Origin of the sequence: Novipirellula galeiformis (assembly GCF_007860095.1) — a bacterium.
Classification (GTDB): Bacteria; Planctomycetota; Planctomycetia; order Pirellulales; family Pirellulaceae; genus Novipirellula; species Novipirellula galeiformis.
In genome coordinates, this window is record NZ_SJPT01000001.1 from 315,555 (window position 1) to 373,225 (window position 57,671).

General features: G+C 57.1%; 43 protein-coding genes (1 of these 43 only partly in view). 24 read left to right on the plus strand and 19 right to left on the minus strand.

What is annotated here, in order from left to right; all coding sequences use genetic code 11:
* From Pla52o_RS01060 to hisD, 5 genes are all read right to left on the minus strand, one after another.
* Positions 1-1,554, minus strand: partial view of a tetratricopeptide repeat protein gene (locus Pla52o_RS01060; RefSeq protein ID WP_146592737.1) — the 5' portion only. The gene continues 225 nt to the left of window position 1, outside the view; the window shows 1,554 of its 1,779 coding nt (coding positions 1-1,554); its start codon is at positions 1,552-1,554; its stop codon lies beyond the left edge, outside the window.
* A gap of 632 nt (positions 1,555-2,186) precedes the next feature.
* Positions 2,187-3,380 carry a DUF2786 domain-containing protein gene (locus tag Pla52o_RS01065; RefSeq protein ID WP_146592738.1) on the minus strand — a complete coding sequence of 398 codons (1,194 nt, stop codon included), beginning with the start codon at positions 3,378-3,380 and terminating at the stop codon, positions 2,187-2,189.
* Between the two features lie 49 nt (positions 3,381-3,429).
* Positions 3,430-4,017: an imidazoleglycerol-phosphate dehydratase HisB gene (gene hisB / locus Pla52o_RS01070; protein WP_146592739.1), complete on the minus strand. Its 588-nt coding sequence runs from the start codon at positions 4,015-4,017 to the stop codon at positions 3,430-3,432.
* The gene (gene hisC, locus Pla52o_RS01075) at positions 4,014-5,084 is read right to left on the minus strand and encodes a histidinol-phosphate transaminase (protein WP_146592740.1); all 1,071 of its coding nucleotides are present in this window, start codon (positions 5,082-5,084) and stop codon (positions 4,014-4,016) included. Before hisC ends, hisB begins: the two co-directional genes overlap by 4 nt.
* 217 nt (positions 5,085-5,301) lie before the next feature.
* Complete coding sequence (hisD, locus tag Pla52o_RS01080; RefSeq protein WP_146592741.1) at positions 5,302-6,681, minus strand: histidinol dehydrogenase; 1,380 nt, start codon at positions 6,679-6,681, stop codon at positions 5,302-5,304.
* A 119-nt stretch (positions 6,682-6,800) separates the two neighbouring features.
* Between hisD and Pla52o_RS01085 the strand changes: the two genes are divergently transcribed.
* From Pla52o_RS01085 to Pla52o_RS01095, 3 genes are all read left to right on the plus strand, one after another.
* Entirely contained in the window at positions 6,801-7,844 is a 1,044-nt protein-coding gene (locus Pla52o_RS01085) for a threonine aldolase family protein (protein ID WP_146592742.1), read from the plus strand.
* Positions 7,841-9,457 (plus strand): hypothetical protein, encoded by a 1,617-nt coding sequence (locus Pla52o_RS01090; protein ID WP_146592743.1) that lies wholly within the window; start codon positions 7,841-7,843, stop codon positions 9,455-9,457. The genes Pla52o_RS01085 and Pla52o_RS01090 overlap by 4 nt, the downstream gene beginning before the upstream one ends.
* A 324-nt stretch (positions 9,458-9,781) precedes the next feature.
* The gene (locus Pla52o_RS01095; RefSeq protein ID WP_146592744.1) at positions 9,782-11,146 is read left to right on the plus strand and encodes a c-type cytochrome; all 1,365 of its coding nucleotides are present in this window, start codon (positions 9,782-9,784) and stop codon (positions 11,144-11,146) included.
* Between the two features lie 137 nt (positions 11,147-11,283).
* Here the strand turns inward: Pla52o_RS01095 and Pla52o_RS01100 are convergent, their stop codons facing one another.
* The 3 genes from Pla52o_RS01100 to thrC all read right to left on the minus strand — a co-directional run bounded on the left by Pla52o_RS01100 (position 11,284) and on the right by thrC (position 16,310).
* Positions 11,284-12,858: a glycerol-3-phosphate dehydrogenase/oxidase gene (locus Pla52o_RS01100; protein WP_146593483.1), complete on the minus strand. Its 1,575-nt coding sequence runs from the start codon at positions 12,856-12,858 to the stop codon at positions 11,284-11,286.
* A gap of 11 nt (positions 12,859-12,869) precedes the next feature.
* Positions 12,870-14,363 carry a glycerol kinase GlpK gene (glpK, locus tag Pla52o_RS01105; RefSeq protein ID WP_146592745.1) on the minus strand — a complete coding sequence of 498 codons (1,494 nt, stop codon included), beginning with the start codon at positions 14,361-14,363 and terminating at the stop codon, positions 12,870-12,872.
* 519 nt (positions 14,364-14,882) lie between these two features.
* Positions 14,883-16,310 carry a threonine synthase gene (gene thrC / locus Pla52o_RS01110; protein WP_146592746.1) on the minus strand — a complete coding sequence of 476 codons (1,428 nt, stop codon included), beginning with the start codon at positions 16,308-16,310 and terminating at the stop codon, positions 14,883-14,885.
* 245 nt (positions 16,311-16,555) lie between these two features.
* Between thrC and Pla52o_RS01115 the strand changes: the two genes are divergently transcribed.
* The 14 genes from Pla52o_RS01115 (at position 16,556) to Pla52o_RS01180 (ending at position 35,089) form a co-directional block, all read left to right on the plus strand.
* Entirely contained in the window at positions 16,556-17,176 is a 621-nt protein-coding gene (locus Pla52o_RS01115) for a signal peptidase II (RefSeq protein ID WP_146592747.1), read from the plus strand.
* 28 nt (positions 17,177-17,204) lie between these two features.
* Positions 17,205-18,017 carry a histidinol-phosphatase gene (gene hisN / locus Pla52o_RS01120; protein WP_146592748.1) on the plus strand — a complete coding sequence of 271 codons (813 nt, stop codon included), beginning with the start codon at positions 17,205-17,207 and terminating at the stop codon, positions 18,015-18,017.
* A 559-nt stretch (positions 18,018-18,576) separates the two neighbouring features.
* Positions 18,577-20,049 carry a signal recognition particle protein gene (gene ffh, locus Pla52o_RS01125; protein ID WP_146592749.1) on the plus strand — a complete coding sequence of 491 codons (1,473 nt, stop codon included), beginning with the start codon at positions 18,577-18,579 and terminating at the stop codon, positions 20,047-20,049.
* A gap of 216 nt (positions 20,050-20,265) precedes the next feature.
* The gene (gene rpsP, locus Pla52o_RS01130) at positions 20,266-20,679 is read left to right on the plus strand and encodes a 30S ribosomal protein S16 (RefSeq protein ID WP_146592750.1); all 414 of its coding nucleotides are present in this window, start codon (positions 20,266-20,268) and stop codon (positions 20,677-20,679) included.
* A gap of 15 nt (positions 20,680-20,694) precedes the next feature.
* Positions 20,695-21,399 carry a tRNA (guanosine(37)-N1)-methyltransferase TrmD gene (gene trmD, locus Pla52o_RS01135; protein WP_146592751.1) on the plus strand — a complete coding sequence of 235 codons (705 nt, stop codon included), beginning with the start codon at positions 20,695-20,697 and terminating at the stop codon, positions 21,397-21,399.
* A 25-nt stretch (positions 21,400-21,424) separates the two neighbouring features.
* Positions 21,425-21,781, plus strand: coding sequence for a 50S ribosomal protein L19 (gene rplS / locus Pla52o_RS01140; protein WP_146592752.1), 357 nt, complete (start codon positions 21,425-21,427; stop codon positions 21,779-21,781).
* A 160-nt stretch (positions 21,782-21,941) separates the two neighbouring features.
* A complete protein-coding gene (locus Pla52o_RS01145) occupies positions 21,942-22,394 on the plus strand; it encodes a YraN family protein (RefSeq protein WP_146592753.1) in 453 nt (150 codons plus the stop codon).
* A 183-nt stretch (positions 22,395-22,577) separates the two neighbouring features.
* Positions 22,578-23,579: an AAA family ATPase gene (locus Pla52o_RS01150; RefSeq protein WP_146593484.1), complete on the plus strand. Its 1,002-nt coding sequence runs from the start codon at positions 22,578-22,580 to the stop codon at positions 23,577-23,579.
* Entirely contained in the window at positions 23,576-24,487 is a 912-nt protein-coding gene (locus Pla52o_RS01155; RefSeq protein ID WP_146592754.1) for a DUF58 domain-containing protein, read from the plus strand. The genes Pla52o_RS01150 and Pla52o_RS01155 overlap by 4 nt, the downstream gene beginning before the upstream one ends.
* Positions 24,488-24,499: 12 nt before the next feature.
* A complete protein-coding gene (locus Pla52o_RS01160) occupies positions 24,500-26,740 on the plus strand; it encodes a BatA domain-containing protein (RefSeq protein ID WP_146592755.1) in 2,241 nt (746 codons plus the stop codon).
* Positions 26,740-28,911, plus strand: coding sequence for a hypothetical protein (locus tag Pla52o_RS01165; protein ID WP_146592756.1), 2,172 nt, complete (start codon positions 26,740-26,742; stop codon positions 28,909-28,911). Before Pla52o_RS01160 ends, Pla52o_RS01165 begins: the two co-directional genes overlap by 1 nt.
* 81 nt (positions 28,912-28,992) lie before the next feature.
* Positions 28,993-32,331 carry a hypothetical protein gene (locus tag Pla52o_RS01170; protein WP_146592757.1) on the plus strand — a complete coding sequence of 1,113 codons (3,339 nt, stop codon included), beginning with the start codon at positions 28,993-28,995 and terminating at the stop codon, positions 32,329-32,331.
* Complete coding sequence (locus Pla52o_RS01175; RefSeq protein ID WP_146592758.1) at positions 32,328-33,395, plus strand: prenyltransferase/squalene oxidase repeat-containing protein; 1,068 nt, start codon at positions 32,328-32,330, stop codon at positions 33,393-33,395. The genes Pla52o_RS01170 and Pla52o_RS01175 overlap by 4 nt, the downstream gene beginning before the upstream one ends.
* A gap of 59 nt (positions 33,396-33,454) precedes the next feature.
* Positions 33,455-35,089 (plus strand): TlpA family protein disulfide reductase, encoded by a 1,635-nt coding sequence (locus Pla52o_RS01180; RefSeq protein ID WP_197168932.1) that lies wholly within the window; start codon positions 33,455-33,457, stop codon positions 35,087-35,089.
* A gap of 247 nt (positions 35,090-35,336) precedes the next feature.
* On the opposite strand, the gene queC is transcribed toward Pla52o_RS01180, so the two are convergent.
* Together queC and Pla52o_RS01190 are read right to left on the minus strand one after the other, a co-directional pair.
* A complete protein-coding gene (gene queC, locus Pla52o_RS01185) occupies positions 35,337-36,035 on the minus strand; it encodes a 7-cyano-7-deazaguanine synthase QueC (protein ID WP_146592760.1) in 699 nt (232 codons plus the stop codon).
* 81 nt (positions 36,036-36,116) lie between these two features.
* Positions 36,117-37,079 carry a 3'-5' exoribonuclease YhaM family protein gene (locus Pla52o_RS01190; protein WP_146592761.1) on the minus strand — a complete coding sequence of 321 codons (963 nt, stop codon included), beginning with the start codon at positions 37,077-37,079 and terminating at the stop codon, positions 36,117-36,119.
* A gap of 519 nt (positions 37,080-37,598) precedes the next feature.
* Here Pla52o_RS01190 and Pla52o_RS01195 point away from each other — a divergent pair.
* The 4 genes from Pla52o_RS01195 to Pla52o_RS01210 all read left to right on the plus strand — a co-directional run bounded on the left by Pla52o_RS01195 (position 37,599) and on the right by Pla52o_RS01210 (position 44,569).
* Complete coding sequence (locus tag Pla52o_RS01195) at positions 37,599-38,291, plus strand: hypothetical protein (protein WP_146592762.1); 693 nt, start codon at positions 37,599-37,601, stop codon at positions 38,289-38,291.
* Between the two features lie 84 nt (positions 38,292-38,375).
* Positions 38,376-39,515, plus strand: a complete 1,140-nt coding sequence (locus Pla52o_RS01200) for a c-type cytochrome domain-containing protein (protein WP_146592763.1) — start codon at positions 38,376-38,378, stop codon at positions 39,513-39,515.
* Positions 39,516-39,973: 458 nt separating this feature from the next.
* A complete protein-coding gene (gene ppk1 / locus Pla52o_RS01205) occupies positions 39,974-42,142 on the plus strand; it encodes a polyphosphate kinase 1 (protein WP_449289955.1) in 2,169 nt (722 codons plus the stop codon).
* A gap of 426 nt (positions 42,143-42,568) precedes the next feature.
* On the plus strand, positions 42,569-44,569 hold the full coding sequence (locus tag Pla52o_RS01210) for a membrane or secreted protein (RefSeq protein ID WP_146592764.1): 2,001 nt from the start codon (positions 42,569-42,571) through the stop codon (positions 44,567-44,569).
* A 365-nt stretch (positions 44,570-44,934) separates the two neighbouring features.
* Here the strand turns inward: Pla52o_RS01210 and Pla52o_RS01215 are convergent, their stop codons facing one another.
* From Pla52o_RS01215 to larB, 4 genes are all read right to left on the minus strand, one after another.
* Positions 44,935-45,930 carry a DHH family phosphoesterase gene (locus tag Pla52o_RS01215; RefSeq protein WP_146592765.1) on the minus strand — a complete coding sequence of 332 codons (996 nt, stop codon included), beginning with the start codon at positions 45,928-45,930 and terminating at the stop codon, positions 44,935-44,937.
* 16 nt (positions 45,931-45,946) lie between these two features.
* Positions 45,947-46,897 (minus strand): riboflavin biosynthesis protein RibF, encoded by a 951-nt coding sequence (gene ribF, locus Pla52o_RS01220; RefSeq protein ID WP_146592766.1) that lies wholly within the window; start codon positions 46,895-46,897, stop codon positions 45,947-45,949.
* Between the two features lie 65 nt (positions 46,898-46,962).
* Entirely contained in the window at positions 46,963-47,832 is an 870-nt protein-coding gene (locus tag Pla52o_RS01225) for an NAD(P)H-hydrate dehydratase (protein WP_146592767.1), read from the minus strand.
* A complete protein-coding gene (larB, locus tag Pla52o_RS01230) occupies positions 47,829-48,776 on the minus strand; it encodes a nickel pincer cofactor biosynthesis protein LarB (protein ID WP_146592768.1) in 948 nt (315 codons plus the stop codon). The genes Pla52o_RS01225 and larB overlap by 4 nt, the downstream gene beginning before the upstream one ends.
* A gap of 94 nt (positions 48,777-48,870) precedes the next feature.
* Between larB and Pla52o_RS01235 the strand changes: the two genes are divergently transcribed.
* Positions 48,871-50,085 (plus strand): argininosuccinate synthase, encoded by a 1,215-nt coding sequence (locus Pla52o_RS01235; protein WP_146592769.1) that lies wholly within the window; start codon positions 48,871-48,873, stop codon positions 50,083-50,085.
* A gap of 232 nt (positions 50,086-50,317) precedes the next feature.
* On the opposite strand, the gene Pla52o_RS01240 is transcribed toward Pla52o_RS01235, so the two are convergent.
* Positions 50,318-51,217, minus strand: coding sequence for a DUF1559 family PulG-like putative transporter (locus tag Pla52o_RS01240; protein ID WP_146592770.1), 900 nt, complete (start codon positions 51,215-51,217; stop codon positions 50,318-50,320).
* 98 nt (positions 51,218-51,315) lie between these two features.
* Here Pla52o_RS01240 and dtd point away from each other — a divergent pair, with 98 nt between their 5' ends.
* Positions 51,316-51,762 (plus strand): D-aminoacyl-tRNA deacylase, encoded by a 447-nt coding sequence (gene dtd, locus Pla52o_RS01245; protein WP_146592771.1) that lies wholly within the window; start codon positions 51,316-51,318, stop codon positions 51,760-51,762.
* A 21-nt stretch (positions 51,763-51,783) separates the two neighbouring features.
* Here the strand turns inward: dtd and Pla52o_RS01250 are convergent, their stop codons facing one another.
* Positions 51,784-52,512 carry a metal-dependent hydrolase gene (locus Pla52o_RS01250; protein ID WP_146592772.1) on the minus strand — a complete coding sequence of 243 codons (729 nt, stop codon included), beginning with the start codon at positions 52,510-52,512 and terminating at the stop codon, positions 51,784-51,786.
* A gap of 425 nt (positions 52,513-52,937) precedes the next feature.
* On the opposite strand from Pla52o_RS01250, the gene Pla52o_RS01255 reads away from it, so the two are divergent.
* On the plus strand, positions 52,938-53,666 hold the full coding sequence (locus Pla52o_RS01255) for a CvpA family protein (protein ID WP_146592773.1): 729 nt from the start codon (positions 52,938-52,940) through the stop codon (positions 53,664-53,666).
* Between the two features lie 420 nt (positions 53,667-54,086).
* On the opposite strand, the gene Pla52o_RS01260 is transcribed toward Pla52o_RS01255, so the two are convergent.
* The 3 genes from Pla52o_RS01260 to Pla52o_RS01270 form a co-directional block, all read right to left on the minus strand.
* Positions 54,087-55,058, minus strand: coding sequence for an acetyl-CoA carboxylase carboxyltransferase subunit alpha (locus tag Pla52o_RS01260; protein ID WP_146592774.1), 972 nt, complete (start codon positions 55,056-55,058; stop codon positions 54,087-54,089).
* A 199-nt stretch (positions 55,059-55,257) separates the two neighbouring features.
* The gene (locus Pla52o_RS01265) at positions 55,258-56,199 is read right to left on the minus strand and encodes a serine/threonine-protein kinase (RefSeq protein WP_146592775.1); all 942 of its coding nucleotides are present in this window, start codon (positions 56,197-56,199) and stop codon (positions 55,258-55,260) included.
* A 224-nt stretch (positions 56,200-56,423) separates the two neighbouring features.
* Complete coding sequence (locus Pla52o_RS01270) at positions 56,424-57,590, minus strand: glycosyltransferase family 4 protein (RefSeq protein WP_146592776.1); 1,167 nt, start codon at positions 57,588-57,590, stop codon at positions 56,424-56,426.
* Positions 57,591-57,671 lie beyond the last annotated feature (81 nt).

The window sequence follows — 57,671 nt, forward strand, 5'->3', positions numbered from 1 at the left end:
CAGTACGGCGCCAAGCGAATGACGCACCGGTTGGATCCACTCGGGCGGCTCCATGTACAGTAGCTTCGTCTCCGCAGCGACGCCTTGTTTCAATTCGGCGATCGATCGATCGATGTCCCCCTGTAGAAATGCCAATTCGCCGCTCAACACATGCTCGGCCACGCGCAGGATGTCGTGCGCCTTGTTGATCGCTCCGACCGCTTGTTCGGGAACCGCCGAGACCGCCGCACGGAACAACGCTTGCTCTCGCTGAGCGGCTTCGTGATCTTGCTTGGCGGCAAACGCGGTGGCCCGAGCGAAATGGCCCATTGCGGTCGTGATCGGCAAATCGGCTCGCGGTGCAGGCAAGGCAAGGACTTGATCCCATTGACCAAAGCGAACCAGGGTTTGGTGTTCGATCGCCATGAAGGGGTCGGCCAGCGGCGCGGATTGATCAAGGAATTCGGGCGGAATCAAGGCTAACATTTCTCGCGCCGCCTTCACGGCTCGCTCGCGGCGTCCCTCCATCATGCAGGCAAAGGAGAGGAAATGAGGATTGTGGATCATGTACACCGAATAGAACTCCTGTTGCGGTGACGCTTGTCGATAGACTCGGTCGACGGCGATCGCGATTTCGTTTTGATCAGAAGCCTGGTCCCATTTGCCCGTGCGGACATCAATGTGAGATGGCATGTGGACGAGGTGTCCCGATCCAGGCATCAGCGTCCTCAAACGGTCCGCCGCGGCCTCGGCTCGCTGCGGATTCGCCGATCCTTCGACCGCGTGAATGTACAAGTGGTTGGCTCCCGGATGATTCGGGGCGCTTGCCATCACCTGTTCGAGCAACGCGAGTACGATGGGCGTTTCGGGTCGCGGTTCCCCCTCGTCGGACCATAGATCCCAGGGACGCAAGTCCATCAGCGATTCCGCGTACAGCACCGTGACATCGAGATCGAGCGGGAATGTGTCATGCACCTGCTTCATCGCGTCGGCGTAGCGTCGATTGAGGGCATCACGCTCGGCAATGTTTTCTTTTGTGTCCGCCACATACCGTTGCTCAAGGGCATCGATCAACGCTTTTTCGAGCGGCGAATCCATGTCCACACAGGCCTTGGCTTTTCCGATCGCTTCCCACGCGGCGCGCGAATGATCTTCAGCCATCAACGGATTGTTGATGTGCGGTCCGTGACACAGTGCGATCCCCCACCATGCCATCGCGCACTGGGGGGCGAATCTCAACGATTGACGAAACGAGCGAATCGCCTCGTCGTGGTTGAATGCAAAGGCCAGATTGAGTCCTTGGTCAAAGTACCGCTGGGCCTCGGCGGTGGCGTTCGCGACGGGACGCTTGTGAACGGTGATGCCGACGAACAAGGGCGTTTCAGCGGTCGGAGGCGTCGCCTCGCTGATCGAGCCCGGTGCGGCGGAGCCAAACGGCTCAAGAGGACGTGGCGGCAACGGAGCGTGGGTGACTTGGCCGCTGCACGACTCGCGGCCCATGAGCCCGCTACCGAGCATCCCGCTACCAAGCACCAGTGCGACACAGAACCCTTTACGAATCAAGCGATTCATCATCCCCGCCTCCGCTTAGCGTTTTCGAAGCGACTTGGTTTTCCCTTTACCATTTTAGGACTTGCGATCCGTGAAGGAAAGTTTGCCGCTCCTTCCGCAATCGGCGGCCCCGTGGGCATCTTGATTGTCGATTGCGAAGCGAGCGGCAGCACTAAACAAAGGTTCCAGAAGCCATTCCCGTGATTGCGCTCGTTGTAGTGTGGTCAATGATTCGGCGTTGCGTTTGGGACGCCGCGATGTCGATGCTCATTGCCGGCTCCGTTCTTAACGCTTGCGGCGGTGCGTGGTCGGTCTTCATAAGGCCCGCCAGTGCGAATGGCAATGCGGAAACCCACGCACAAGAAGCTGTGATCGCTGGGAGAAAACTGTTTCGGAATTAAGATAGGAAACAGCTAAGGCGTCAGAATGTTTAAGGGCGACGCTGGAGCGACTTCTGGAATCTTCGTTTTGTTCGAAGGCCCTCGCCGAAGAGGAGGCAGGACAAATTTAAAAAGTTAAGTTGACAACTGAAAATTTGAAATTGATGAGCAGGGAAAAAGGACGGTTGCTCGTGACGTATCCTTTTGTTGTCCAAGGCAAGGTTTTTAATGGTTCCTGCTACTGCTTGACGGTCCCCACGCCGCGGATTGGATTGGCTACGACAAACCGATCCGTTTGCGGCCGTTCTCGGCGGTGACGTCATGTTTGGCGCCATGTCGTTTTCCACGGTTGGCGGCGTCGGGGTCATGTTGATTGCGACCACTGCCGTGAACCGTCACGATCGAAACGCCGCATTCTAGCTTCAGCCATTTTCGAGCGGCATCGTGAACCGCCATGGTACGCGTTTGCACGAGCGCCGTTTCGCTGGCCACGGCACTGGGGGCGTTGCCGTTTTCATCATGAGGGGAGTGATGGCGTGGCAGTCCTCGGACGTAACCTTCAGCATACGAAGCACCGCTGCCACGGGCGTAGCCACCATATTGCAATCGCGCCGAGGTGGCAATCGTGAGTAGCAATTCGCGAAACAACGTGATCCCGTTCTGCACATCCTCGCGCGGTCCGTAGAACCAAAATAGAGTGCGGTTGCCTTTGGCGGAAAAGTACCAGCTCGTCATCGGAAATATCTCTGCGACGAGATAGGCGGCCAATTCCTTTTCCCAGCTGCAGGCTCGGCGACCGTTTACTGGACACGCTCGGCGAGTGAAGCAGACGCTCTCGACATTGTCATCGTCGCTGATGTCTTCACGCGACAGGTTATGTCGCAGCATCAGGTTCTGCATCATTCGCAGCGCATTGCGTTTCTCGCCCTCGGTGCTGGCGTGGTTGTTCGCGGTGCCGTCGAGCGCGCGGAGCCGATGCAGGATCTTGTCAAATTCCTTTTGCGTCGTCACTTGCTCCGCATTTTGTGACGATCCCGGTGCCACACGCGGCAGCGTCGTGTCGCTGGCCGTGGCAACACATGTCCAAAACCCTGCAACGATGTAATCGGTTTCTTCGCTGGGGTTCCATGTGTCATGGATCACATGGTCGATCACGCAACAGAAATGACCGTGACGACGTCGCTCGGGCATCTCCAAATGTACGATGACAATTCCTTGGGGAAGTGAATCGGCGGTGAATCGTCGTCCTCGGCCTGGTGTGTATTGCCAATCGAGTTGCTTCAAATACGATTTGCTGTGACTCGTGCAAACCCCATTGCGTGGTGTTTTGTTAGAGACTTCACCAAGTTCGCGATAGACATCACGGTAGCTGGTTCCGGTGGCGATCGCGATCGCGCGAGTGACACAATCGCCCGCGAGTCCGACGAACCCGCTGGCCGCTCGCCCACCGTCATTCCAGAGAAACTCCATCACTCACCTTCTCGCGTATGCACGGAATCGAATTTGGATCGAGCCGTCGCTACAGCACCCCTTTGGTGCTCGGGATTGCGTCGCTGCGTGGATCGCTCTCAGCAGCCATCCGGATCGCTCGCGCGGTTGCTTTGAAAACGCACTCAGCGATATGGTGCGAGTTGCGGCCGTGGTGCAGCACCACGTGCAGGTTGCTGTGTGAATTCGCCGCAAACGATTGCCAAAAATGCTCGACCAATTCGCTGTCGAACGTCCCGATCTTTGCCGGGCCAATCGGCGCATGGTATTCAAACGCGTAGCGGCCACCGAGGTCCACTGCGGCGGTCACCAAGCACTCATCCATCGGCAGCGTGAAGTGTCCGTAGCGTCGAATTCCCGCTCGGTTGCCCAGTGCTTCGTGCATCGCTTGCCCCAGTGCGATGCCGATATCTTCGGCCGTGTGATGGTCATCGACGTGAAGATCACCCTTGGCCTTCACATCCAAATCAATCAGGGCGTGTTTCGCCAGTAGATCGAGCATGTGGTCGAGAAAGCCGATTCCCGAGGCTCGTGTGCCGCCGCCATCCCCGTCCAGGTTCAGCGTCAGTTGGATGTCGGTTTCACCCGTTTTGCGAGCGATCGTTGCGGTGCGTGTCATGCGTTTTTCTTCAAGTAGTTTTCGAGCATCATCAAGCAGGCGTCAATTTGATCATCGGTTCCGACCGAAATGCGAAGTCCGTCGCCCCACTCAGGAAATTTCATGTAACGAACCAGGATTTGGTTCTTCTTCAAAAAATCGTACATCCCTTGGTGATCGCCGCTGGGGTGTTGGCACCAAACAAAGTTGGCTTGCGACGGCGTGACATTGAACCCGAGCGTTGCTAGTCGTTCGGAAAGTCGCGATCGTGTTGCATTCATCTTGGCGACCACCTCGGCCAACCATTCTTGGCTGCCCATTGCGGCGGTGGCTGCGGCGATCGAAATCATGTCGCAGTTGTAGCTGTCTTTGATTTTGGCAAGCTCGGTGATCACTTGCGGTTGAGCGACCAGGAAGCCAAACCGGATGCCCGCCAAACCGTAAGATTTGCTGAGCGTGCGGGTGACAAGGATGTTTTCGTGTTTTTGGACAAGGTCCAAGCAATTCGCTTCAGCGAAGTCCGCATACGCTTCATCAACGACCAACGGGCAGGTCATGGTTGAGGCGAGTTGCTCAATTTCCGCAGGTGGGACCACCGTACCGCTGGGGCTGTTCGGGTTAGGCAAGAAAACCAAACGAACGTCGTTTTCGGTTTTGCCAAAGGCCGCCGGCAATTGCCATCCGTCCTCAAACGCGACCTGTTCCCAATCGGCACCTTGGATATCAGCTAACGTGCGGTACAGGATGTAGCTGGGGTAGGGCAGTCGCAATCGTTGTCCTTCACCGACAAAACCGCGAACCAGCATCGTCAGGATCTCGTCGCTGCCGTTGCCCGCCAAAATCCATTCCGGCCCCGGCAACCCCAGAGCATTGGCGGCAGCGCGGCGAAACGAGGTCGCCACCGGGTCGGGGTAGCGATTGATGGCACCGGTGGCCGCGTGTTGGATGGCTTCGACCACGGCCTTAGGCGGCGGATAGGGATTCTCGTTCGTGTTCAGTTTGATGGTCTTGCCCGGCGCCGCTTGTTCGCCCGGTGTGTAGGGCTGCATTTTGGCAAGGGCAGGGCGGAAGAGCGTTTTGTCGGGCACTTCTTAATTCGTTTCAGCTGGGAGGTAGCTCGGGATTGGGAAATTATTGTCGTCTTTCGCTCCGCGAAAGATCCGGAAAAACACTGCTTTCGCTCCGCGAAAGACGACGGTGCTTCCCCGCTCGATCATTGTGTCGCTTCTCGGTGAATGAGGCAGGAGCCTCCATTGCAGTGCGTTCCTAGACAGGAGCCCGGGAACGAGTTCATGCGTGTTGTCATTACCGCCGGATGGAGACGCTGCGGGCGTGAGCGGTCAGCCCTTCTTTCTCGGCAAGTCGCTCGACATCAGGAGCGATTTGTTTCAGTGCAGGTTCATCGAATTCGGTAATGCTGCCGCTTCGTAAAAAACTGTTGCTCGACAAGCCCGCTGCCCAAGTGCAAGTGCCGCCGGTTGGCAAGACATGGCTCGGCCCAGCGGCGTAGTCGCCCAGTGCCACCGGCGTGTGGTGCCCCAAGAACGCCGCACCGCTGTTGTGGATCTTGGCGATCAATTCGCGAGGATTCGCGGTTTCAATATGCAAGTGCTCGGGAGCAAAGTCGTCGGTCAGTTCGCACGCTTGCTGTTCATCGCGAACCAGGATCAAAGCACCGAATGCTTCCAAACTATCGACGGTCAATTCGTTACGTTCGAGTTGGACAACTTGTTTTGCCAACTCGTCGTGAACGGCATCGATCAGTGCTTCGTCCCAAGTGATCAGGATCGCGGATCCGGGCGAGTGTTCGGCTTGCGCCAACAAGTCGGCCGCGATGTAGTCGGCGCGGGCGGTGCCGTCGGCAATCACAATCACTTCGCTGGGACCGGCGAACGAATCGATGTCGACGGCGCCAAACACATGTTTCTTCGCGAGTGCGACAAATAGGTTGCCCGGGCCGACGATTTTGTGAACCGGTTCAATGCAGTCGCAACCGTATGCCATCGCTGCGACCGCTTGCGCCCCGCCCATGCGATAAACCTCGGTAACACCTAGCTCGTGGCACGTCGCCAGCATGTCGGTGTTGTAGGCGCCGAACTTGGTTGGCGGGGCCACCACCGCGATCTGTTTTACCCCAGCGACCTGGGCCGGGACGACCGTCATTAACACGGTCGATGGATAGGCAGCCGCTCCGCCGGGGACACACACGCCGATTCGCTCAAGCGGGACGTAACGCTGAGTCAAACGGACGCCTGGGCGTGGCTCGATGGTGACATCTTGGTGCAGGATCGCGGTTTGGAATTCGGTGATGTTGTCGCGAATCCGGCGAATCGATTCGATCAACTTCGGATCCGCTTCCGCGTGAGCTTGCTCGAGTGCCTCGGCGGGAACGCGAAGCTCCGCGGCGGAGAGCTCTGCGTTATCGAGCGATTGGCAATAACGCAGTAACGCGGCGGTGCCTTCGGTTTTGACGTCGTGGCAAATCGTCTGGACCACTTCGACCGGCGTCAACGGCTTGCCAAACACCTTTTCGGTCAATGCGCGGCCTCGGGGGCTCACGACATCGCCAGCCGGACTGAGTTTTTGACGCAGCGAAAGTAGCACGTCCGCCGAGCCCTCGCGAGCATCCACTCGTTGGATCTTGAGCGATGGGAGGTTTGAGTTGGATGGGTTCGATGCTGTCATGATTCGCTTCTTCGCTGTTTTCGTTCGATTACCGAGACAGGCGGGCAAGCCTATCCCGTCGGTATCATAAGCCGATACAATGCGTTTTGTTTAGCCACAGCCCCCTCGAATTATGCACAATGCCTGAAGAAATTGACTTGCGTAGTGACACGTTGACCAAGCCGACGCCCGCGATGCGGCGGGCGATGGCGGAGGCCGAAGTGGGCGATGCGGTTATCGATATCGACCCCACCGTCGAGCGGCTAGAGCATTTAACCGCAGAAATCCTTGGCAAAGAAGCGGCCGTCTTCATGCCCAGCGGCTCGATGGCCAACCAAGTCGCGGTGCGGGGGCATTGTGAGCGTGGCAGCGAGTTTATTTGTGAGCAAGATTGCCACATTTATCAGTATGAACAGGGGGCGTTTGCCTCGCTGTCGGGTTTGGTGGCGAAAACAATCCCAGGTCAGGGCGGGGGGCTGACCGTCGATCAGTTGCGTGGCCAAGTCCGCGCCAACACCGATCACTTCGTTCGTACCCGTTTGCTGTGCCTGGAAAATACTCATAACCGGGGCGGCGGGCGAATTTTGCCTCAAACGGAGGTTGTCCAGTCGTGCCAGTGGGCGAAGTCCCAAGGCTTGGCGACCCACCTCGATGGAGCTCGGCTGTGGAACGCCGCGGTTGCCACGGGATCCAGCGAAGCCGAGCTTGCCGCCCCGTTTGATTCGGTCAGCGTTTGTTTTAGCAAGGGACTCGGGGCTCCCGTCGGCTCGGCCCTAGTCGGCAGTCGTGAATTTATCGAACAAGCACGTCGCACGCGAAAGCTGTTTGGTGGAGGGATGCGACAAGCCGGCATCATCGCCGCGGGAGCCTTGTACGCGATCGAAAACCACCGCCATCGATTGTCCGAGGATCACGAACTCGCCAAGCGGCTCGGGGAAGCGTTTCAGTCGTACGATGGTTTTTCGATTCGTGGTGATTCCATCGAAACCAATATTGTGGCGGTGGAGATCGCGCCGCGTCGTGGTACGGCCCAGCAATGGGTGACCACGTTAGGTGATCATGGCGTGCGTTGTTTTCCGATCAGCGATCAAGCGATTCGATTCGTCACCCATCTCGATGTTCACTCGGGGCATATCGATCAAGTGCGCGACATCATGGATCGTTTGGTTAGCGCGAACGGATGAGTGATGTCTATCCTAAGCGGTCGACCTTTGTATGGGTTGCAGGGGCGATCTTTGTCTTCGCCTGCGTTCTGCGGATCCCAGCGTCGGGGGAGAGTTATTGGGTCGATGAATTGCACACGGCGTGGGCTGTGAATGATGCGTTCGTTGACGTGGCACCACGCGCCGCGTTGGGCCATCAACAATCGCTCTATTTTCAAGGGCTGTGGTGTTGGAAACAGCTCGTTGGCGGTGGCGAGCTCGCGATGCGGCTTAGCAGTGTGTTGGCGGTGGCGTTGGCGTGCAGTTTGATTTTTGTTGCGGTCGCCAAATTTCACCGATCGCTTGTCGGTGGCGCTGCCGCCGGGTTGGTGATGGCGGTCGAGGCGAGTTCGATCTTTTTTGGCACGGAGCTGCGCCCGTATGCCGTGGTGCTCCTCGCATCGGTGATCGCGTGCGGGGTCACTTCGCAATTGTGGACCATGTCCCCCCGCGATGGTCGCCGCTCGGTGGCATGGTTGGGGTTGGTCGCTTCGATTGGAGTATCGGGGGTGTGCCAGATCACTTCGCTCGGAGTGTTGGGGTGGTTGGTGGTAGCACTTGGCGTGCGATGGGCTTGTGTCGATTGGCGAGCGACGCTGCGATGGTCGAGATGGGACATCCCCGTGCCAATCGTGTTGCTATGGGTCACGTTGTCGATGGCTTCGAGTGGCGGGATGGAAGTTTGGAACGAGCGAAAGATGTGGGCGAGTTTTGCCTCGGCGACGTCGCTCAAGCAGGTCTGGCAAATTTGGCCATGGGCGTACCTCGTTGGGGCACCTGTGCTGCTGTGGTTGGCCGTGGGGTTGTGGAGGCGGATGAGCGGCGAGGCGTGGATGGGCGTTAGGACAGAGGACACTAGGAAACAGGGCGTTGTTTCGTTGCGATTGGCATTTTTGGCGATTGCGGTGGTCAGTGTCGTAGGCTTTTGGTGTTTGGCGTACGGGGAATTCGCTGCCCTTTGGCACCGCCGCTATCTGATTGCGTCGTTACCGTTTTTGGTCTGGTTTTTTGGTGCGACGATCGGCGAGGCGGAAAGTCGATGGCACGCAAAACGCAGGGGCTCGAATCGTGGAACGCGACTTCACCGTTTGATCGGAGTGGCGGTGGTTGTGATGCTGATTGGGCTGTTGATGCAAGGGCAGGGGACTGCGAAGCGATTCGTCCGAGGCGAGTGGATGGTCCAGCGTGGTGAGGATTGGCGTGGTGCAATCGCGTGGGTCAATGGCGCGGCGGCCCCGGATGCCCTGGTCTTGCTCGACCCTGGGTTAATCGAGCAAGGAAAGCTTGATGGAAAGCTCGAGGATCAGCAGCGACGTGCGAAGCGGGGCGAGTATCTGAGATACGTCGTCGATGGTCCGTATGCGATTCGAGATGATTTGGTCGTCGAAATCGCTGGCCGCCAAGCGTGGCAGCCGATGCGGAATGAGGGGCCCGACGTGATCTTGACGCGGCGGCCGGCGCGGTCACTGAGGCGGTTGCTGGAGTTGACGTCCAGCGCGGAGTCGTTCCGCGTTCGTTCCTTTCGTGGCGTTTCCGCCGCGATCCGATTGCGCGGCGACGTTTCGTTTTCCAGTAAATCCTCACCCGAAGCGTGAGTTTTGAAGAGGCGTAATGCTAGCGGTTCCCGTCCGACGGCCCAGCCATTTGCCTAGCCTACCCAGCGGGCTAGCTAAACGACCGGGGTTTTGCTTCTAAATACAAAAGTGCAACCTCAAAGTCTACGCGTCAGGCGATGAAAGAGGCGAAACTTCAAAATCGGATCGCCTGTGGCTTGGCGCTTAGACGGAAATGGGAGAAAGGTAAGACGGGGGAGTGAGGAGGAGAGGATTCGCGGTGTCTTTCAGGTTAGAATCGACGGTGGTTTGCGGTCAAACCTTGATGATTGCCTTGCCTCGTTGCCTCGACGGTATAATAAATCCATGTGGAAACAATCTCTTGCATCCGTCTTTGTGCTCCTTTTCGGTTCCGTTGCCACGTTTTCCGCGGCGGAAGAGATCGATGCGGCAGCGCGTGGATATCGCTGGTTGACTGAGAACGCGTTTTTGTCAAGCGATTTTAGCCAGCGCGTTGTCGACGAGGTTTGGCGCAGTTGGCCGGAGCCGTTGCGCAGCGAAGCGGAACAGGCAACGCCTGAGCAGCGACGTGCAATGACCTTCGCCCGCTATGGGTTGACCACGCGGCCCGGTGACGACTCGGGGAAACCGTTGCAGTATGTTGTTTCCGATGACGGTCAATGGACGATGAATTGTTTTTCATGTCACGGCGGCAATGTCTACGGCACTCCGACGCCGGGGGCGCCGAACAACCGGTTCGCGTTACAGACGATGACTGAAGAGCTTCGCCGAACCAAGTTGCGGCTCTTCGAACCGTTGTCACGAATGGATGTGGGGTCGCTTGTCGTTCCGCTGGGGACGACCCATGGTACGACCAATGCGGTTGTGTTCGGGATGGGGTTGATGCTTCATCGAGACGAACAACTCAATCTCGTTAACCGAGCTCCAGTCCAATTCATGCACCACGACTTGGATGCTCCGCCGTGGTGGCATTTCTACAAACGGCCTTATCTTTACATCGACGGATTTGCCCAGAAGGGGCATCGTGGTTTGATGCAGTTTATGCTCGTTCCTGAAAATGGGCCCGAGTTTTTCCATCAACATGAAGATGAATTTCGCGATATCTACGCTTACCTCTCCTCGCTGCGGCCGCCGAAGTACGAGGGCCAGATTGACGAGAAGTTGGTCGGAGTCGGCAAGGGCATTTTTGACCACAATTGTGCCGAATGTCATGGTACCTATGGAGTCGATTCGGAGTATCCCAACCGGCGAATTGCACTGCAGGATATCGGCACCGATCCAGTGCGTGCCAACGCGCTTCCGGCGATCGGTCGAAGCTTCTATGCACGCAGTTGGTTTGCTCATGCGGGGGAAGCCGACGAGCAGCAAACGATTGTTGATCTTGACGGTTACGTCGCACCGCCGCTGGACGGCGTGTGGGCCAGCGCTCCGTATTTCCATAACGGTAGCGTGCCGACGTTATGGCACGTGTTGCATCCCAGTGAGCGGCCCACCGTTTGGCGTCCGGTGAGTGAACAGATGGATGAGCAACGGGTTGGGTTGTCGATCGAAGTGGTCGAGAAAGTGCCGTTATCGGAGCCCGACGTCGCGATTCGTCGCAGCTACTTCGATACCCGTCGCTTTAGTAAAAGCAATGCCGGGCACGACTATCCCAACGTCTTGAGCGAAGCCGAGAAGACCGCGGTACTCGAGTATCTCAAAACGCTCTAAGCACCCAGGCATTTTGAAAAATAATGTGGGGTTCCAGCCGTAGCTGCGTTCGCAAGAACGCGGTTCACCGTCGGGCGACGGTAGCTACATCAAAATGAAGCGTACTCTAAGAGCGACGGAAAGCTTTGCTTGTGCATTCACGAGCTCTGCTTAGCTAAGTAGTGCTGAGCGACGTTTTGAAAATCGCGGAGTTGATCGTCGATCCATGTTTGGTCGCGGTTGAGCTCCGCCGCCATATGCCGGGCGACTTCGGCAGCGATCTCCAGCGACGCAGGGGCGTTCAAAAACAACGAACGTGATCGTCGAGCGAGCACATCTTCGACGGTGCGGGCCATTTCATGGCGAACCGCCCACACGACGTCTGAACCACGAAGGGTCAGCTCAGGATGGAGCGGTTGTTTGAGTTCCGGCGATTGTTGCTCGAGTGCTTCGATCGCCGCGAGGTCTGATCCGTAATACGATCGTGGCGACGAGGGTAGCTTGGATGGGTCGACAAAGCCGTGTAGGTGCATCGTTTGGGTGCTGCATGGACTCGCATTCAAGTTCGCTTTTTTGACGACGCGGTCGACGCAGTCCTCGGCCATCTTGCGCACCGTGGTCCATTTACCCCCGGTGATCGTCACCAAGCCCGAGTCGGAGATGCGGATGGTGTGGTCGCGTGAAAGAGATGCCGTTCGCGCCGATTTGTCGCCTTTGACCAACGGGCGGATCCCGGTGAAGACGCTTTGGACATCCTCGATTGTGGGAGGATCGGTCAGATATTCTGCGGTCGTGTCCAGCAGGAATTGGATCTCGCCTGGCAGAGGCGTCGGCTCGAGCGTCGCGGTTTCGATGGGCGTGTCGGTCGTTCCGATCACCGTGTGCTCGTGCCAGGGAATGATAAACAGCACGCGTCCATCGGATGTCTTGGGGACGATCAAGGCGATATCAGCGGGGAAGAAGCGGCGGGGCAAAACGATGTGAACCCCTTGGCTAGCCGCCAGCATCTTTTCGCCGTGTGCATCGTCAAGTTCACGGACGCTATCACAAAACGGGCCGGCCGCATTGACGACGCACTTCGCCGGAATCGTCCAGGTTTGGTTCGTTTCGTGGTCGATGGCCGTGACCCCGTTGATGTTCCCCGTCAGATCTTTGGTCATGGCGTTGACGGCGGCGTAGTTGATCAAGCAGGCGCCGTGCTGGGTTGCCGTCGTAGCCATGTTGATCAATAACCGCGTGTCATCGAATTGGCCGTCGTGGTAAATCACACCGCCCCGAGATACGCTCGGTTTGAGCACCGGGATTTTCGCTAATGTTTCTTTCAGTGACACCCCGTGGGAGCGGCCAAAGTTGTTCCCGGCGGCAAGGAAATCATAGAGTTTTAATCCGACGCCATAGAAGAATCGTTCCCAGCGATTTTTACAGGGAATCAAGAAGGGCATGTCATGAACGAGGTGCGGTGCATTGGCACGCAGTAAACTCCGCTCGCGCAGCGCATCACGCACCAAGGTGATGTTGCCTTGTTCGAGATACCGCACACCGCCATGGACGAGTTTCGTGCTGCGGCTGGAGGTTCCTTTACCAAAATCGGATTGCTCCAACAGCAACACATCCAAGCCGCGTGTGGCTGCATCCATTGCAATTCCGATCCCGGTAGCTCCTCCGCCGACGACGAGAATGTCCCAAGGCGTTTTTCGCGTTTGCAAGCGTTCAATGGAATCGTCGCGGTTCATTGCTGGAGGATTCATGATTTTTGCTCCCAGGATCGTGCGCGCTCGAGTGCATCGGACCAGCGGCTACGACGTTGTTTTGCTTCCTCGGGTGACATGCTTGGCGTGAAGATGCGGTCGGTTTGCCAGACGTTGGAAATGTCATCAAGGTCTTTCCAAAACCCGCTGGCGAGTCCCGCCAAGTAAGCCGCGCCGAGTGCCGTCGTCTCGAGCACCTTGGGGCGGACGACAGGGATTTGCATAATGTCGGCTTGGAATTGCATCAGCAGGTTGTTGGCCGCCGCGCCGCCATCAACTCGCAATTCTGCGATCTTCGTCCCCGCGTCCTCTTGCATCGCATCGAGCACATCGGCGACTTGAAACGCAATCCCTTCCAGAGCGGCTCGTGCGATATGAGCTCGGGTGGTTCCGCGGGTCAGGCCTACGATTGTGCCGCGTGCGTACGCGTCCCAGTGCGGGGCACCGAGCCCGGCGAACGCGGGGACCAAGTACACGCCATCGGAATCGGTCACGCTCGCTGCGAGCGGTTCCACTTCGGAAGAGGATTGGATAATCCCTAGTCCGTCTCGCAGCCATTGAACGATCGCACCGGCGATGAAGATGCTGCCCTCCAAGGCGTATTGATGCGTGGCGTCAGCGGTACAGGCGACGGTGGTAAGCAGTTTGCATTTGGAGGCCCACGGCTTTTCTCCAATATTCATTAGCATGAAACATCCCGTGCCGTAGGTGTTCTTGGCCATGCCGACTTGGGTACAGTTTTGTCCAAACAAGGCGGATTGTTGATCGCCCGCCGCGCCACCAAGGGGGATCGCACCGCCGAATAATTCAGCTTCCGTTTCGCCATACAAATGGCTTGACGGCAATACCTTGGGAAGCACGCTGCGGGGAATGTCGAGTAATGCTAAGAGCTCGTCGTCCCACTGGTGTTTGGCAATATCGAACAGCATCGTTCGCGAAGCATTACTGACGTCGGTGGCATGAATGCGACCGCCGGTCAGTTTCCAAAACAGCCAGCTATCGATGGTGCCGAAGGCAAGTTCGCCTCGCTCGGCACGTTCACGCGCTCCGTCGACATTGTCGAGTAACCAGCGGAGTTTGGTCGCACAGAAGTAGGCGTCGATCAGTAAGCCGGTTTTTTTCGCAATCATCTCGAGGTGTCCCGCTTCACGAAGCGAGTCACAGTATTCCGCCGTCCGCCGGTCTTGCCATACGATGGCGTTGTGAACCGGCGCCCCGGTAGCTCGATCCCAAAGCACGGTGGTTTCGCGTTGATTGGTGATCCCGATCGCGGCGATTTCACTGGGCTCGAGCTTGCACTGCTCAAGCACCTCGCGTCCAACGTGGAGTTGCGATTCCCAGATTTCATTGGCGTCGTGTTCAACCCAGCCTGATTTCGGGTAGTGCTGAGTGAACTCGCGCTGGGCGACTCCCAGAATAATGCCAGAGTGATCAAAGGCGATCGCGCGAGAGCTGGTGGTCCCTTGGTCGAAGGCTAAGACGGCTTTCATGATGTGGGGCTGCTATGGGGAAGGAGTCCGGTTCGCGTTCAAGCAATGAGTTTGATGCCACCATCATCGTATCGTGTTTGGAAGGCCGCGGGGGAGACAGGGAGACAGGGAGACAGGGAGACAGGGAGACAGGGAGACAGGGAGACAGGGAGACAAGGAGACAAGGAGACAAGGAGACAAGGAGTGGGCATCTTGTTTGCTTGTCTCCCTGGTTCACTCGCCATGCAGGAGGGGGCGTTGGAGCGGTACGGCGTCGCCTTCCGCCGCAGCCGTCTCAAACCGCAATCGCAGCGTTTGCCAATGCCGCTGGGAAAGATAAGCAGCTGCGGGAGAGATAAGCCGCCTTTTGGGTAGAGAAGCGGCGCCTGAAAAGTGCGGCGGCAAAGAACGCCGCGTTGATCAGCGGCGCAAGGGGAGGAAGCCCTTGGAGCGGTGGTTCGCGAGACGACCGCGCTCCAGCGAGGGTCTCTCGCTCACACTGGCGTTTCGGGCGGCGAAATCAACCGTCTGCGAATGTTGTTACGAATACAACTGAATCGCTTTGATGATGTCATCCAATTCGTTAGGAACGGCGATCGCTCGGTTCGCATGGCTGGCTTTGGTCACTCCACGGCTGCCGAGTGTCTTGTTGAAGACTTCTTGGTCGGTGGTATGGTAGGCCACCGTCGCGGTGGGGTCTTTCAACTCGTGGCCAGTCAAGATGCAGACGACGCGGTCACTGGGGGCGATCACCCCTTCGCGGCGGAGCAGTCTTGCTCCTGCGACACTGGCGGCCGATGCGGGTTCGCAACCGAACCCTCCGGCGCCTACCTTGGCTTTGGCATCCAAGATCTCTTGGTCGCTGACTTGACGCACCACCCCATCCATGACATCGAGGGCACGCAGGCATTTTTTCAAGTTCACGGGGCGATTGATTTCAATCGCGCTGGCGATCGTGTCGGCCTTCTTACCTTCGCGGTCCATCAAATCGTTGTAGTCACGAATGGGGTCCATGTTGACGTGGCCGCCGTTCCAACGGACTCCGCGGCGTTCGAACAATTCGTACAAGGTGTCGGCGCCCGACGCGTTGATCACCGCCAAGCGTGGCATACGGTCGATCAAACCAAGGGCTTTCAGTTCGCTAAAGGCTTTGCCAAACGCACTGCTGTTGCCAAGGTTGCCGCCGGGGACGACGATCCAATCGGGCACTTCCCAGCGAAGCGCTTCGAGGACGCGAAACATGATCGTTTTTTGGCCTTCGAGCCGGAATGGGTTGACGCTGTTGACTAGGTAGATGCCTAGTTCTTGCGAGATCTGCTTGACGCGGATCATCGCATCGTCAAAGTCGCCAGCGATTTGGACGGTCAATGCTCCATAATCGAGCGCCTGGCTCAGTTTGCCGTACGAGATCTTGCCGCTGCCGATAAAGATCACCGCCTTCATCAAGCGAGTGGCGCTGCAGTACAGCGCTAGCGACGCGCTGGTGTTTCCTGTGCTCGCACACGCGGCGCGTTTGGCCCCCATCATCGCCGCATGCGTCACCGCGGCGCACATCCCGTTGTCTTTAAAGCTTCCCGAGGGGTTCATGCCTTCGTATTGCAGGTGTAGCCGACCGTGGTTCATGCCCACGTAGTCACCAACCGCATCGGTTTGCTGCAGCAAGGTTTGCCCTTCGCCGACGGTGACGATCTTGTCTTGGGGGACAAATGGCAACAGTTCGTGAAACCGCCACACGCCGCTGAAGCGGACCGGGTTGGTGCGTTGGCTCCACATCGCTTCAAACTCGTTCAGCTTTTTCGGCAGCGTGGCGCGATCCCATTCGTACTCGATATCCAGCAGATCGCCACACTTGTCACAGGACGTGCGGACGCTATTCGCCTCGTACGTTGCCCCGCACGTGGGGTTGATGCAGCGTTGAAAGGCGAGATCCGTTTGCGGGACGCTGGTTGAATTGGCGGTCTGCAACATGACGGTGGCAAAATGAGTGGTTAGGTGGATAAAACGGTGGATTGGTGGCTGGGTCAGCCTGCCCGAACCGGTGTCCGATATGGAAAGTAGATCGGCATAGTTCGCTTGCCGCTAGATTCACTAATCACCAAGAAGTGAAAATATGCGGAAGATCACGATTGCGGAACCCGATCGCTCTGGGCAAACTCTGCTGCTAATTCTACTGTGAAAGGCTTCTGAATCCGACCGCTGATTGATCTGAAAACATGGACGAAACCGATCGAGCCCTCTCCACGTCGTCGCCGATGAGCGTTCCGAAGAACCGAGTATGGGTGTTTTTGGGGCTAGCCCTCACCGGTGCCATCGCCGATTTGTGGAGCAAGCAAGCCATTTTCGCCTGGCGAGGCCTGCCCGGTCAAAAGGACATTTGGTGGGTGGTTGAGGGCTACTTTGGGATCGAAACCGCCGTCAATCTGGGGGCCGTTTTCGGCATCGGACAGGGCCAAGGGCTCATCTTTGCCGGCTTGTCGATCGTCGCTGGCGTGGGAATTTTAGCCTGGTTGTTCTGGTTTCGTGCCGCTTATTCGATGTGGCTAACTGTCGCACTTGGACTGATCGGCGGCGGGATCATTGGCAATCTCTACGACCGTTTAGGGATGTGGTGGCAACCTGGGTACCCCGAAGCATGGAAAAGTGGCGTGCGCGACTGGGTTTTGTGGCAAGCTAGCAATCAGTGGCGTTGGCCCAATTTCAATATCGCCGATTCGCTGTTGGTGGTCGGAGCGTGCATGTTGATGTATCAATCCTTTTTTCCAGAGCAGGTCGGTTTCCCGATCCCAGAAGCCAAACCCGATGAAGCGGGCGAGTCAAGCTCGCAAAGCGAATAACCCCTCCCAGATTACAAGAGTCAACACCATGGCGAGCAAACCAGCCGATTGGCAATCGATGCACGAAGGTCGGCTTTCGGCGATGATCGAAGTCGTACAGGCGGCCGGACAACACACGTTGAAGTACTTCGGGGCCAGCGGGTTGGTCGTGGATGCGAAAACCGACGACTCGCCTGTTACCGTGGCCGACCGCGAAGCCGAGCAATTGGTTCGCAAAATGCTCGGCGAGCGGTTTCCCGACGACACCGTCCAAGGCGAAGAGTTTGCGGAGAAAACCGGGACCAGTTCCTATCGCTGGGTCGTGGATCCGATTGATGGCACGAAGTCGTTTGTTTGTGGTGTGCCGCTCTATTCGACGCTATTGGCTGTGGAGTGTGACGGAGTCGTGGTGGGCGGGGCGATCTTCATTCCTGCCTTGGGCGAGTTGATCGTTGCCGCAGTAGGGCAGGGCAGTTGGCACCGAAAAACCGCCGATTCCGCTTGGGCCCAGGCCTCGGTGTCTGGCAAAACCGAGCTTTCCACAGCGGTGTTTGTGACCAGCGAGGTGGGCTCGTTCGCCAAACGGGGCAATGCTAACGCCTACGCACGACTCGAGGGCGATGCTTGGGTGACGCGAAGTTGGGGTGATGGGTACGGTTATTTGCTCGTCGCCACCGGGCGTGCCGACCTGATGGTCGATCCCATGTGCAACGCCTGGGACGTCGCCGCGATCATGCCGATTGTCGAAGAGGCGGGGGGGAAATTCACCGATTGGAAGGGCGAGCCGACCGTCCGCGGCGGCGATGGCATCGGAACCAACGGCCATTTGCATGCCGCTGTCTTGGAACGGCTGTTCGACTAGATCTAGATAGATCTAGACCTGGGGTGCAGGTCTGTTCGACGAGCGTTGCCTCGATGTCCAATACTTGCGGGGAAAGCCCACTCCCCGCGGGGACACCGCCCAGCCCAGCCCAGCCCGCACTGCAACTGCAACTGCAACTGCAACTGCAACGGTTCGGCGGTTCGGCGGTTCGGCGGTTCGGCGGTTCGGCGGTTCGGCGGTTCGGCGGGCGAAACGTCGCTCGGATATCGCAGTTATTCCGACCTGTGACGAGATTCCGATCTTTGACGTGGGGGGATCGCGTTTTCGAGGTCGAACCTGGGTTTGCCGGTTCAGGGGCACGCTAGGCTGGCCGAATTAATCTCCGGTGGGCCGCAGTTCTAAACGCTCGATCGTGCGTCCGGCGCCCCGAATGTTGCGTTTAGGGGGCTCGAATATCGGGCATTTGCACGTTTTTGCTCGGCTTGTTCGGCGTTGTGCATTTACAAAACCCGCCGTTCTCACGTAAACTGCCGTGCTTCGCTCGGGACCGGTGTGTCCTGACTTCTGGCGTGCATCTTCGTAATCCCCCTAATTTCCTGTGTTTGAATCTCTTTCTGATGGTCTGCAATCGGCTTTCAAGAGCTTGGCTGGTAAAGGCAAGCTCACCGAAAGCAATATGCGCGATGGGCTCGAGATCGTCCAAAAGTCGATGCTCGAGGCCGATGTTAGCTATTCGGTTGTCCAGGACTTCATGGGGCAAGTGTCCGAAAAGGCACTTGGCAAGCGGGTCTTACTGAGTCTTCGTCCCAACGAAGAATTGGTCCGGATTGTTCACGACGAGTTGATTTCGATCCTCGGTCCGGTCGATTCCTCGCTGCATCTCAAGAGCGAAGGCCCCACGATCATCATGCTCTGCGGTTTGCAGGGAAGTGGGAAGACGACGACTTGCGGCAAGCTTTCGCAGTTGCTCAAAGAACAAGACATCAAGCCGATGTTGGTCGCGGCGGATCTCCAGCGGCCTGCGGCAATCGAGCAATTGCATGTGATTGGCCGCCAGTTAGACATTCCGGTCTACAGCGAAGCGGACAACAAGGATCCCGTCAAGGTTTGTCAGAACGGGGTGGCCAAGGCGAAAGCCGAAGGGGCACGCGTCGTCATCTTGGACACCGCGGGGCGTTTGGCAATCGACGACGAGTTGATGGCCGAGTTAGCGAAGATCGACAAAAAGGTCGGTCCCGACCAAGTTTATCTCGTCGTGGACGGGATGACCGGACAGGATGCGGTCAACAGCGCCGGGGCGTTCAATGACGCCCTCGAATTGGACGGCGTGATCATGACCAAGCTCGACGGGGACGCACGCGGCGGTGCGTTGTTGTCGGTCAAGCATGTCACCGGAGTGCCGATCAAGTTCATCGGGACGGGAGAGCACTTCGATGCTCTGGAGCCGTTTCGACCCGAAGGGATGGCCAGTCGCATTCTGCAGATGGGCGATATCGTCGCTGCGGCACGCGAAGCTCACCGGATTGTCGATGAAAGCGAACGTGAGGAACTCGAGGCCAAGATGGCTTCGGGTGAGTTCACGCTCGATGATTTCAAAAACATGATGGAGAAAGTCGCCAAGCCCGGATTGATGGGCAAAATGATGGGCTTGATGCCTGGCATGGGCCAGTTCAAGGACATGATGGATAGCGACGAGGCCGCTGGCGGTATCCGTCAAACCATCGGCGCGATCAACAGCATGACGATGGCGGAACGTCGCAATCCGAAGCTGATCGACGCGCATCGACGAACGCGGATCGCCAAGGGGGCCGGGGTGCAATCGCCCGTGATCACCCAATTGGTCAAGCAGTTCGAGATGATGAAGCCGCTGATGCAGGGCATGATGGGCCAAGGTGCTGGCGGACGCATGAAGATGATGCAGCAGATGCAAAGTAGCGGCATGCTGAACAATCCCGGCATGGGCGGCATGAAAGTGAAGAAGGGGACCGGCGAACGGTTGTCGGCGGCGGAGAAAAAGAAACGCAAAAAAGAACGCGACCGAATGTTGCGAAAAATGAAACGCAAAGGCTAGTCGTTTGGGGGCAATCGGTTTGGCGATGGTCAAATTCGAAGTCTTAGCTGAGACAACCCGCATCGCAGCAAGCTGGCTATCAAGTCCCAGCAGTAACCATTCAGATGAAGTAAAGAGATGCCAGTCTGTTCTGGCACCGACCCGACGCGGGGATTGTTTTCCCGCCTCAGGCAGTCTGACTAGAAGTGAATCCCTCGTTTAATAGAAAAGCGATTAATGGCAGTAAGAATTCGAATGAAGAAGATGGGCCGGACTCACCGCCCGTTTTATCGTGTTTGTGTAATGGATCAACGCAGCCCACGTGACGGTCGTGTGATCGAAGAAGTTGGCCACTACGACCCGATGTGCCCCGAGACCGACGCGAGGGTGACACTGAAGTCAGAGCGAATCGATCATTGGCTTAGCGTTGGAGCTCAGCCGAGCGAAGGCGTTGCCACTTTCATCAAAAAGTATGGCACCAACGGTAGCCATCTTGAGAAGCAGGAAGCGGCTCGCGCTCGACTCGGCACGCGTAAGAATTACACGCCTGCTCCCGAAGCGCCCAAGCCAGCTAAGAAGAAGGAAGAGCCGGTTGCCGAAGCGGCTCCTGCGGCTGAGGCTCCTGCGGCTGAAGAATCCGCCAGCGAGTAAGAGAGGTCCTGCGCCATGCGACTGGACATCGTCACCCTGTTCCCCGCGATTTTTGATGGTTACCTAACTCAGAGTCTGCTCGACAAAGCGATTCAGCGTGAATTGGTTCAAATCCACCGGCATAACCTCCGGGATTGGGCCCAGGACGCGCCTCACCGCAAAGTCGATGATCGTCCTTTCGGGGGCGGTCCTGGGATGCTGATTCAGGTGGAGCCGACGGTGACGTGTGTCGACAGCGTCGAAGCGATGGATCCCAAGCCGGCTCGGCGAATCATGCTGACGCCACAAGGGAAGCGTTTCGATCAACGGATGGCGGAAGATTTTGCGACAAGTGAGCGTCTCGTCATGCTCTGTGGTCGCTACGAAGGATTTGACCAACGCGTGGTTGATATTTTGCAACCCGAAGAGGTTAGCGTGGGTGATTTTGTCTTGAATGGAGGCGAGGTCGCCGCAATGGTAATCGTTGACGCAGTGGTCCGGCTCCTGCCTGGCGTGCTCGGTGACGAGAACAGCAGCATTGATGATTCGTTCAGCCGAGGGAATCGGTTGCTCGAGTTTCCTCAATACACAAGACCAAGAGAGTTCCGCGACCACGCGGTCCCAGACGTTCTGTTGAGCGGTGACCACAAGGCGATTGCCGAGTGGCGGGATCGGCAAAGCCTCGATCGAACTCAAAAACGGCGTAGCGATTTGCTGCGACCGGATAATGAAAACAACTAAATCATTTAATAAGAGAGCAAGATAAATGAATCAAGCATCCATCATGGAGTTGGTCGAAAAGACCTCTCTAAGAGAGAATCCGCCACAATTCGAAATCGGCGATACCGTTGACGTTCACTTGAAGATTCTTGAAGGTGCTAAAGAACGCATTCAAGTATTCAGTGGCGTTGTGATCGCTCGCAGTGGCTGCGGAGCCAAAGAAATGTTCATGGTTCGCCGCATCGTCGCAGGCCAAGGTGTGGAGCGTAAGTTCCCCGTCCACAGCCCACGAATCGAAAAAGTGGAAGTCAAGCGAAGTGGCGTGGTTCGCCGAGCGAAGCTTTACTTCCTTCGCGATCGCGTTGGTAAGGCCGTTCGCTTGAAAGAGCGTCGCCGCAGCTAAACGTTGCATGGGCTTCGGGCCTGTGAGCAATGAGAGGTTGGCGTCCCGCGTGCCATCGGCATCAAGTCTGCCTCCCACTCGCGAATTTTAAACTTACGAAGCGATCGAACGTCTAGAATGACGTTCGATCGCTTTGTTCGTTTACGCAGGGCACTTTCCGATGCGCGTATTCCTTGACCGTTTGCGTAATCGTTATGTCGATTGGCGTTATGGGCGGATCGACATGTCCGCAGCGGTGGGCAAGCGTGGTGAGCAAGCAGCGGCGAGGCTGTTGCGGCAAAAGCGGCTCGTCGTGGTCGCCGAAAGTGAGTCGGATCGAGCTGGTGAGATCGACCTGATTGCCGTGGACCCCCGATCGCGAGTGATCATCTTTGTGGAGGTCAAAACCCATTCAACGACCAAGCCGGGGCACCCCGCCGATCGTGTTGACCTGGTCAAGCAAGGCCGAATCACACGGGCGGCGCTGCGGTATTTAAAACGCCAGCATTTGCTCGAATCGCGTTGCCGGTTCGATGTGATCGCCGTTTGGTGGCCCGTCGGGTTCGCAGCACCCGAAAGGATCGAGCATTACGAGGCCGCCTTCGAAGCTGTCGGCGATTTCCAACTGTTTTAAGCAGCTTGGCTGGCGTTCTAGCAGTGGCGTGGATCTCGGTCGGCGTCACAGGCCGTATCTCCGCGAGGGGGGACCTAGGGCGGTCAAACGTTGCTCAGGGTATACTCGGTGGATGCCTCGGGCGACGAACGTGATCGCTCGCGTGGTATCAAGTCGCGCACCGATGGAATTTTGAAAAGCAAGATGACGACCGAGACTTTAACCGACAACGATGTCGATGCGATTGATCGGCTTTGCCAAACCGCTCGACAATTGCGAGCCGAGTTGGCTCGCGTGATCGTGGGGCAACAGGAAACGATAGAGCAGTTGATCGTTTGTCTTTTCGCACGGCGGCACGCGTTGTTGATGGGAGTTCCGGGGCTGGCGAAAACGTTGCTGGTCAGCAAATTGGCCGAGACGATGTCGCTCGACTTCAGCCGCATCCAATTCACGCCCGACTTGATGCCAATGGACATCACCGGTACCGATATTCTGCAGGAATCGGACCAAGGCCGCCGCGAGTTTCAGTTCGTCAAAGGACCGCTGTTTGCGAACATCGTGTTGGCTGATGAGATCAACCGGGCGCCACCCAAAACGCAAGCTGCGATGCTCGAGGCGATGCAGGAACATCGCGTCACGGTACTTGGAAAGCACTTTCCGCTGGACGAGCCTTTTATGGTGTTGGCGACTCAGAATCCGGTTGAGCAAGAGGGGACGTATCCGTTGCCTGAGGCGCAGTTGGATCGTTTTATGTCGTTGATCGAGTTGGATTATCCCTCCGAAGCGGAGGAGATTCAAATTGCCAAGACGACGACGGGGGACGAGTTGCCCCAGTTAAAACATTTGCTGACCGCCGAAGATATTCTCAGCTACCAGCATTTGGTTCGGCGTGTTCCGGTCCCCGATCACCTTTACACGTATGCCGCTCGATTGGTGCGCCGAACTCGGCCCGACGGTGATACCTCGCCCGATTGGTTGCGTCCCTTGGTGTCGTGGGGCGCAGGTCCCCGTGCGGTCCAGAATTTGATTCTCGGAGCAAAGAGTCGGGCGGCACTACAGGGCAGTTATATGGTGCGTTTGGAAGACATCCAACATGTCGCGCCGACGGTGCTAACGCATCGCATCATCACCACGTTCGCCGCCCAAAGTGAACGTGTCACGGCAAAGACGATCGTCAAGCGATTGGTCGAGGAAACGGCGGTATGAGTTCGCCGATGCCAACGCGTGATTTTCTTGACCCCGACGTGCTGGCACGGTTGCGGGGGTTGCCGCTGTTCGCACGCAAGGTGATGTTGGGGAGTGTGTCGGGGCGTCACCGCAGTCCTCATCGCGGCTCGAGTGTCGAATTCGCGGAGTACCGCAAGTATGTTGCTGGCGACGATCTGCGGCGACTCGATTGGCGCGCGTACGGACGTACCGATCGTTTTTTCGTCAAAGAGTTCGAAGCGGATACCAATCTGCGCATGGTGATGGTCGTCGATACCAGTGGTTCGATGGGATTTGGTAGCACCGGTTTATCAAAACTCGACTATGCGAAACGGATGGCCGCGACGCTTTCCTATCTGGCGATGGAACAGGGGGATGCGGTCGGTTTGGCGTGTGTTGCTCATCGCGTGCTCAATCAGTTGCCCGCGCGACGCAACCCGGCTCATCTCTCGAGTCTGTTTGATTGCTTGGCGAATGCCCGGGCCGAAGGTGAAACGGAATTGATCGCTGTGCTGCACGAATTGGCGGAGACCGTTGCCCCGCATGCACTGGTGATCTTGTTTTCGGATTTGTTTGTACAGCCGGAATTGTTGCAGCCCTGTTTCGAGCATTTGCGATTTCGCAAACATGACGTTTCTGTGTTTCATTTGCTTGATCCAGAGGAGATTGCGTTCGATTTTGAACGTCCCACTCGATTTGTAGACATGGAAAATGAAAACACGGTTTTTGCTGAGCCGAGTGAGATCGCCGATGCCTATCAAGCTGCGTTTCGTGAGTATTTGGAACAGACACGGCAATTGATGCTGCGTGCGGCGGTGGATTATCACCGCGTGGGGTTGGATCAGTCGTATGAGCAAGTGTTGAGCGACTTTTTGGTCGGTCGGACGCAAGGTCGAAGGGGCGGGTAGGGTGTTAGACCGATGAGCTTCTTGCAGCCTTGGATGCTTGTGGCGATGCCGTTGGTGTTGTTGCCGGTCATCATTCACTGGATCAACCAACGACGTCATCAAACCAAACCGTGGGGCGCGATGGCGTTCCTGATGCAAGCGAACCAATTGTCGCGAGGCCATGCCAAGCTGCGACGTTGGTTGATTCTTGCCCTGCGGATGTTGGTTGTCGCTGGGATGATCTTCGCAGTCACACGTCCCATGTCGAGCGGGTTTCTCGGTTGGCGGTTCGGCGGGCACACTGACACCACGATCGTCATCCTCGACCGTTCTCCGAGTATGCAAGAGAGTGGCAGGGCTGGGCAATCTAAATTGATGAAGGGGCGTGACCAATTGGCAGGCATTCTCGGCACGTTGGGATCGTCGCATTGGGTGTTGATCGAGAGCGGCAATGAGACACCGAGTTCGTTTGCGACGCTCGAAGCGATGATGGATTCTCCGCGGACCCAAGGGGCGACCAGCACTGCGGATATCCCGAACATGGTGCATGCCGCAGTCGATTATCTGAAGCGGAACCAAGCGGGGGATGCCGACGTTTGGATTTGCAGCGATTTGCGGGCCGTCGATTGGGATTCGCAAAGCCATCACTGGAAGGTGTCGCGTGAGACGATCAAGCAGATGCCGCACTCGATTCGCTTCCATTTATTGGCTTATCCTGAATCCGATCGCTCCAATGTTTCGATTCGCGTCGCGGATGCGCAGCGGATCACCGACGCCGATGGGGACGCGGTCTTGGTGTCATTCCATCTTTCCCGTTCGAACGCCGTGAATTTGGACACCGTGAGTTCGAACACAGTGAGTTCGGACACAGTGAGTTCGGGTGAGATGGGATCCCCGGTGACCGTTCCGGTGCAAGTCGAGATCGACGGAGTGCGAACGCAGTTTGAGGTGTCACAGGTCGGCAGCCAGAGTGAAGTGCGCACGCAGCGAATCCCGATTGCGTCCCAGACCGAGTCGGGTTGGGGGCGTGTGGTCATTCCCGCCGATGCGAACCCTGCCGACAATGAATCGTTTTTTGTCTTCGCGGCTCCGCCACCACGACGTGTTGTATTGGTTAGCGATGATCGTGAAGCGACCAAGGCATTGGAGATTGCGGCGTCGGTGTCGCCTGATGAAGAATCGATCGTCGACGTCGAGGTGTTGTCGCCGCAGTCGCTTGATTCGATCGAGCTTGAGGGGGCTGCCTTGCTGGTGTGGTGTGTCGAGTTGCCGGACGCGTCGACATCCGCGCGAATTGCGGAATACGTGGACAAGGGGGGACAAGTGATTTTCTTTCCTCCCACTGCGTTGTTGTTGGGGGGCGGTGGTGCGGGGGACCGAGAATTTCGAGGCGTCCGCTGGAGCGAGTGGGTCGATCATGATGAAAAAGTAATGGTCGAGCATTGGCGTGCCGATCAAGATTTGCTCGCCGCAACACGCGGCGGGGCAGGATTGCCGGTGGGGCAATTGGAAATCCGGGGGCGGGCAACGTTGACGGGAGAGGTGACCGCGTTGGCATCGCTGAGCGGTGGAGATCCGTTGTTGGGGCGTGTGGCGACGGAGCGGGGAGGCGTTTATTTTTGCACTGCATCCCCCTCGGGCCAACGATCCTCGTTGGCGGATAACGGAGTTGTGTTGTACGCGATTGTTCAGCGTGCGATCGATCAGGGGCTGCGGGCGTTGGCAGCAACGAGTGCCCAGGTTGCCGGCCAGGTGGATTTGCCGATCGAGGGTTGGAAACCATTGGCTGGAAACTCCGAAGTGCTCTCGACCGAGTACTCGTCCAACGCCGGGGTGTACGAGAGCAGAGCAGAGCAGGGGGAGCGTTTAATCGCCGTGAATCGTTCGCCCCATGAGGATCAAGTGGATCAGGTCGATGCAGGGCAAGTTGAGGCGTTATTCGAAGGCGTTCGCTTTTCACGGATCGATGCAAGTGTTGACGATTCCAGCGGTATCGCCCGCGAAATTTGGCGGTTGTGCTTGTTTGCAATGATCATCGCGATGTTGTTGGAAGCGTGGCTGTGTCTGCCTCGACGATCCGATCCGATTCCCCGTCGAAATGCCGCAGATCAACGTGCACTTGATTCATGGCGCGATCGTACGACAATGAATCAGAACGGAAGGAATCAGGTCAAGGCTGCGGCGCCAGTTGACCTTCAAAAACAGGCCCGTCCCATCGAACAGGCCCGTCCCATCGAACAGGCCCGTCCCATCGAACAGGGAGGCCCCGCGTAATGGGATCAGGGATCACTTTCCAATCCAGCGTGATGTTCTTGACGCTCTCGGTCGTGGTGATCGCGATGGGGGGCGTCCTCGCCTGGACCGCTTGTGTTCGTAGTCGGTTTCGGTCATCGGTGGTTTGGCTCGAAGGGGTTCGTGTCGCTTTGGTGGCGTTGGCCGTTTTTCTACTCAATCAACCCGAGTTTGTTTATCAAGTCGATCCTATGCGGCGGCCGACCGTGATGATCTTGGGCGATGATTCGCTGAGCATGGATACCGCGGATGTCGTCAACGAGTGGATGCCCGAGCAAACTCGCCGAGATGCGATTCGTGACTTGATGGACCCGCAAACGTGGGATCGCTTGAGCGGCGATGCGGATGTGGTCGTTGCTGCGTTCGCGAGTGGAACTGAAAACGATCGAACGGATATCGATGCGGCGCTCGCATCGGCGATCAAGGGGTATCCAAGTCTACTCGCCGTGGTGTTGGCATCCGATGGAGATTGGAATTCGGGGGTTGCTCCGGTGGAACGGGCGACCCAGTTTCGTATGCAGCAAATTCCCATCTTCACAGTCCCGGTGGGCAGCACCGAGCGTCTGCCCGACGTCGAACTGTTGCGTTTTGATGTTCCCGCGTTGGGGGTCGCAAACAAAATGGTGCGGATTCCGTTTTCGGTGGAGAGTTCGTTAGCACAGGATCAGATTGCGGTCGCCAAGTTGACGGCCTCCGATGGAACCGAGGTCACCCATGAATTCACCATCGAAGCGATGGGGCAAACCGATAATGTGATTCAATGGGAAGCAAAGCAAGCGGGTGACTTTACGTTGACGTTGACCCTCCCGATGCATCCTCAAGAGCGGATCGCAAGCAACAATCAACTCACGATGCCGATTTCCATTCCGGAAGAGCGGTTGAAGGTGTTGGTGGTCGAGACACGCCCGCGTTGGGAGTATCGTTATTTACGCAATGCGCTTTCACGCGATCCCGGTATCGAGGTCTCGTGTTTGTTGTTTCATCCGGGGTTGAGTAAGACCGGAGGCGGAAACCGAGATTACATCGCATCGTTCCCCGCATCGTTGACCGAACTCTCGCAATACGACGTGGTGTTTCTTGGGGACGTCGGGCTTGGAGATGATCAGTTATCCGAGGCGCAATGTCGGCTGTTAAAAGGGTTGGTCGAACGACAGGCCAGCGGGCTGGTGTTTATCCCCGGCATTGCCGGAAACACGTTGTCATTAGTGGATTCGCCGCTGGGGGATTTATTGCCGGTGGTGCTGGATGCATCGCAACCGATGGGGTGGGGATCACGAGCGTCGAGCCACTTTGCCTTGACGGAGCTCGGCCGCCACAGTTTGTTGACAAGGCTTGCCGATAACGACGACGAGAATGCCAGAGTGTGGTCTGATTTGCCTGGCTTTCAGTGGTATGCCCCGATCGTTCGAGCCAAGGCGGGAGCGGAGGTGTTGGCGGTTCACGAGGATGCCTCGAATGAGTACGGCCGAACGCCGTTGGTCGTCACTCGTCCACAGGGCGCAGGCAAGGTGTTGTTGATGGGGACCGACGGGGCGTGGCGTTGGCGGCGCGGAGTCGAGGACTTGTACCATTATCGATTTTGGGGCCAAGTGGTGCGTTGGATGGCGTATCAGCACAGTCGCTCTAAAGGTTTGTACTACGCCCCCGAGCAACCCCGCATGCGGCAACGGGTCACGCTGAGTACCAATCGCTTGGATGACGACGGGAATCCCTTGAATGCAGGGGAGGTCTCGGCCCGTATTGTTGCGCCGTCGGGGAACACTCAGACGGTCGTGTTAGAAAATACGGGCGGCAACTGGGGAGCATTCCACGGTGCGTTCACGCCCCGCGAAGCAGGGGATTATCAAGTGACATTGTTGTTTCAGACGAGCGACTCACGATTCGAAACCAAGATTCATGTTCAAGACGCAATGCTCGAACGAATTGGTAAACCCGCTCGTCCGGAGGTTTTGGCGGAAATCGCCAAGGTGTCGCGTGGGTCGGTGTTGCCGGCCGATGAGCTCGATGCGATCCTCGATGTCGTGAAGGAAATCTCAATACCGACGCCCCAGGCTCGCCGCGTACAGATCTGGAGTCATCCGCTAGTCGCAATCTTATTGATCGGATTGTTGGGGCTATTTTGGACCGCCCGAAAACGCGTAGGATTGATGTAGCTTTGGCCGTCATTGGCTTTGCCTCGCTCTGACGCCAGCCGTTACCGAGTCGATAGAACCCATTCCGTTTAACCAATATTCATGAAGGTTGCCACGAAGCCCTTGAGCGTTTCCTTTTCCAACGACCGCGACAATCGACAACGCGTTCCGCACACGCTGCGTGGATCGTTGCAGACGTTTCGTAATCGCGTCTGGACCTCGAAGGTCGCCGAATCGATCACGTTGGTGATGGTTGCCGTGGTGGTCGCACTCTTGTTTGTCGTTGTACTTGATCGGTTTTGGGATACACCGATGTTGGTACGGATGGCGATCTGGTTGCTGGTCGTTGGGGTCGGTTTTGTGATCCCGTGGGTGCTGTATCGTTGGGTTTGGCAGTGCCGACGACTCGACCAACTCGCTAGATTGTTGCGGCGGCGTGAACCCGGCATCGGGGGCCAATTGTTAGGCGTGCTCGAGCTGGCCGAGAGCGATCGAGAGCAATCACGCTCGCCTGCCCTGTGCGAGGCCGCGATGGCACAGGTGGCCGAGTTGGTTGCCCAACGTGATCTCCGTGAAGCGGTGCCAAAGACTGCGCTGCGTGTGCTAGCGGGAACATTTGCGATTGCCCTCGTGGTGCTTGCGGTGCTGACGTTCTTGGCGACTCCGGCGGTGACGAGTGCATGCCGTCGATTGCTGATGCCGTGGCAATCGACACCGCGATATACCTTTGTGGAAATCGAGCCCCTTGTTGACTCGATGATCGTTCCGCATGGTGAGTCGATTCGTTGGCGTGTGAGTTTGAAACCGGAGAGTCGGTGGCGGCCGGCGCAGGCGATCGTTCGCATCGATGGGTTTCTGCAGATCGATGCAAAGCGTGAAGCCGATTCCTACACCTTTGAGTTTCCGCCGCGAACTGAAGCGACCGAGATAAAGCTTCGGGTGGGAGATTTGCATCGCACGATGATGTTGTTGCCAAAGTTGCGTCCTGGGCTCACTTCGGTCACCGCCCAAATGCAACTACCCGATTATTTGAACCGACCTGAAGCGATTGGAATGGATGTTCGTGGGGGCCGGTTGAGTGGGGTCCAAGGGAGTCGCGTTGATGTGTCGGCGACCGCCTCGAGTCCTCTCCGCAACGCGTCGCTCGACGGTGAAGCGGTCGCGGTCCAAGGGGCTTCCTTTTCGACCGGAGTGTTCGAAATCACGAAGGAACCCCGCCTGGTGCGACTGGGATGGCAAGACGAAGACGGGCTTCGGGGACGCGATTTGTTTGAAATGGCGGTGGAGGGAATCGCCGATGCGGCACCCAGCGTCGTCGCTCAAAATCTTGCTCGTGAACAGGTGTTACTGGAGACGGAACAAGTTAACTTTCAGCTGCAGACGCTGGATGATTTTGGTGTCAAACGTGTCGGTTTGGTGTGGGACGTAAGTGAGGAGGGGGCGAGTCGGAAAGTTCACGGCGAAAAAGTGCTCGCCAAGGGCGGCCCGTACGCATCATCGTTAAGTGTCGCGGCGGTTTTTTCCGCAGCTGCGCTGGGGATCAAGCCGGGCGTCGTGGAGTTGCGTTTGTGGGCCGAAGATTTTTTGCCCGGTCGTGAACGTCAATATTCAACGCCTTACACCTTTTACGTAATGACGACTCAACAGCATGCCCAATGGATCGCGCAACAAATGCAGAAGTGGCAGGGGGCGTCGTTGGATGTTCGTGATCGTGAGCTGGGGCTGCACGAGCGAAATAAACAGCTGCGAGCGATGCAGCAGGGTCAACTCTCTAACGATGCAATCCGAAACGAACTGCGAAAACAGGTCGTTGCTGAATCGGCCAACGCTCGCCGATTAGACGAATTGACGAAACAGGGTGAATCGTTATTGCGACAAGCCGCACGCAATACCGAGATCGAAGCCGAGCAAGTCCAAGACTGGGCCGAGATGCTGAAAACGCTTGGCGATATCTCCGAGAACCGTATGCCTTCGGTTGCGGAGCTACTGAAGAAAGCATCCGAGCAATCCACAGCCGCCTCCGTGGTTACCGATGACAGCGAACCGGTGGGGCAACGTCGGATGCAGTCCCGTGAAGGAAAGGGAGAGACCGCGGCAAGTGAAGCGGAGGGCAGCGATTCCGAACCAACGAAAACCCCAAGCGTTGTCGATCAAGAATCGTCTTTGCAACCCAGTGGTCCGCCTGAAAACGACGGCCGGGCTGAGCCCGCTAAGGAAATGCACGCCGACGATTCAAATTCGCGATTGGACAAGGCGGTGACGATCGTCGCGGGACCGGTCAACGAATCGGCAGCCAGCGAACCGGAACCGCCCGCCGCCGACGCCAGTTTAGAAGCGGCGGTGGACGAGCAAGCAAAATTGTTAGCCGAGTTTGAAAAGGTTTCCGATGAACTCGATGCCGTCCTCGCCAATCTCGAAGGCAGCACGTTGGTCAAACGATTGAAGGCCGCGTCGCGTCAACAGGCTCAGGTGGCTGACGAAATCGCCGATCACCTCGATGTCATGTTTGGAACACGCGATTCCTTCTCGGCAGACGAGCATGCGGTGCTTGAGCGGTTAGCGAAAGTCGAAGCCGATAGCGCCCTAAAGCTTGCGGCGATTATCTCGGATGTGGAGGGCTACTACTTGCGGCGGACTCTGATGCGATTCAAGTTTGTGCTCGAAGAGATGAAGCAACTGGAGGTGGTTGCGTCGTTAGCAAAGCTCAGCCGCCAAATTCATCGAGACCAAGGGCTGGTCATGGCGCAAAGCGAGTTTTGGGCCGATACGTTGGATCGCTGGGCTGACGATTTGATTCAAAGCGGTGAAGAGGAGGGGCAAAGCGAGGATGAAAATTCCGACCCGAAAAAGTTGGCATCGCTTCCGCCCGAAGCGGTTCTGGAGATGCTCAGGATCCTCGAAGGCGAAGTGAACTTGCGCGAGGCGACTCGTGTGGCCGAACAATCCAAGTCGAGTCTTAGTGAGGCGGAGTACCGGCAAGACGCGATCAGACTAAGTGATCGGCAAACCGAACTTCGCCAGCGAAGCGAACGGTTGGCAAGTGATTTGGAAGCGTTGCCCGATGGACAGGTTCATTTTGAGGGCGACATCAATCTGATGTTGATGGCTAGTCAAACCATGAACGAAGCGGCCAGCATGTTGCGATCGCCCAATACCGCCCGCGAAGCGATTGCGGCTCAAACCGAAGTGATCGAGATGTTGTTACGCTCTAAGCGAATCAATCCGCAAGGCGGCGGTGAAGGCGGGGCGAGCCCGGAAGGGGGAGGGCAGGGCGACACCGAAGAGGAGGCGTTGGCATTGTTAGGAGCGGGATTGAACGCGAAAGAGAAGCTGCGTGAAAGTGAGTCATTGCAAATGACCGGTCAGTCGGGACGGTCGTTGCCGGAAGAGTTCCGCGCCGGACTGGGCGAATACTTTCGACGTTTGGAGGAAAGTCGATGATCAAGCAAACTCACCTTGTGGCTCTGTTGTTGTGTTTCTTTGGCGTCTCGATTGGTTTGCCCACGCCCGTGTATGCGCAAGCCGAGCAAGCCCAAGGCCGCGATCCCGTCTCGCGTGATCTGCAAGAAATGTACGACCGCGGATTAGCGTATTTGCTGCAAACGCAAACCGAAGACGGGACTTGGTCGAGCGGAGGCGAAGCCGGTGCGGGGACCACTGCGCTGGGATTGTTGGCGTTTTTAGCTTCGGGTGACGATCCCAATTTTGGACTCTATCGCAGCGCCATTCGTAAATCGCTTCGCAATCTCATTCTCTCTCAGTCGAGTGAGACCGGATACATGGGACCGAGTATGTATCACCATGGCTTCGCGATGTTGGCGCTCGCCGAGGCCTATGGCGCCGTGGATGAAAGCGACTTGTGGGCCGCTGGATCCTCGGGCGTCGAAGATGGCGAAAATCAACGGAGTATCGGTCAAGCGTTGGAGTTGGCGGTGCGCTCGGCGTTGACGTCGCAAAAGGTCAATTCGCTTGGGGCATGGCGTTATTCTCCCGGCGCCAAGGATGCGGATACCTCCGTTAGCGGCGCCGTCATGATGGGGTTGCTGGCCGCCCGCAATGCGGGGATCGAGGTCTCGGATGAATCGATCGATCGCGCATTGGACTACTTCGCCAGTATGACGTCCGAGAATGGCGCAGTCGGATACGCCGGAGGGCTGAGTGGGTTTGGGGAATCGTTGGCACGCTCGTCGATCGTTTGTTTACTTTATTCCATCGCTCGGCGAAAAGATTTGCCCCAATACAAGGCGACCGAAACCTATCTGCGTCAGAACTTGAATGAGCGAACCGGATGGATCGAGTACACGTGGTATTACCAATCCCAGGCTCTTTTTCAAGCCGATGTCAAGTTGTGGGAAACGTGGAACAAATCGTTGATCGACAAGCTGAAATCACGACAAAATCCTGACGGCAGTTTTGCGGGGGATTTGGGAGCAGCAAATTCAACCTCGATGTCGCTGTTGGCGTTAGCGCTGAATTTTCGATTCTTGCCTATCTACGAGCGATAAATACGATGCGGGTTGGCTTTACAGTTTTGGTAACACTCGTGGCTCTGTCGGGAGCTCGGTTGATAACATCGACGGCCCGTGGGGCGGAGATGCGGGTATGGCTTGTCGATGGAGGGCATGTCGACGGGGTGTTGAGTGGGGAAGGGGACTCCGAACGTATCGTTTGTGATAGTCCTCTGTTCGTCGATCCGTTACAGTTCGATGTGCGTGTGGTGGAACAGGTTTCGAAGAAAAATGCGATCTTGGGGCGGCGTTATCGTTTGCGTTCACTGAGCCAAGGGCGGCATGATTTCGGCAGCCCCGCACGCAGCCTGTTCTTGAAAACCGGGGTGCCGGATTGGCGCCGAGTTCCCTGGTCCGCCACGGACTCGCTCGCCATGACCCTCGTCGCCGACGGAGTCAAGATAGCGGGGTGGCTCGAGCAGACTGGGACGCCGGACAGCGGGCGGCTCGTTTGGCAGCCCGCGTTGGCACGCAATGCCACGGAGTTGGCAGCAACGTCACAAGGCAAGATTACGGTCGGTTCACCGCGACGCAGTGAAGTGCCACAGGAATGGGCCGATGCGTTGCCCATCAACTACCGTAGCGGAGACTCGGTCGTGGGGTGGATCCAAGGGATCGATTCCAATGGCGTGTCGGTGGAATTACCAGGGCAGGGCAGGGTGTTGATCGAGAATGCGGAGTTGCATTCGGTCACACTCACGAAAGTCACCAAGCCGCTCGACGTGGATCCGAGGGATCTGCAACGGTTGCTCGTTGTGCCTCGATCTGAACAGCACAAACCTCCATTGCACGTGGTGGTGTCGGTGACCGGAGATTTGTTGCGAGGGACTGTCGTGGAGTTGAGCGGTGAAGCCCTGGTGGTCCAAGTGCGATCGAAAATGGTTGTGATTCCGCGTGATCGGGTGGCCAAAATCGTTTGGCTGCGTTCGCAAACGTCCGCCAACGAATCGCTCGTGGTTGAAACACCAGCACACGAAGTACCTGAGGCATTTCTCGTGCATGCGGAGTTGGTGGATAAACGCAACGTCACGCTCCGTGGGGGGGCCTTCCGCGATCAAACCTTGTCGGGGCAGAGCAGGGCGTTGGGGAGCTTTTCTATCGCGTTGAGCGAGGTCAAATCGATCTACTTCGGCCGCGATCCTGTGATGTTGTCGCGGGATCAGTCCCCGCTTGCCTGGGGGACTACGGCGGCGACGGTTCCCAGGGCGTATCGTGAACCGCAGACGCGCAAATCCGTTCCACTGGGTAGCGATTCGCGATTGCTTGGAAAGCCGGCACCGCCGCTTTCTTTGAAAACCCTCGATGGCGATTCCTTTGATCTCGGGGAGCGTAAAGGACGTGTCGTCGTGCTCGACTTCTGGGCAAGTTGGAGTGCGCCGAGTTTGCGTTCCTTGGCCGAGGTATCGCAAGTGATCGCTGCGTTGGGAGATGGCGAGGTGGATTGGGTGGCGATCAATCTTGAAGAGTCCGCCGAGAGCGCCACGCGGGCTCGCAAGCGAGTCGGCGTCGATGCGACTGTATTGTTGGATGTCGACGGAGACGCCGCATACGTTTATCAGGCAAAGTCGCTGCCGCACACCGTCGTGATCGATCGCAACGGAGTGGTCGTTAACGTGATCGGTCGCGACACGCCAAAGCGGCTTGATATTTTACGCCGCGCACTACAGCAACGATTTGCCGAGCCGAAATAGCTCGCCGACAATCTCGGCATGGTTCTCGGAGTCGATCAGAGCCACGCCGGCTAACGCGGATATTGCATCCGAACGAGCCGAAATGTTCCGCCGTTTACGCAACTTCAACGCGAGTAAGCGAGCGAATCTCGCTGTTGCCCCGGTCCCTCGCTGACGCTTCGGGTTATGAAACGATCCGCGGCTAATGCCCTTCGGCTAAGGTGAATTAAACCGAATCATTCCTACCTCGGTGCTTCACGTCTTGAAATCACGGTACGCTTGGATCGGTCATCGCGTTTTCCGCAAAGCCTTTGTTTCGCAACAGACAAGCGTCGCAGTGGCCGCAGGGGATGCCGCCTACGCCCGGGTCGTAGCACGATAGCGTTTGCGAGTAGTCGACGCCTAACGAGATGCCTTTGTTGATGATTTGTGCTTTGGTCAGATGGATCAGCGGAGTGTGAATCTTCATCGGCTGAATGCCTTCGACCCCCGCTTTGGTGGCGAGGTTAGCCATCGTTTCAAAGGCCGCAATGAAGTCGGGGCGACAATCGGGATAGCCGCTGTAGTCCAACGCGTTGACGCCGATAAAAATGTCGGTCGAGTGGATCGTTTCGGCAAACGCCAGTGCAAGCGATAGGAATACGGTGTTGCGTGCGGGGACGTAGGTGACGGGAATCGAATGGTCGAGCGAGTCGAACGCGTCACTTTTGGGGACATGAATCGATGCGTCGGTGAGCGCCGAACCACCAAATTGAGCCAAGTTGATGTCGATCACTCGGTAGGATGCGGCGTCCAGCGAGGTGGCGAGTTGTTCGGCACGCTCAAGTTCGTATTCGTGGCGTTGCCCGTAACGGAAACTAATCGCATGCGGCGCAAAACCTTCCTCACGCGCGATCGCCAAGCAAGTGGCGCTGTCCAGGCCGCCAGACAATAGCACCACGGCGCTGCGTTGGGGTGAATTCGTCATCACAGTATTCTCGAGATTGAGCATTCCATCGCGGTTGTGTTTGTCGTTAAACGCATGACGGGCTAGCCGTCGGTCCGCTTTCTAGTCGCGTTTGTTCCACAACTTGCGGCCAATCGATGGATTGTAATTCGTCCAGTTGCCATCGGCGGAGATGTCGGACTCGATGATGTTGGTGAAGGATTCGATCTTGGCATCGAGGTTATCGATGTGATGCAGCGTCACGGCTTCGAGCGTGACCGGCAATTTGGGACTGCCAAATTCGAGCTGACCATGGTGGCTGACGACGAGGTGTTCGAGCTGCAATCGTAAATCGCTCGGAAACGGTTCGCCAGCGGAGCCGAGTTCGCGGATCTTGTCTCCCAGCATTTGAATACCGATCACGATGTGGCCGACAAGCTGTCCTCGGTCGGTGTAGGTCGATTCGCCTTCGCCGGACAATTCTTCGAGTTTCCCTAAGTCGTGCAGAAACGCGCCGAACATCAACAATTCGGTATCGAGTTGGGGATAGCGTGGTCCGACCAGGGCGCACAGCTCCATCATGTCGACCGTGTGTCGTAGCAATCCGCCGGGGTAAGCGTGGTGGATGCTTACCGCAGCGGCACCAAGTTCAAGCTTTTGCATGAACGAGTCATCGCAAAGGAATGCTTGACCGAGGCGTCGCAGATGAACGTTATGAAGATCGCCGAGCAATTCGGACAACCGAGCGAGCAGGCGTTGGGATTGGTCGGCATCAAATCGCTCGAAGTCGGCCACATCGACTTCGCTCGGGTCCATCCGTTCGACGGCGGTCACGATCATCTGAAGCGCGCCGTTGTGGATTTGGGTGCGACCGACACAGTGCACATAGTCGCCGCGGTCGAATGAATCAAAGATGATTTCATCGGCGTTCCAAAGCATTCCCGAAACGGTGCCCGTGCGATCGGTAAGTTTCAAAATGATGTACTTTCCGCCTTGGCGATTCACGCGGAGTTGTTTGTCGGATGCGCGAAACGATTGTTCAACCTGTTGGCCGTCGGTTAAATCTGAGATGGGTGTACGATTCACGCTGCAGAGCACTTGCGTTGGGGAGCGGTGGGTTAGGGAGATTTGTCACCTAGGATGGCCTTTGGGGGCTAGGATTGGCAAGGCCCAAGGAAAACGCGTTGGCCGAGACGGTGGGCACGCGTGTCTGGACACACGAGTCTGGACACACGAGTCTGGACACACGAGTCTGGACACACGAGTCTGGGGGGGCGAGTCGCTTCTCTGGGGGCTTGAGGTTTCTCTGGGGGCTTGAGGTTTCTCTGGGGGCTTGAGGTTTCTCTGGGGGTTTGGGGTTCGTCATACCGAAGGCCGCTGGCGCGTGGGCGTGGATCTTGTGTCAATCGGTTTGGCGATCCGAGGGGGCTCGCGGCGAGGCGGGGGGTGACGAAAATTGCTCCTGAAAAAGGCTCTGGCAGGTGGGGGCGGGGGCACACTGCCCCGGATCGCCCCGTTATGCTGTGCCCTTGGAATTTTGCCTCCCTTTGCGATCTCGCTGCGAAGGGAGTTCAGATGGGCCCAAGTTCTGGGTAAACTGGTAACATGTCACAAGATACTCCCGCCGCAAATCAACGCACGACCTCGGTCAATTTGGTCCGTTCATCCAATCCCTGGACCCAAGCCAATAGTGCGGCCGGGTTTGTGCTGCGTTATTTGGTGATTGTGCGTCGCCAATTAGTGACGGTTCTCGGTTCACCTCAGCATGCCGACGAGTGCTTGAAGCTGTTGATTGCCCATTTGGTTTCGGTTGGTTTTGGAGAGCACAAAAAAGGCAAGTTGCGAGACTTTTTAATTCGTGCGATTCGTTCCACTGCCAAGGCGCGGCTAGCGGAGCTTCCCGAGGAGCAACGCTCGGCGGTGGGCATCGAATCGATCATGAACAATAATGAAAAGTGGTTGTCATTGTGGCGTACCGGTTTATTGGAGCGTGCGTGGCGATCGCTTGAGCAGCTTGAGCACAAGAAACCTGAGCTGCCGATGTATTCGGTGTTGCATTGTGCGACGACGAAATCAAAGCAGCCTTCGCAAACACTTTCTCAGCGAATCAAGCTTGAAAAAGGAATCGAAATCGACGAGGCGAGAATTCGAGAGGTTTTACCCGAAGCCCGCGCCATGTTCGCCCAGTTGCTTGCCGATGAAGTCGCCGAGACTTTGGAAAAGCCCACGGCGCAAGAGGTCAAGATCGAGTTGCAAACTCTCGGTTTGACCAAAGCGTTTGACGGAATCGTCATTTGATCTTCCTGCCCACCTTCCCGCCCGATGATGTCGCAATCGGCTCATGAAGAGCTTGTTGCGCCCCTCCCATTTTCTGAGTCTGACATGAACACCATTCAATCCTTCCGTGTCCGGGTATCTGTTTTCGTTGTGATCGCGACGGTGGTCAACGCCACCGCGTTTGCCCAATCCGAGAGCGCCAGCGACGCGGCGACGCGTGTCACCGTGGAAACGCCTGAGGTGGAGGTGGTGATCGTTGAAAAAGAGCAGGCGGGACCGCCTCGGATTTTGGATGACGAAGGGCGTATGGTGAACTTTCAGCGAGACATCTCGCCGATATTGGTCGCCAAGTGTCTCGATTGTCATGGCCCCGAAGAAGCAAAAAATGATTTTCGTGTCGACGATGTGGATGCGGTGATGGGATACATCGAGGCCGAGGATGTGGAGTCGAGTTCGTTGTTTTCCGACTACTTAACCACCGAAGATACCGACATGTTGATGCCACCGGTTTCACATGGAGGCCCGTTAACGCCGGGGGAACTCGCGTTGATTCGGGTTTGGATTTCCGAAGGTGCTGTTTGGCCCGAGGGGACGCCGCTGGTGGCATCCCAGGTGGTGGCCTCGGCGCCGACTAGCCAAGCGCGAGTGCGGAGTTTGCCCGAGCGCGTGTGGGCGTTTCAAGGATACCTGCACCCGGCGATTGTTCACTTCCCTGTGGCGCTGTTGACGGTGGGAGCCTTGTTTGTGGTGCTCGGTTGGAAATGGCCGATTCTGGGGACTCAAATTCCGTTGGCCTGTTTGGTGTTGGGGGCGTTGTCGACGATCGTGGCGACCGCCATGGGGTGGTCCTTTGCAACGGAGCAGGGCTACGCTGGATGGGATCGTATTGATTTTGATTCCGAGATTTTTTGGCATCGTTGGAGTGGAATCATCCTTACGCTGTTGTCGGTGGCGTTGATGGTGGCTGCGGCGATCAGCGTTTGGAAAGATAGCCCAGGATGGACGCGTGTTTGGAAGGGCGGTTTGTTAGTCGCCGCAGTGATCGTCGGATTGGTCGGTCACCAAGGTGGCGAGCTGAGCTACGGCAAAGATTTTTATCCCAAAGCGTTTCGAGTTTTGTTGGGCAATGAAGGGTCTGTCACGCCGACGGTTGCGGTGGAGGTCGAGGCCGGTGACACCGTGGTGCTCGAAGCCGACGGGGTGGTGGAGGTTGAGATCGACGAATCCGCCTCTGCGACGCAGTAGCGGTAAACACGGTGGCGCAGTACTAAGCAGGTAGGCAGGAGTCTTTCGGTAGATTAGCCGTTTTGGCGTTAGCCCCAGTTCAAGCGGTTCAACCGGGGCTAACGGCCAAGCGGCTAATGGGATTTCACCCAATCATTCCTGCCTCCCTGCTTAGTGACGCAGTAGCAGCGACGCGAAATCTTCATCAAAGCTTCGCGGCGGCGCTGGGGGATCGGCGCAGGGTGAATGGCGGAATGGCAGGCGGAATGACAGTCGTTTTTTGCCGCCCCAGGGGCAGGCGGCGCGATCTCCGGTGGAGCCCACGGTGCCTCCCACGGTGCTGCGGGCTCCGTTACATTGGTGTTGCGACCGACATCCCCCGTCTCCTCTTATCGTGAAACGCCGCCGTGTCAAAAAAGAGTGTAGGAGCCAAGAAGAAAACGCGTGCGATCGATTTGCCGCTGCCCGATCATCGGTTCATGAATCGTGAATTGGGCTGGCTTGAGTTCAATCAACGCGTGCTCGAACAAGCCGAGGATCGTTCGGTTCCACTGCTTGAACGGGCGAAGTTTCTTGCCATCTCGGGCTCGAATCTTGACGAGTTTGTGATGGTCCGGGTCGGGGGCTTGAAGCTGCAATTTGATCGCAACGCGATGGTTCGCGATGCCGCGGGGTTGACCATTTCGCAACAGATCAACGCCGTTTCAAGTCGTTGTCATGAAATGGTTGCCCGCCAATATGATTTGCTTCGCGATGTGCTTGAGCCGCTATTGGCCGACGCCGACATTCGCCGGATTACGTTTGACGATTGCAGCGATCGGGCGCGTGAGGTCGCCGACCAACGGTTCCTCGCCGATGTCTCGGCGGTGTTGTCACCCCAAGCGATTACCCATGATCGTCCCTTTCCACTGCTACAAGGGTTGGGCGTTCATTTATGCGTTCGTTTGCGGGCGGTGTCGAGTCCGGTGAAAACGACGGATGGGGCACCGTCACCGGCCCCCAACGCCGAAGGGGAATCCGAAGGTTCAAATCCAGCAGAGGCTTGGCAATTCGCCGTGATCCCGCTCGGTAAAATGGTTCCGCGATTACTCGCGATGCCGTCTGAACGCGGTCACGACTATATGTTGCTAGAGGACTTGGTCACGCATTACATCGAGGATTTCTTTCCCGGCCGCGAGGTGATGGAATGTGTCGCGTTTCGAATCACGCGGAATGCCGATGTGGAATTGCAAGAGGATGGTGCGGCGGATCTTGTCGACGGGATGGAAGAGGTGCTCGAAAGTCGACGGCTGTCACGCGTCGTCCGACTGGAGTACAGCGCTGCGGCAAGCGATCACGTGATTGCATTTTTGTCTGAAAAGATGCAGTTGACCAACCAGGATCTGTATCCGATCGATGGACCCTTGGATCTGAGTTACCTATTCACGCTGCACGGTTTAGAAGGTTTTGACTCGTTGCGAGATGAGGCCTGGGTTCCTCAATCGCATCCCGCCATCGATCCAGCCGAAGGCATGTTTAGCACGATTGCAAAAGGGGATCTGTTGCTCGTCCATCCCTACGAACGCTTTGATCCGATCATTCGCTTGATCGAAGAGGCGTCGAGCGATCCCGATGTATTGGCGATCAAGCAGGTGCTTTATCGGACGAGTAAGCGAAGTCCGATCGTTGCCGCGTTGATGCGCGCCGCAGAGCGTGGAAAGTATGTCTCGGTGATCGTCGAGCTGAAGGCACGATTTGATGAAGCGCGAAACATCGAGTGGGCGCGCGAGATGGAGCAGGCCGGAGTCCAAGTGATCTACGGGATTCGAGGTTTGAAGACCCATGCGAAGGTCTGTATCATCGTTCGCCGTGAGTCTCAAGGGATCGTTCGCTACCTGCACTTTGGCACCGGCAATTACAACGAAGCGACCGCGAAGATCTACAGTGATGTGTCGCTGTTGACTTGCAATGATACGTTGGGCGCCGATGCGACGGCATTCTTCAATGCCGTGACCGGAGCCAGTCAGCCACAGCAGTTGCAGTTGTTGGCTGCTGCACCGATTACGCTTCGTAAACGCATTCTCGATCTCATCGAAGCGGAAACCCAGCGTTGTCTCGAGGGCCAGAAAGCCGAGATTGTTGCCAAGTTCAATGCGTTGGTCGATACGCAAGTCATTGATGCGTTGTATCGAGCCAGCCAAGCGGGGGTTCGGATCCGGTTGAATATTCGCGGCGTCTGTTGTTTGGTGCCGGGGGTGAAGGGATTGAGCGAGAATATCGAAGTGATCTCGATCGTCGATCGTTTCCTTGAGCACGCTCGGGTGATCTATTTTCGGCATGGTGGCGACGACGAATTGTTCATCAGCAGTGCGGATTGGATGCCACGTAACTTGGATCGGCGCGTCGAGCTGTTTGTGCCCGTGTTGGATCCCGGTTGCCGGCTGCGGTTGCTGCAGACATTACGCACCTACTTCAAAGACAACACGAATTCATGGCGAATGCTCTCCAGCGGGGTGTATGAACGCGGCCAACCCCAGAAGAAGGGCAAGGAAGCGTTCCAGTCGCAGCGAGTGCTCTACGACCAGGCCGTCGAGATGACGAGGAAAGCCAAGCAGAGCCGTCGTACCACCTTTGAGACCCATGAGCCCAAGCAACAGGAACAAACCTAGGTTACGCAACGGTCTTCCCAGTATTGCAAGCATTGCCTCGCGCCAAGTCGCGCTCGCGGCTCGGTCGTGATGCCCCTGCGTCGGACGTCCTGTTTCAACCGCCCCTGTATCCGCCGGCCCCTGTATCGGATGGCCCCTGTATCGGCCGGGATCACGCTCCCTTTCGGGGGCTGCTCCGATTTGCACTGATCGGCGGGGGGAGGAGGGCAAACTTGGTTTGGCTGCGAGTTTTACGTCGGATTTGCACGGCACCCCCCTTTGTGGGTGATGTGCGTTTTGACGAAAGAGTCCATTTTGTCCGCATAACTTGCCCAGACGGCGTTTCGGGGGCAAAACGAGTTCGATAACATACGGATTGTCGGGCGGCTGAAATTGAGGCTGCTCACGCCAATCGTTCCCCGAGAGTTCTCAGAGACCGGATCCTGAATGTACCGCCTAACCTGTGTTTCCACCTCGCGTTTCCAGACCTTGCTGTTCCTATTGGCCCTTGCGTTTGGATTGGGTGGCACGACGCTTCGTGCTCAAGATGCAAATGAAAATCCCGTCGCGGGGGCTCAGGGCGGTGCGGCGGGTGGCTACGTGCCTGCAATTCAACTGCTGCCGGATACTTTGGCAGGTTTATTGCGGATTCCCAACGTCCCGGATTTCTGTCAGGCGTGGCAAAAAACTCACCTGGGGAACTTGGTCAATGATCCTGCGATGCAGCCGTTTGTGGACGCCCAGCGTGAGCGAGCGGAAAACTACCTCGATTCGATCGACAATCGGGTCGGTTTGAAGCCTCAGGATCTTTATGAAATTGCTTCGGGCGAAGCCGTTGCGGCGTGGTTGCCGTTTCCCAAGGACAAGCGTCGTCCCTTTTCGATGTGTGTGATCGCGGATACTCGCGGACTACGCGGGAAAGCCGATGAGGTGCTTGCTCAAATCGACACGGATTTGAAGACCGGGGGAGCGACGCGAAACGATGTCGACTATCGCGGTCAAGTCGTTCGCGTTTATACCACCAAGCCTAAGCCGGGGCAGCTAAAGATCGAGCAGATTGCGATCACGCTCGACGACAGTCGCATCATCGCGTCGGATCGAGACTCGGTCGTCACTGGGGTGCTCGATGCGATTGCCGGTGAGATGAAGGGAGCATCGATTAGCGAATTGCCTGAGTTTCGGGATGTGCTGACTCGCTCGAGCCGAGCGATGCTCGAACCGTTCACCGCTGGGAACAGCACGGTCGCAGGCGAGTGGTTTGCTCGACCGATTCAGATGGGGCGGATTTTACGTGAAAGCTTCCAGGTCGATCGCGGAAACCAAGTCGACATCTTGAAGTTGATTGAAAATCAAGGGTTTGATGCACTCAAGGCGGCAGGCGGAATCCTGGCCATCGCCGGGGATCGCTACGATGTTCTGCATCGCGGATTTGTGCTCGCACCGCCCACCACGACGCTGCCAAGTAAGTATGAAAAAGCGGCCCGCATGTTGTCGTTCTTCAATGCCAATTTGGGGGAAATCCCATCGTGGGTGGGGCAAGACGCGGCGACCGTTAGCCGGATCCGCCTGAACATCGAAGACTCGTTCTGGGCTTCCGAATCGATGGTCAACGAAGCCTTTGGCGACGAGATTTTCGCTCCGATGATCGAAGGGATTCGCGACGATACCGATGGACCGCAAATCGATTTGAAAAAGAATGTGTTGCCGGGGTTGGGAGACGAAGTCATTTTGCTAACCGACAATACAGTACCTGCGGACGTGCATTCCGAACGCATGTTGGTGGCCGTTCGTTTGCGAAACGCCAAAGCCATTCAGGTCGCCGTTCGCAAGGCAATGGAAGTGGAGCCAGATGCGAGCAAGATTGATGTTGTTCCCGGGGTTGAAGTATGGCGCGTCCAGCGTGGCAGTGAATCCGATGCCAGTTTCGAAGCCGATATTTTTGGTGACCTCGGGTTCGATGAAGAGACGGTCGAGCAAGCTCCGCCGCTGTTAGACCATTGGGCGATTGCGGTCGTAGAGGATGGCAAGGTTCCCGGGGATTCGTATTTGATGTTCTCCAGCCACCCTGAATTATTGATCGAAACGGTCAAACGCATTCGCAAGGGAGAGAGCGGAGGCTTTGCCAAGCTAGACGAGGTCAAACGAGTGGTCGACGCGCTGAAGGATCTCGGGGCTCAAGAGGTTTCGCTTAGTCGTATCGCCCGCACCAAACTTTCGCTTCGCGCGAAGTATGAATTGCTGCGTGAAGGGAAGCTGAAGGACAGCGATTCGGTGTTGGCCAGTGTGATTCGCCGGGTCTTTAAGGATGAAGAGGAGGGGGAGGCCGATCCGCTGGACGCCGCAAAACTTCCTCCTTTGTCCGCGATCGAGAAGCATCTGCCGGAGGGTGGCAACTTTATCGTCACCGAAAAGGATGGTTGGTCGCTCAGCGGTTTCTACTTGAAGTAACCCACGGAAGTTTATCTCCAAGCAGGGCTGCGATTCTACGTCGGCGTTTTCCGCACGGGCCCAGCGGAAGACCCGAGCAGAAGGCCCAGCGGAAGACCCTGCGAGGGCATGCTGGAGAGCCCAGCCCAAAAATGGTGAACGACCACGAAACGGCGAACGTGCTGTCGCGTGTCGTTACCTTGCCCCCCCTCAAAAGCGAGACGGGTTGCTCGTCGCCAGTGGCGAATCAATCGCTAGGCCCAGAGGCGAGTCAGTCGCTAGGAATCGAACCCGATTGGGTGCGGGGAAGCTCTAACGGTTCCACCGCTCCCCGGTTTCCAGACTCGTTTTGGGAAAGGGGAGGGGAGCGAGATGGCGATCGGTGGTTACTCAGCGAGCGCTTTCTTGACCGCTTCGATGACGACGGGCAAGACGCGACCGCGGACATCGTCTAGGGTTCCTTCGAGGAAACCGCCAGCAGCAGCTTTGTGGCCGCCACCGCCAAATTTTCGAGCCACTTCGTTGCAGTCCATGCCACATCGGCTGCGGAAGCTGAGCTTAAATCCGCCGCGGATTTGGCCGACAAAGATAACCGCCGCCTTGGTGCCTTGAACGGCAAGGGTCAAGTTGATTGCATCTTCGGTGTCGTTGGGTTCGGCACCGACTTTGGCAAAATCTTCTTTCTCGACATGCGTGTGCATCAGCGCGCCGTCGAGCTCCGATTGGGTTCTCGAGAGGATCAGGCCGCGGAGTCGCAATCGGCCCAGCGTATCGCGTTCGTACAGGTCGCTATAGACTTCGCTGGGGACCACTCCCGCATCGATCAAGCGGGCAACCACACGGTAGGTTTCCGGAGTCACGCTGCCGAACCGGAACCAGCCGGTGTCGGTTGCGATTGCGGCAAACAAGGGGACCGACATGCTACGCGTCAATGGCACGCCCAACGCATCGGCGGCTTGCACCACCAGATGGCCAGCCGCTTCGGCTTGGTAGTCTTTGTACATCGTCGCGCCGAGTTCGTCTTCACCGACATGGTGGTCGAGCACGATTTTGTCGGCGCGTGAACTGCGGATGACGTCGCCCATGTCCCCGAGTTGCGCCCAGGCGCTGGTGTCGAGAATCATGATGCAATCGGCCGAAATGTCTTCGGCTTCGACATCGTCGCCGAGCACCTCAATGTTGCTCGCTGGGTCTAGGAATTGCAACGCAGCCGGGGTTCGGTGGGCGTTGATGATGCGAACTTTTTTGCCAATCGTACGCAGCACTTCGGCCATTCCCAGCTCGCTGCCCAATGCGTCGCAATCGGGACGAATGTGGCTGACGAGCACAAATGATTCGTAGTGGCTGATCTGATCAACAAAGGCTTTCCACTGCACACCCATCAGGCTTTACTTTCGATTAGTTGAAGTTCGTTTTGTTTTCAATTTTGGCAAGAAACGATCGAACGGATTCGATGTCCAATTGCAGTTGAGCGACCAGCGCTTGAGGTGACTCGAAGCGGGCAATGTCGCGCACGCGGGTCACAAAGTCAACCAGCAAGGTTTGCTGGTAAAGATCCCCAGTGTAGTCCAACACGTGGACTTCGACCTTGTGCTGGGGCTGATTATTAAACGTGGGGTTGGGGCCGATATGGATCGCGGCGGGATAACGCGTCTGTTCGATGATCGCGTACCCCCCGTAGACCCCCGGTGCGGGGACGAGGACGTCGATTTCGCTTAGATTGGCCGTCGGGAAACCGATACTCGCTCCCCGTCCATCGCCGCGAACCACGCGGCCGCGGATCTGGTGCGGATGCCCCAGCATGTGGACCGCTGTATCGATCTTGCCGCATTCGATTTGTTGGCGAATCCGCGTGCTGCTAATCAACGCTTCGTTATCGATGCTCGAGGGGGCGACCCTCAATTCGATGCGACTTTCGTCACACAGCGATTGCAGCGTTTGGATCGTTCCTTCGCGGCCACGGCCGAAAAAAAAGTTTGGGCCTTCGACTACGCCTTGGGCACGCAGCGTGGTACGGACCAGGGATTCAAAGAACTCATGTGCCGAAAGGTTCAAGAACGCTTGGCTGGTAGGCACCACGACAAGAAAGTCGGTGTCGATTTGCGAGAGCAATTCGCCGCGACGTTCGATCCAGGACAATTTCGCCGGGACACGGTCCGGTCTCAGGATCGCTGCGGGGTGAGGATCGAGTACGACCGCGACGACGGGCCCCGCCAAGCGGTCGGCCATCTCGCGTGCCTGGCGAATCAAGGCTGCGTGCCCACGGTGGACCCCGTCAAAATTCCCAATGCTGATAACGCCACCGCGAGCCGCATCGGTCACTTCGGCAAGCGGGAGGATTTTCGTCACGTGTTCGTAGGGTGGTGAAGGGAATGAGGGCAGGGCAGGGGGGGCCACGATGTCGGCATTATGCCTCACATCGACTCAGAATCGAAGGCCGCTATGACTTGGGGCAATTCCGCCAACAACTCCCACGCCGTCATGCCCGCTTGCCCGTGCCGCGCGGCGGCTTTGTCCCCGGCCGCTCCGTGAATCCAAACGCCCAATCGCGCCGCATCCCAAGCCGAGAGCCCTTGTCCCAATAGCGACGTGATCACTCCGGTCAACACATCGCCCGATCCAGCCGTCGCCATCCCCGGGTTCCCTGTCGAATTAGTCCAACGTCTCGTCGCATCGACCACCACGCTGGGGCCCCCTTTGACCACAATCGTGACGTGATGGTGGGCGGCTAAGTTTTGGGCCGCTTCGATTTGCAGATCGCGATTCTTCGCGTCGACGTGGGTCAATCGACTCAATTCGCCGGGGTGGGGGGTTAGGACAAGGTGGTGGTGGTTGAGTGGTGGTTGTTGCCCCCAATTTATCTTGGCCAAACAATTGAGCGAGTCCGCATCAAAAACGCGAGCGAGTTTTGTCGCTTGCAAAACATGTTGGACGATTCGCATGGAGCCCTCACCCGTCGTCATCCCGGGACCGCAGCCCCACGCATCGAAGCGATCCAGCGAAGGAGCAAGGGTCGTGATCGCATCCACGCTAAAGCGACCTTGGGCGTCATCGGCGACGGGAATCGTCATTAGGCAGGGATGAAAGGAGGCGACCGTTTCGAGACATCGATCCGGGATGGCTGCGGAAACCAAGCCCGACCCGGTGTGCAGTGCCGCGATCGAAGCGAGGGCGATCGAACCGGCCATCCCACGCGAGCCGCCACACAGCATCACGCGGCCAAAGTTGCCTTTGTGTGAGTCGTGTTCGCGTTGGGGAAACGCTGCCGGAGGTAGACTGCTCATGGCGTTGGATCTTTCACCGAGGAATCGTTCGTCTGGTTTTGGGTGGCGTTTTCCAATTGGCGGATGATCGTTCCGGCCAGATAGCCCCCCTTGAATCCAGCGTCGATGTTGACCACCGCAACATTCGCCGCACAACTGCTGAGCATGCCGAGTAGCGGGGTCAGCCCGCCCAACGTCGCTCCGTAACCGACGCTGGTGGGGACCGCGAAGATCGGAGCCGATAAATGGCCTGCGACCACGGGGGGCAGGGCGCCTTCCATGCCAGCGATCACGACCACGGCGGACGCCTTGCGGAGTTCCGGCAGTGCGTGGATCAGCCGTTGAGGACCGGCCACTCCGATGTCGGTGAAGCGGCGTACCGCGACGCCCATCCACGTCAGCGTCTGGATGGCTTCGGCGGCCACCGCGGCATCGGTGCTGCCGGCCGTGACCACCGCGGCATGAAAGCGATGCGCGTCGGGATCGATCGGAGCAGGGCAGGGGGCTTGCCCATCGAGATGGGTTCGAAAGGTGCGGCCCAGCGGGCAGTGGTGGCTGTTGGGAAACCGCGTTTTTAATTTTTCCGCCGTCTGGGGGCAAATACGGGTGACTAAGGAGGTTTGGGCGTCCGCGATTTGCGAGTCGATGATGCGAGCGATCAAGTCAAATTCCTTGCCTTCGCCGTAGATCACTTCGCCGAAACCGCACCGCGTTTGCCGCCCGAGATCGACCGTTGCACCTTCGATGACCCGCATTTGATCGGCTTCGGATCCGACCGACGGCGGTGCAATGGAATCAAGATGGGCAATTTGAAGTGCGGTGGTCGCCTCGGCAACCGAGGTGGTTCCCGCCGCGACGCTGGCGATTAAGTCAGCAATTTGCGGTGAAAGTGTGAGCCGTCTCGCCTGGCCAAGGGGCAGGGTAGGGGAGGCTGGGGGCGGAACCTTCAAAGGGTCATTTGGCATGGGCGGTTGCAGTCCAGGGGAATCAAACTTCAAATTGGGGTTCGTTGATGAACATCATTTCTAGGTTCTTGCATTCTCGGTGGATAACATCCTAATGAAAAGCTGCGTACTTGCTTACTCTGGTGGATTAGATACTTCAGTCATTCTCGGTTGGCTTCAGGACCAAGGCTATGAGGTGCATGCGGTTTATGTGGACCTTGGGCAGCCGGGGGAAGATCGCGAAGCGACGATGCAAAAGGCCCGCGATTGTGGCGCCAAGTCCGCTCGCGTCGTGGATGTTCGCGAAGAGCTGTGTCGCGATTTCGCCTTCCCCGTGCTCGGTTGGCAGGCCAAATACGAGCAGGTTTATCTGCTGGGCACCTCGATCGCTCGCCCTTTGATCAGCAAGGTTTGCATCGAAGTGGCCCATGAGGTCGGTGCGACCGCCTACGCTCACGGTGCGACGGGCAAAGGAAATGACCAGTGCCGCTTCCAACTCGCCGCCGATGCCATTGATCCCAGCATCAAGATGATCGCGCCTTGGCGAATCAAAGAATTCCGAGACGCGTTCCCAGGGCGGACGGAATTGATCGCCTATTGCAACGAAAAGAATATTCCGGTCAAAGCTTCGACCGCAAAACCGTACAGCAGCGATGAAAACGTGCTGCACATCAGCTACGAAGCGGGCAAACTCGAAGCCTTGGACGTCAACGGTGTCGAGATCGTCGAGTTCGGAATGGGGGTCAGCCCTCAAGAGGCTCCCGACAAGGCCGAGTCGGTGACGATCGGATTCGAAGCCGGAGTGCCAACGACGTTGAACGGAAAATCGGTCAACGCCCTGGAAATGGTCGAAAGCTTGAACGAGATCGCCGGACGCAACGGCGTCGGCCGCATCGACATGGTCGAAAACCGTTTCGTCGGCATGAAGAGCCGCGGTGTCTACGAGTCTCCTGGGATGACCGTGCTGTACGATGCCCACATGTACATCGAGCAACTGGCGATGGATCGTGATTTGATGCATTTGCGAGATCGCATGGCTCCCGAAGTTGCCGAAATGGTTTATTACGGTTTCTGGTACACGCCGAAGATGGATGCATTGATGGCGTTCATGCGTGAATCGCAAAAGACCGTGACCGGCGAAGTGACGTTGCAGCTTTACAAGGGCAACATCATGGTTGCCTCACGCACGAGTCCGTTTAGCTTGTACGACGAAGACATCGCGACCATGGAAGGTGGCGGATCGTACAACCAGGACGACGCCGAAGGCTTCTTGCGAATCCAAGGTTTGCCAAGCCGCGTGCAAGCTTCGGTAACCCCACGCAAGTTCTAATCGCGTGTTGCCAAGCTCTTGCTTGGTGTGACGCACAAGCCCTGAGGTCCACGCAGTCCTCGGGGCGGCCCTGTCCCTCAGGGCGGTCCCTCAGGGCTCCACCGCGCGTCCGAGTTCATCCTTGTCGATGGCTCGGCAGGCGGGAGCCCACAATGTGCATTCAGTCAATGCGAATTCAGACAATGTGCATCGGGAGCCTGGGGATCCGTCGCAACAGGGACGTGGTACGCTCTTAGTCCAACGTGTCATCCGCGAGTGGTTCGCCACCGCGAGGCGTGACAAGGGCGCGCAGCGTCGAAGCTGGCGTGTTCTCGTCTAAAAAGTGCCCTCGTTCGTCGATCGTGACGATGGCAGATCCCCCATCCAACCGGCCGCCGATATTCGTTTGGAGTCCACCGATCCCTTGGATCGTCGCTAAGTTTAAATCGACCGGCTCGGTCCAAACGCCGCTAATCATGCTCGGGTTCGCTTCGACCACAAGAATGGTTTTGAGCGGGTCGTCCACCACGTCATTGGGGCCCAGCGGTCCTGAGCTTGGAAACAATGTCTGGTCTCCTGTGATGATGTAATACGCGCTCTCGCTGGTTCCAGCACTGCTTGGATTGTCCGGATGTCGATAGACCCCGGGCATCTTGCTGTAGGCGAGGGGCAGATTGTTCGCGGCGTCCCAGGCAGCGCTTCGATCGATCGACTCGTACAGCTCGTCTTCGCCTAAGTAGGGCAGGATCAGCACACGCCATGATTGCAGCGGAGTGCCCGCGGCGTCGGTCGTGAACGGGGGAGGGTAGGTTCCGTGATCGGCGGCGTAGGCATTCAAGGCCGAGGCGATCTGCTCCAAATTGCGAATCGACAAGCTGCGTTGGCGGTTGGATTGGAAGGTGCCCATGGTTTGTTGTCCTTGGCGAATGGCAGCGTACGCCAAGGTCAATAACAGGATCAACACGACGGTGGCTGCGACGGCCGATGTGACCGGTTTCCAACGGCGATCCGTCCCCGCTTTCACCGGGGAATTTGTAAAGTGAGGCAATTTGATCTCGCCGCCACAGGTGACACACGCTCCCTTTTGGCCGCTGTACCGTTCATCCACTTGGGTCTTGGTTTGGCAGTGAGGGCAGGTGAAAAGATAAGGCATGGGACAACGATTCGCAGGCGTTTGTGGGACCAAGTGCTGAGGTTATTCTATGCAGAAACCTGACCAAACAACACAGAGACGTTTCAAAAGGAAAACGGATGCGAATTGTGATTCAACGAGTCTCTTCTGCGAAAGTAGAAGTGCAGGGCAGGGTGGTGGGCGCTATCGAGCGTGGGGTGCTGGCTTTGGTCGGCGTCGGTCACGGTGACACGGTAGCCGAAGCCAAATGGTTGGCTGAGAAAACAGCCCAGCTGCGGATCTTTCCCGACGACGAGGGAAAGATGAATCGCTCTGTGTTGGATATCGAGGGGGCGGTGTTGGCGGTCAGCCAATTCACGCTGTTGGGCGATTGTCGCAAAGGACGACGGCCCGCCTTCACCGCCGCTGCGGATCCCGGCATCGCAAACGAAATTTATGAGTCCTACTGCAACTTGCTGCGGGACGTGGGGGTGCCCGTCGAACAAGGGATTTTTGCCGCCGACATGCAAGTCAGCTTGGTCAACGATGGTCCGGTGACGCTGATACTTGATCGAACGAATTCGTAAATCAAGTCGCCACGAGGATGATTATCTCCACGGTAGCCATTTGTCCCATGGCATCGACTCCGGAGCCGGCTTGGCGATATAGCTGTCGTCGAGTCGTGATCGTTGCCGGATGCGGTCGACTACGTCATGATCGCCCCAAGCGAGATAGATCAACAGGAACAATTTTGCATACACGCTGACATTGGCAATCTGGCTCTGGCCAACAAATTTCAACGCGGTGCCGAAGGATTTTTTTAGTCGAAACCGCCCTCCGCTAAAGTCGATACTCCAAATCTCGTCAAGCATCAAGTGAACGAGAAACCCGACGACGACCGCGATGCTTTTGTACACACGGATCGATTCACTCGGGCATGGCATCACTAGGTACGCGATCAATCCGGCGCTCGCTGCGGCAGGAATGCTATGCCACATGCCGCGATGGACGGTGTAGCGTTTGAAAAATTCGACGGCAATAAATCGGATCGCGATGTAGATCAACATCGCCGCCAGCGCCATCGCTTCGTGCGACAGTTCTAGATCACGAAACCGATCGATCATCAACATCGGCACGACGGCCGCAGCGAACATGCTGGTCTCGCGAAGCGGGATGCCCGAGTCGCTGTCCAGGTCAGGCAACATCCCGCTGACCGAACAAAGTCCGCCCGCCAAAATGCCGCTCTCAATCGACATCGATTGACACGTCACGCCCCAGTAACCGTAGGCGATGCCCACGATCGTGCTGCCGGTGATGTGCGTTTTAAAATCGGCCACGACGGAAAGGGCAGGGGAGTGGTGGAAAAATGAAGGGAGCTACTGGGAATCAATTTCGTCAAGCTTTGCAAGCAACAGATCCAATTGGTAGCAATTCAATTGTGGGTGATGCATTGCGAAGGCTCGCGACGAATACAGATTCCCCTAGCTTCTTACATAGGATTTTTTCCAGGGGGCTGCCAAGCCCGAATCAATTGATCTTCGCTTGGCGAGGTCGCTTGTCTACAATCCGCGCCAACGTGGAAGCTCGGACGGATTGCATACCCGCCGCAATGAGCCGATTGCTATCACACAGGATTCTGCGAATGGACTAGGCGGCATCGTTTGCGGTCGGGTTCGAAAAAAAAGCGGTCGCAACCGCCCTCCCCGCCTCTTGTTCGCATGCCCTTTACTCGCATGCCCTTTACTCGCATGGAAGCGTTCTGGTGGAAATATACGACATCATGATGTTGGTTGTGTTGATCGGCGCGTTGGTGTTTGGCGCGATCAAAGGTTTCGCCTGGCAACTCGCCTCGATCGCCTCGATCGTGGTCAGCTACATGGTGGCCTACCACTATCGTGAACCGTTCAGCCAATCGATCCATGCCGAGCCGCCATGGAACCGGTTTTTGGCGATGTTGATTTTGTACGTCGGCACCTCGCTGGTCGTTTGGGTCGCATTCCGAATGGTTAGCGGCACCATCGATCGCTTCAAACTCCGCGAATTCGATCGTCAAATCGGAGCGATGTTCGGGCTGGCGAAAGGCGCGCTTTATTGCATCCTGATCACGCTGTTTGCCGTCACGCTTTTTGGTGAAAACGTTCGCGAGAAAATCGTCGGCAGCAAGAGCGGCAACTACATCGCCAGCGTGCTGGCGCGCAGCGAGTCGGTGATTCCGCCTGAGATCCAAGAGGTCGTCCAACCGTACCTGGACCGCTTCGAAAAACGCTTCAATTCGGACGACGCCCAAGAGATGCCCGCAGGCTTTTTGGAAGGCGTCCGGGAGAGCATGACGAGGGATGCGGCGAACGGCGTCTTGCCCGAATCGCTCTGGGATGACGGTTCAGGAGCCCCGGCCGGACGCGCGCCGTTGCCGGTCGATCCACGAGGCTGGAATTCGGGCCAATCGGTACCTCAGCAAGCCCAGCAACCATGGAATGGATTCCAGCGTTAGAGCCATCGAGAGTTGGGCTTCGAGTCAGTCCATTTCGTCGTGGGATTTCCTCGTTCATTTCCACCATCGATTGGTAGCGAAACTCGCCAAGCGCTTCGGCCGGATCGACGCGTTGACGCCAGCCGCGAAGGCCATCCCACAGAAAGCGTTTTGTTGAGCAGGGGATGCCGACGACAGACTGGATGCCTATCGCACGAATTGCCTGAAACACGGGGGAATCTGCACCCTTAATGCAACATAAGGGGCATTATCGGACGTTGCGGGGCGGTTGAAATAGGCCGTGAAAACCGGCCTTTCTCGCGTTCCACGGCTGTCATGTGGACGTTCATATGCGTTTCGCGGCGATCGCCAACTGTGGCGTCATCGCCATCGTTTGCATCGCCGTTGAAGCGAACCCGTGTGCGGTTCCCTGTTGATCGCTTAAGTCGTTTGGGGCTCTTCGAGGAAGACGCCGATGCGGCGGAATTTTTCGTAACGCTCGTTGACCAACTCGTCGGTCGTCTTGGTTTCCAAATCCGAGAGCGTTCGTGACAAGTAGCTCTTCAGCCGCGATGCCATTTGATGGTGATCGCGGTGGGCACCGCCAAGGGGTTCTTCGAGCACGTCGTCGACAACACCGAGTCGCTTCAAGTTGTCGCTGGTGAAACGCAGCGCCTCGGCCGCCTTGGGCGCGTGTTTGTGACTCTTCCACAAGATGCCCGCACAACCCTCGGGACTGATCACGCTGTAGTACGAATGTTGCAGAATCGCGATACGGTCACCCAGACCGATGCCCAGGGCGCCGCCCGATCCACCTTCGCCAATCACGACGCAGATCACCGGCGTTTTCAAGCGGCTCATCATGAACATGCTTTCGGCGATCACTTGCGCCTGGCCGCGTTCCTCGGCACCGATACCGGGATAGGCTCCGGGGGTGTCGATAAAGCAGATCACGGGCAAGTGATATTTTTCGGCCAACTGCATTTTGCGCATCGCTTTGCGGTAGCCTTCGGGGTGGGCGCAACCGAAGTGCGAAGCCGCTCGCTCTTTGAAGGTGCGTCCTTTTTGGTGTCCCAAAACGAGCACTTTGAAGCGATCGAGTTTCGCAAAACCCGACACCAGGGCGCGGTCATCGCCGAAATGTTTGTCCCCGTGCAATTCGACAAATTCATCGAAGGCAAGATTCAAATAGTCGCGTGTGTACGGTCGGTTTTTGTGACGCGCCACTTGCACGGTTTGCCACGAGTTGAGTGACCCGTAAACATCACGCAGTTGGTCGACGAGCTGTCGACGAAAATCACGGATCTCTTTCTCCATCTCTTCGCTGCGATCCGTCTGGCGTTCAAGCGATGCGATTTTGCTTTCGAGGTCAGCGATTTCGTATTCGAATTCTAATCCAGGTCCTGCGTTCATTCTTTTCTCACGATAGTGGCTAATGCGTTGTGCCGCGTTTGGGGTTGTCCGGTCAGCCCTGGCGGTACGGTCATTCGAAGGGGCCGAGTGGGACAACGAGCGCGGAAAACATCGCGTTTTGCACGGAGGGTTGGGTGAAAATGCGATGTGATTTGTTTGTCAAGACAAGTGGAGGCGACGGAGGTTCCGTAACCCCTGGTTAAGCTTCTTCTTCTTCGCCGTTGGACGATGATTTTCGAAGCATGTCATCGGCGCCGCGGATCCCCGGTAGGCTGTCGAACACACTGACTTCGGGTTTGCGAGGCCGCTTGTTCCAAAGCTCCATCGCACGGAATTGTTTTAGGAATTCCCACATCGAAGGTGGTCGATTGTCAGGCTTTTTCGCCATCATTTGTTTGATCAAGTCCGCGAAGTCTTTGCTGACGTTGTTGTTGTAAGCGATTGGACTTGGGATCGATGCGCTGAGATGTTTGTTGAGCAAATCATTCGGCGTGTCACCCGTGTAGGGAGGCTTGCCGGTGACGAGTTCAAACAACACGCATCCAAAGCTGTAGATGTCCGATCGCTCGTCGCAAACTTTACAGCGAATTTGCTCAGGCGACATGTAGCTTCGTGTGCCTTTGGCAAACTTCGAACTGTGGAACAGTTTGCTAAAGCCCGTCTTCTTTTTCTCAGCGATGGTAAAGTCGATCAGCTTCGTTTCACCATCCCGGCTGACGAGATAATTATCCGGCTTGATATCCAAGTGGATCCAATTCTTGGTGTGCATGTAGTACAAGCCCTCGGCGGCTTGACCGACGATCTTGTCTAACATGTAAGAGAGTGACTCAGGCCCTTGCCGGAGTGCCTGTTTCATATTCAATTCGCTGAACAACTGCAGCACCAAAAACGGAACTCCCGACTCGGTGCGAAAGTCGAACACTTTGATAATGCGGGGGCTGTTTAGGTCCGAGGCAACGGTGAACTCGTGTTTCAGCGACGCGATCTCAGCCTTGTCCTCTCGCGCCGATGGCTTGAGCAGTTTTAGCGCATACCGCTGTTGGTCGTTTTCATCAATGGCTTCCCAGACGTCACAGGTACTTCCGGAGCGAATCAAGCGGGCCAATCGATAGGGGCCCAGAAAATCACGGGTCTTGGTCATCAGCTCAAATCAGGGGCAATGCGTAATTTGGTCGGCGTATAGCGGTTGTCCTATGATAGTTCAATCGGTCCCTAGCCCGATAGGTCGGGCTGGAATGCGGTTCGGGTGGGGCGACGGCGTAACGAGGGGGTTGGCTGGCTCGGTTGCCCACCGCTCGGACACCCCATTTCTCGCCTGAGTTATCGCTCTTTCGGCAAGCCATGCCACGAAAAATAGCGGGCGGATCACGCGGGGGTGCCCTTGAGCACCCGCTCGTAAAGCTCGCGGATCCGACGCGTCATCGTTTGGTGTCGGAACTGGTCCGTAAATCGCCTCTGCCCTGCCCTCCCCATCTGCAGTCGCATGTCTCGATCGGTGCTCAATTTCGTGATCGATTGAGCGAGTTGATCGATGTCGCCTGGGGGGATCAGGAATCCGGTCTCCCCCGATATCGCCACTTCGCGAGCCCCGTCGACGTCGTAGCTGATGACCGGACGCCCGGCGATCAACGCCTGCGGCAACGCTCGAGCAAGTCCTTCGCGATACGAGGTGTGAACCAAGGCATCCATCGCCCCGATCAGCGACGGTACCTCGTCGGGGGGAACGAGTCCTGAAAAAACAAAGTGCTCGCTCAGCCCAAGCGATTCGATGCGGCGATTCAGGGGCTCTCGCAAAACGCCATCACCGACCAATAAAAATCGGACCTGGGGAACCTGCTTGACGACTTGGGCCGCCGCGGAGATCAGATCGTCGTGGCCTTTCAAATGAAACAATCGGGCAATCTTTCCGATTACGATTGCATCGTCGGACAAACCGAATCGCTTGCGGACGCGGTCGCGATGTTCGCTCGCATGCAGAAACGGCTCGACATTCATCCCGCTGTAGATCGTGGTAAACATTTCACGCGGAGCGACCTTGGCATCGACCATCAAATCGGTCATGGCGTCGGCGACACATACCATGTGGTGGCATCGCTTGGCCGCCCATCGTTCGCACGTTCGGTACAGCGTCCGAGTCAGCGTCGGCTGATATTGATGAAACGGAGCACCATGCACGCTGTGGATAATCGCGGGAACATGCTCGCTCCACGCGACCGCTCGCCCCAAAATTCCTCCCTTAGCGCTATGCGTATGGACAACGTCGGGTTTGAATTTTCGGATCGCGTCGCGAAGCTCGGCACGTCCCTTGATATCGTGGACCGGATGGATCGAACGACGCAGGTGGTCAAGCTTGCAAATTGGCAACTCCCCTGCCCTACCCTGGCTCAACAAGTCTCCCTCGGGACCAACTTCTTTTCCGGTGATCAACAGCACGTCGTCACCAAAATCGTGCATCAGGTCCAGGCAATTCAGGAGCGTGTTCTCTTGAGCACCACCAATAATCATTCGAGTAATGACATGAGCAACACGCACGAATTATTTCCTAACCAGCGAGACGTTCGAGGGATGGTTTACTTGAGGTGCTTTTTGAGGAACCCGATCAATATGGGTTAC

What these genes read in the sequence shown, in the direction of transcription:
- rpsP (WP_146592750.1), top strand. Translation starts at nt 20,266, where the DNA reads ATGGCAGTAAGAATTCGAATGAAGAAGATGGGCCGGACTCACCGCCCG.
- Pla52o_RS01145 (WP_146592753.1), top strand. Translation starts at nt 21,942, where the DNA reads ATGCGCGTATTCCTTGACCGTTTGCGTAATCGTTATGTCGATTGGCGT.
- Pla52o_RS01165 (WP_146592756.1), top strand. Translation starts at nt 26,740, where the DNA reads ATGGGATCAGGGATCACTTTCCAATCCAGCGTGATGTTCTTGACGCTC.
- hisD (WP_146592741.1), bottom strand. Translation starts at nt 6,681, where the DNA reads ATGACAGCATCGAACCCATCCAACTCAAACCTCCCATCGCTCAAGATC.
- Pla52o_RS01170 (WP_146592757.1), top strand. Translation starts at nt 28,993, where the DNA reads ATGAAGGTTGCCACGAAGCCCTTGAGCGTTTCCTTTTCCAACGACCGC.
- trmD (WP_146592751.1), top strand. Translation starts at nt 20,695, where the DNA reads ATGCGACTGGACATCGTCACCCTGTTCCCCGCGATTTTTGATGGTTAC.
- hisN (WP_146592748.1), top strand. Translation starts at nt 17,205, where the DNA reads ATGGCGAGCAAACCAGCCGATTGGCAATCGATGCACGAAGGTCGGCTT.
- Pla52o_RS01210 (WP_146592764.1), top strand. Translation starts at nt 42,569, where the DNA reads ATGTACCGCCTAACCTGTGTTTCCACCTCGCGTTTCCAGACCTTGCTG.
- Pla52o_RS01240 (WP_146592770.1), bottom strand. Translation starts at nt 51,217, where the DNA reads ATGCCTTATCTTTTCACCTGCCCTCACTGCCAAACCAAGACCCAAGTG.
- hisB (WP_146592739.1), bottom strand. Translation starts at nt 4,017, where the DNA reads ATGACACGCACCGCAACGATCGCTCGCAAAACGGGTGAAACCGACATC.
- thrC (WP_146592746.1), bottom strand. Translation starts at nt 16,310, where the DNA reads ATGTTGCAGACCGCCAATTCAACCAGCGTCCCGCAAACGGATCTCGCC.
- Pla52o_RS01100 (WP_146593483.1), bottom strand. Translation starts at nt 12,858, where the DNA reads ATGAACCGCGACGATTCCATTGAACGCTTGCAAACGCGAAAAACGCCT.
- Pla52o_RS01265 (WP_146592775.1), bottom strand. Translation starts at nt 56,199, where the DNA reads ATGACCAAGACCCGTGATTTTCTGGGCCCCTATCGATTGGCCCGCTTG.
- Pla52o_RS01095 (WP_146592744.1), top strand. Translation starts at nt 9,782, where the DNA reads ATGTGGAAACAATCTCTTGCATCCGTCTTTGTGCTCCTTTTCGGTTCC.
- Pla52o_RS01150 (WP_146593484.1), top strand. Translation starts at nt 22,578, where the DNA reads ATGACGACCGAGACTTTAACCGACAACGATGTCGATGCGATTGATCGG.
- glpK (WP_146592745.1), bottom strand. Translation starts at nt 14,363, where the DNA reads ATGAAAGCCGTCTTAGCCTTCGACCAAGGGACCACCAGCTCTCGCGCG.
- Pla52o_RS01085 (WP_146592742.1), top strand. Translation starts at nt 6,801, where the DNA reads ATGCCTGAAGAAATTGACTTGCGTAGTGACACGTTGACCAAGCCGACG.
- Pla52o_RS01175 (WP_146592758.1), top strand. Translation starts at nt 32,328, where the DNA reads ATGATCAAGCAAACTCACCTTGTGGCTCTGTTGTTGTGTTTCTTTGGC.
- Pla52o_RS01115 (WP_146592747.1), top strand. Translation starts at nt 16,556, where the DNA reads ATGGACGAAACCGATCGAGCCCTCTCCACGTCGTCGCCGATGAGCGTT.
- larB (WP_146592768.1), bottom strand. Translation starts at nt 48,776, where the DNA reads ATGCCAAATGACCCTTTGAAGGTTCCGCCCCCAGCCTCCCCTACCCTG.
- ppk1 (WP_449289955.1), top strand. Translation starts at nt 39,974, where the DNA reads ATGAATCGTGAATTGGGCTGGCTTGAGTTCAATCAACGCGTGCTCGAA.
- Pla52o_RS01090 (WP_146592743.1), top strand. Translation starts at nt 7,841, where the DNA reads ATGAGTGATGTCTATCCTAAGCGGTCGACCTTTGTATGGGTTGCAGGG.
- Pla52o_RS01195 (WP_146592762.1), top strand. Translation starts at nt 37,599, where the DNA reads ATGTCACAAGATACTCCCGCCGCAAATCAACGCACGACCTCGGTCAAT.
- queC (WP_146592760.1), bottom strand. Translation starts at nt 36,035, where the DNA reads ATGACGAATTCACCCCAACGCAGCGCCGTGGTGCTATTGTCTGGCGGC.
- Pla52o_RS01065 (WP_146592738.1), bottom strand. Translation starts at nt 3,380, where the DNA reads ATGGAGTTTCTCTGGAATGACGGTGGGCGAGCGGCCAGCGGGTTCGTC.
- Pla52o_RS01200 (WP_146592763.1), top strand. Translation starts at nt 38,376, where the DNA reads ATGAACACCATTCAATCCTTCCGTGTCCGGGTATCTGTTTTCGTTGTG.
- rplS (WP_146592752.1), top strand. Translation starts at nt 21,425, where the DNA reads ATGAATCAAGCATCCATCATGGAGTTGGTCGAAAAGACCTCTCTAAGA.
- Pla52o_RS01160 (WP_146592755.1), top strand. Translation starts at nt 24,500, where the DNA reads ATGAGCTTCTTGCAGCCTTGGATGCTTGTGGCGATGCCGTTGGTGTTG.
- Pla52o_RS01225 (WP_146592767.1), bottom strand. Translation starts at nt 47,832, where the DNA reads ATGAGCAGTCTACCTCCGGCAGCGTTTCCCCAACGCGAACACGACTCA.
- dtd (WP_146592771.1), top strand. Translation starts at nt 51,316, where the DNA reads ATGCGAATTGTGATTCAACGAGTCTCTTCTGCGAAAGTAGAAGTGCAG.
- Pla52o_RS01235 (WP_146592769.1), top strand. Translation starts at nt 48,871, where the DNA reads ATGAAAAGCTGCGTACTTGCTTACTCTGGTGGATTAGATACTTCAGTC.
- Pla52o_RS01215 (WP_146592765.1), bottom strand. Translation starts at nt 45,930, where the DNA reads ATGGGTGTGCAGTGGAAAGCCTTTGTTGATCAGATCAGCCACTACGAA.
- Pla52o_RS01155 (WP_146592754.1), top strand. Translation starts at nt 23,576, where the DNA reads ATGAGTTCGCCGATGCCAACGCGTGATTTTCTTGACCCCGACGTGCTG.
- Pla52o_RS01260 (WP_146592774.1), bottom strand. Translation starts at nt 55,058, where the DNA reads ATGAACGCAGGACCTGGATTAGAATTCGAATACGAAATCGCTGACCTC.